Annotated in this window: 39 protein-coding genes; 18 read left to right on the forward strand and 21 right to left on the reverse strand. The window is 65.8% G+C overall.

From position 1 onward, the window contains the following. The 6 genes from AC3WL2_RS22960 to radA form a co-directional block, all read right to left on the reverse strand. Window positions 1-1,694, reverse strand: a 1,694-nt coding sequence (locus AC3WL2_RS22960; protein WP_102719682.1) for a type I secretion system permease/ATPase, incomplete at its 3' end; no start/stop codon positions are given. 169 nt (window positions 1,695-1,863) lie between these two features. Next, entirely contained in the window at window positions 1,864-2,481 is a 618-nt protein-coding gene (locus AC3WL2_RS22965) for a heme acquisition protein HasA (RefSeq protein WP_102684544.1), read from the reverse strand. A gap of 81 nt (window positions 2,482-2,562) precedes the next feature. Further along, complete coding sequence (locus AC3WL2_RS22970) at window positions 2,563-5,232, reverse strand: TonB-dependent receptor (RefSeq protein WP_173862460.1); 2,670 nt, start codon at window positions 5,230-5,232, stop codon at window positions 2,563-2,565. A 195-nt stretch (window positions 5,233-5,427) separates the two neighbouring features. Next, window positions 5,428-6,417, reverse strand: a complete 990-nt coding sequence (locus AC3WL2_RS22975; protein ID WP_102684546.1) for a FecR family protein — start codon at window positions 6,415-6,417, stop codon at window positions 5,428-5,430. 68 nt (window positions 6,418-6,485) lie between these two features. Next, entirely contained in the window at window positions 6,486-6,989 is a 504-nt protein-coding gene (locus AC3WL2_RS22980; RefSeq protein ID WP_102684547.1) for an RNA polymerase sigma factor, read from the reverse strand. Window positions 6,990-7,061: 72 nt separating this feature from the next. Further along, window positions 7,062-8,429 (reverse strand): DNA repair protein RadA, encoded by a 1,368-nt coding sequence (radA, locus tag AC3WL2_RS22985; protein ID WP_046857208.1) that lies wholly within the window; start codon window positions 8,427-8,429, stop codon window positions 7,062-7,064. A gap of 178 nt (window positions 8,430-8,607) precedes the next feature. Between radA and mscL the strand changes: the two genes are divergently transcribed. After that, window positions 8,608-9,021: a large-conductance mechanosensitive channel protein MscL gene (gene mscL, locus AC3WL2_RS22990; protein ID WP_046857209.1), complete on the forward strand. Its 414-nt coding sequence runs from the start codon at window positions 8,608-8,610 to the stop codon at window positions 9,019-9,021. Window positions 9,022-9,089: 68 nt separating this feature from the next. Here the strand turns inward: mscL and AC3WL2_RS22995 are convergent, their stop codons facing one another. After that, window positions 9,090-9,866, reverse strand: a complete 777-nt coding sequence (locus AC3WL2_RS22995; RefSeq protein WP_102684548.1) for a ferredoxin--NADP reductase — start codon at window positions 9,864-9,866, stop codon at window positions 9,090-9,092. Between the two features lie 215 nt (window positions 9,867-10,081). Here AC3WL2_RS22995 and AC3WL2_RS23000 point away from each other — a divergent pair, with 215 nt between their 5' ends. Beyond that, entirely contained in the window at window positions 10,082-10,786 is a 705-nt protein-coding gene (locus tag AC3WL2_RS23000) for an autoinducer binding domain-containing protein (RefSeq protein ID WP_102684549.1), read from the forward strand. A gap of 97 nt (window positions 10,787-10,883) precedes the next feature. Continuing rightward, window positions 10,884-12,008, forward strand: a complete 1,125-nt coding sequence (locus AC3WL2_RS23005; protein ID WP_102684550.1) for a methyltransferase — start codon at window positions 10,884-10,886, stop codon at window positions 12,006-12,008. Window positions 12,009-12,071: 63 nt separating this feature from the next. Here the strand turns inward: AC3WL2_RS23005 and AC3WL2_RS23010 are convergent, their stop codons facing one another. From AC3WL2_RS23010 to AC3WL2_RS23020, 3 genes are read right to left on the reverse strand one after another with little or no spacing between them, the layout of a single operon-like run. Next, window positions 12,072-12,212 (reverse strand): DUF2474 domain-containing protein, encoded by a 141-nt coding sequence (locus tag AC3WL2_RS23010; protein ID WP_102684551.1) that lies wholly within the window; start codon window positions 12,210-12,212, stop codon window positions 12,072-12,074. 12 nt (window positions 12,213-12,224) lie between these two features. Continuing rightward, the gene (gene cydB / locus AC3WL2_RS23015) at window positions 12,225-13,232 is read right to left on the reverse strand and encodes a cytochrome d ubiquinol oxidase subunit II (protein WP_102684552.1); all 1,008 of its coding nucleotides are present in this window, start codon (window positions 13,230-13,232) and stop codon (window positions 12,225-12,227) included. A 1-nt stretch (window position 13,233) separates the two neighbouring features. Then, on the reverse strand, window positions 13,234-14,670 hold the full coding sequence (locus AC3WL2_RS23020; protein ID WP_102684553.1) for a cytochrome ubiquinol oxidase subunit I: 1,437 nt from the start codon (window positions 14,668-14,670) through the stop codon (window positions 13,234-13,236). A gap of 341 nt (window positions 14,671-15,011) precedes the next feature. On the opposite strand from AC3WL2_RS23020, the gene AC3WL2_RS23025 reads away from it, so the two are divergent. The 5 genes from AC3WL2_RS23025 (at window position 15,012) to AC3WL2_RS23045 (ending at window position 20,455) form a co-directional block, all read left to right on the forward strand. Beyond that, window positions 15,012-16,232: an MFS transporter gene (locus AC3WL2_RS23025; RefSeq protein ID WP_102684554.1), complete on the forward strand. Its 1,221-nt coding sequence runs from the start codon at window positions 15,012-15,014 to the stop codon at window positions 16,230-16,232. A gap of 341 nt (window positions 16,233-16,573) precedes the next feature. Then, window positions 16,574-17,869 carry an NCS2 family permease gene (locus tag AC3WL2_RS23030; RefSeq protein WP_038707321.1) on the forward strand — a complete coding sequence of 432 codons (1,296 nt, stop codon included), beginning with the start codon at window positions 16,574-16,576 and terminating at the stop codon, window positions 17,867-17,869. Further along, window positions 17,866-18,951, forward strand: a complete 1,086-nt coding sequence (gene trmA, locus AC3WL2_RS23035; RefSeq protein WP_102684555.1) for a tRNA (uridine(54)-C5)-methyltransferase TrmA — start codon at window positions 17,866-17,868, stop codon at window positions 18,949-18,951. Before AC3WL2_RS23030 ends, trmA begins: the two co-directional genes overlap by 4 nt. A gap of 58 nt (window positions 18,952-19,009) precedes the next feature. Next, on the forward strand, window positions 19,010-19,915 hold the full coding sequence (locus tag AC3WL2_RS23040; RefSeq protein WP_102684556.1) for a LysR family transcriptional regulator: 906 nt from the start codon (window positions 19,010-19,012) through the stop codon (window positions 19,913-19,915). 102 nt (window positions 19,916-20,017) lie between these two features. After that, complete coding sequence (locus AC3WL2_RS23045; protein ID WP_102684557.1) at window positions 20,018-20,455, forward strand: cupin domain-containing protein; 438 nt, start codon at window positions 20,018-20,020, stop codon at window positions 20,453-20,455. A gap of 15 nt (window positions 20,456-20,470) precedes the next feature. Here the strand turns inward: AC3WL2_RS23045 and pbpC are convergent, their stop codons facing one another. Next, entirely contained in the window at window positions 20,471-22,819 is a 2,349-nt protein-coding gene (pbpC, locus tag AC3WL2_RS23050) for a peptidoglycan glycosyltransferase PbpC (protein ID WP_102684571.1), read from the reverse strand. Between the two features lie 68 nt (window positions 22,820-22,887). Here pbpC and AC3WL2_RS23055 point away from each other — a divergent pair, with 68 nt between their 5' ends. Then, the gene (locus AC3WL2_RS23055; RefSeq protein ID WP_023631497.1) at window positions 22,888-23,181 is read left to right on the forward strand and encodes a hypothetical protein; all 294 of its coding nucleotides are present in this window, start codon (window positions 22,888-22,890) and stop codon (window positions 23,179-23,181) included. Window positions 23,182-23,273: 92 nt separating this feature from the next. On the opposite strand, the gene AC3WL2_RS23060 is transcribed toward AC3WL2_RS23055, so the two are convergent. Then, window positions 23,274-28,178 carry an alpha-2-macroglobulin gene (locus AC3WL2_RS23060; protein ID WP_102684558.1) on the reverse strand — a complete coding sequence of 1,635 codons (4,905 nt, stop codon included), beginning with the start codon at window positions 28,176-28,178 and terminating at the stop codon, window positions 23,274-23,276. 264 nt (window positions 28,179-28,442) lie between these two features. Between AC3WL2_RS23060 and AC3WL2_RS23065 the strand changes: the two genes are divergently transcribed. From AC3WL2_RS23065 to AC3WL2_RS23095, 7 genes are all read left to right on the forward strand, one after another. Next, window positions 28,443-29,780: an MATE family efflux transporter gene (locus AC3WL2_RS23065; RefSeq protein WP_102684559.1), complete on the forward strand. Its 1,338-nt coding sequence runs from the start codon at window positions 28,443-28,445 to the stop codon at window positions 29,778-29,780. 124 nt (window positions 29,781-29,904) lie between these two features. Further along, window positions 29,905-30,510: a CDP-alcohol phosphatidyltransferase family protein gene (locus AC3WL2_RS23070; protein ID WP_102684572.1), complete on the forward strand. Its 606-nt coding sequence runs from the start codon at window positions 29,905-29,907 to the stop codon at window positions 30,508-30,510. 30 nt (window positions 30,511-30,540) lie between these two features. Continuing rightward, window positions 30,541-32,295, forward strand: a complete 1,755-nt coding sequence (locus AC3WL2_RS23075) for a bifunctional alpha/beta hydrolase/class I SAM-dependent methyltransferase (protein ID WP_102684560.1) — start codon at window positions 30,541-30,543, stop codon at window positions 32,293-32,295. Then, window positions 32,295-33,641 carry a phosphatase PAP2/dual specificity phosphatase family protein gene (locus AC3WL2_RS23080; RefSeq protein ID WP_102684561.1) on the forward strand — a complete coding sequence of 449 codons (1,347 nt, stop codon included), beginning with the start codon at window positions 32,295-32,297 and terminating at the stop codon, window positions 33,639-33,641. Before AC3WL2_RS23075 ends, AC3WL2_RS23080 begins: the two co-directional genes overlap by 1 nt. Next, a complete protein-coding gene (locus tag AC3WL2_RS23085; protein ID WP_102684562.1) occupies window positions 33,638-34,057 on the forward strand; it encodes a hypothetical protein in 420 nt (139 codons plus the stop codon). Before AC3WL2_RS23080 ends, AC3WL2_RS23085 begins: the two co-directional genes overlap by 4 nt. A gap of 6 nt (window positions 34,058-34,063) precedes the next feature. Next, window positions 34,064-34,684, forward strand: coding sequence for a lysophospholipid acyltransferase family protein (locus AC3WL2_RS23090; RefSeq protein ID WP_102684563.1), 621 nt, complete (start codon window positions 34,064-34,066; stop codon window positions 34,682-34,684). A gap of 1 nt (window position 34,685) precedes the next feature. After that, window positions 34,686-35,618 carry a phosphatidate cytidylyltransferase gene (locus tag AC3WL2_RS23095; protein WP_102684564.1) on the forward strand — a complete coding sequence of 311 codons (933 nt, stop codon included), beginning with the start codon at window positions 34,686-34,688 and terminating at the stop codon, window positions 35,616-35,618. Window positions 35,619-35,648: 30 nt separating this feature from the next. On the opposite strand, the gene AC3WL2_RS23100 is transcribed toward AC3WL2_RS23095, so the two are convergent. Continuing rightward, window positions 35,649-35,912: a hypothetical protein gene (locus tag AC3WL2_RS23100; RefSeq protein ID WP_102684565.1), complete on the reverse strand. Its 264-nt coding sequence runs from the start codon at window positions 35,910-35,912 to the stop codon at window positions 35,649-35,651. A gap of 168 nt (window positions 35,913-36,080) precedes the next feature. On the opposite strand from AC3WL2_RS23100, the gene AC3WL2_RS23105 reads away from it, so the two are divergent. Then, window positions 36,081-36,425, forward strand: a complete 345-nt coding sequence (locus AC3WL2_RS23105) for a cupin domain-containing protein (protein ID WP_023631693.1) — start codon at window positions 36,081-36,083, stop codon at window positions 36,423-36,425. Between the two features lie 100 nt (window positions 36,426-36,525). Here AC3WL2_RS23105 and mmsB read toward each other — a convergent pair whose 3' ends face one another. Next, a complete protein-coding gene (gene mmsB, locus AC3WL2_RS23110; RefSeq protein ID WP_102684566.1) occupies window positions 36,526-37,416 on the reverse strand; it encodes a 3-hydroxyisobutyrate dehydrogenase in 891 nt (296 codons plus the stop codon). 10 nt (window positions 37,417-37,426) lie between these two features. Beyond that, complete coding sequence (locus AC3WL2_RS23115) at window positions 37,427-38,953, reverse strand: CoA-acylating methylmalonate-semialdehyde dehydrogenase (RefSeq protein WP_102684567.1); 1,527 nt, start codon at window positions 38,951-38,953, stop codon at window positions 37,427-37,429. 133 nt (window positions 38,954-39,086) lie between these two features. Between AC3WL2_RS23115 and AC3WL2_RS23120 the strand changes: the two genes are divergently transcribed. Next, a complete protein-coding gene (locus AC3WL2_RS23120; RefSeq protein ID WP_102684573.1) occupies window positions 39,087-40,037 on the forward strand; it encodes a LysR family transcriptional regulator in 951 nt (316 codons plus the stop codon). Window positions 40,038-40,077: 40 nt separating this feature from the next. Here AC3WL2_RS23120 and yfiB read toward each other — a convergent pair whose 3' ends face one another. From yfiB to recC, 6 genes are all read right to left on the reverse strand, one after another. Then, window positions 40,078-40,578, reverse strand: a complete 501-nt coding sequence (gene yfiB / locus AC3WL2_RS23125) for an outer membrane lipoprotein YfiB (protein WP_256582670.1) — start codon at window positions 40,576-40,578, stop codon at window positions 40,078-40,080. A gap of 3 nt (window positions 40,579-40,581) precedes the next feature. Continuing rightward, window positions 40,582-41,853: a diguanylate cyclase DgcN/YfiN gene (gene dgcN / locus AC3WL2_RS23130; RefSeq protein ID WP_046857225.1), complete on the reverse strand. Its 1,272-nt coding sequence runs from the start codon at window positions 41,851-41,853 to the stop codon at window positions 40,582-40,584. After that, window positions 41,850-42,425 (reverse strand): regulatory sequestration protein YfiR, encoded by a 576-nt coding sequence (yfiR, locus tag AC3WL2_RS23135; RefSeq protein WP_031316726.1) that lies wholly within the window; start codon window positions 42,423-42,425, stop codon window positions 41,850-41,852. The genes dgcN and yfiR overlap by 4 nt, the downstream gene beginning before the upstream one ends. A 69-nt stretch (window positions 42,426-42,494) precedes the next feature. Further along, on the reverse strand, window positions 42,495-44,570 hold the full coding sequence (recD, locus tag AC3WL2_RS23140; RefSeq protein ID WP_102684568.1) for an exodeoxyribonuclease V subunit alpha: 2,076 nt from the start codon (window positions 44,568-44,570) through the stop codon (window positions 42,495-42,497). Continuing rightward, a complete protein-coding gene (gene recB, locus AC3WL2_RS23145) occupies window positions 44,567-48,238 on the reverse strand; it encodes an exodeoxyribonuclease V subunit beta (RefSeq protein ID WP_102684569.1) in 3,672 nt (1,223 codons plus the stop codon). Before recB ends, recD begins: the two co-directional genes overlap by 4 nt. After that, window positions 48,235-51,717, reverse strand: coding sequence for an exodeoxyribonuclease V subunit gamma (gene recC / locus AC3WL2_RS23150; RefSeq protein WP_102684570.1), 3,483 nt, complete (start codon window positions 51,715-51,717; stop codon window positions 48,235-48,237). The genes recB and recC overlap by 4 nt, the downstream gene beginning before the upstream one ends. Window positions 51,718-51,896: the final 179 nt, after the last annotated feature.

The raw sequence follows: 51,896 nt of genomic DNA on the forward strand, positions 1-51,896 counted from the left end.
GGGGCGGGCCGAGCAGCCCGTTGGGCGTCCTGCAGTACCCTCGCGGTGGGGCCGAAGGCTTGCAGCTGGCCGCCCTTGAGCATCAACAGGTTGTCCAGACCGGCCAGCAGCGAGGACTTGTGGGTGATCAGGATCAGCGTGCGCTTGTACTCGCGCAGCCTGGCAATGGCCTCGACCAGCGCCCGCTCACCGGCCTCATCTAGGTTGGAGTTGGGTTCGTCGAGCACGATCAGCGCCGGCAGCCCGTACAGCGCGCGTGCCAGGCCGATGCGCTGGCGCTGGCCACCGGAAAGCCCCATGCCGCCCTCCCCCAGCAGCGTGTCGTAACCACCCGGCAGCGCGAGGATCATGTCGTGCACGCCCGCCAGCTGCGCCGCAGCGACCACTTGCTGGGCGTCGACAAGGCCCAGGCGGGCGATGTTGTCGGCAATGCTGCCGGCGAACAGCTGCACATCCTGCGGCAGGTAGCCGATATGCTGACCCAGCGCGCCACGGTCCCAGGTCCGCAGGTCGGCGCCGTCCAGGCGCACCTTGCCAGTGATCGGCGCGCCGGAGCCGACCAGCAGCCGCGCCAGGGTCGACTTGCCCGACCCCGAAGGGCCGATGATCCCCAGCGACTCGCCCCCCGGCAGTTCGAAACCCAAGTTGTTCAGGCACAGGCGACTGCTGCCCGGTTGCGTCGCACCCACCTGCTCGACGGTGAGTTTGCCCAGCGGGGCCGGCATCGGCATGCCCGCCTGGCGCGGCGGCTGGGCCTGCAGCAACTCGCTCAGACGCTGATAGGCCAGGCGCGCACCGCTCCATTGACGCCAGGCACCGATCAACTGGTCGATCGGCGCCAGCACGCGGGCCATGAGGATGGAGCCGGCGATCATCATCCCCGGGGTGATCAATTGTTCGATGGCCAGCCAGGCGCCCAGCCCGAGCACCAGCGACTGCAAGGCCAGGCGCACGGTCTTGGTCAGCGCGGTGACCGCCGCGGTACGCTCGCTGCCCAGGTTCTGCCGGGCCAGAAACCCATGATGCAACCGTGCCCAGCGCTGGCGCACGGCGCCGAGCATGCCCATGGCCTCGATCACTTCGGCATTGCGCAGGTTGGCGCTGGCCTCCAGGCCCGCCTGCTGCGACAGTTGCCCGGCTTGTGCAAACGGCGCCTGGGTCATGCGCTCGTTGACCCACGCCAGCACCGTCAGCAACACCGCGCCCGCCAGCGCCATCAGGCCCAGCCACGGGCTGAACATGAACATCACCAACAGGTACACCGGGAACCACGGCGCATCGAAGAAGGCGAACAACGCCTGGCCGGTGGCGAACTGGCGCAGCGCGGTCAGATCGGCGAGCATCTGCCCCGCCGCACCTTTGTGCCCGGCCAGGCTGGCCTCGTAGGCCGCCTCGAACACCCGCGGGTTGAGGTCCATGTCCATGCGCGTGCCCAGGCGGATCACCACCTGGCTGCGCAGCCACTCCAGCAGCCCCATGAAGGCGAACACCCCAAGCACCATGAGGCTGAGCATCAACAGGGTCATCTCGTTGCGCGACGACAAGACCCGATCATAGACCTGCAGCATGTACAGCGCCGGCGCCAGCATCAGCACATTGATCACCGCGGTGAACAACGCGACGTTGCCAAGCCCGGCACGGCAGGCCTTGAGCGCCCGCAGCACTTCGTTGGCCGCGGCGGGAGCGGTTCGCATTTGTTGGAAACCTCGTAGAAGGCGCCGACAGGCGATTGCATTCGCGCCATCGTCGCCACAGAATTCGCACCGCCGCAGCCTGGGCCCGGCAAAGACACGGGCTGCGGGGTAAGTGCATCAGATCAGCGAATGGCAGGGTGACCTTCCATTCGCTTTTTCATGCCTGCGCTCAGGCCGCCAGGGCCAGGTCCTCAGGCAGCGCCTGCACGCCGACCGCTTCGGCGGAGGCCGCGTGAGCGGGGCCTGCGGCCAGGGCCGCGCCGATCTCGGCGAAGGTGCTGTTGGTGGACACGCCAAAACCGGCCAGCAGGTTGTCGAGCACGCCCTCCAGGGCCGAGGTGTTGCCCTGCATCAGGCCGTAGATCACGCTCTGCACTTCGTTGCCGGCACGACCTGCGCCCTGCGCGGCATCCAGGTCAAGGCCGTTGAAGCTGACCACGTAGTTGCCCAGGGTGAAGTCGCTGCCGCTGCCGCCGCCGAGCACTTCGCCCAGGGAAACGTTGTCGAGCGAACCCCACAGGTAGTGATTGAGGTTGTCGCCCGGTGCCTTCGATGGGTCGAACACGTAGTGCAGGCCGTTGGCGCTGTCGCTGTCGGCAATGAAGGCGTAATCCGAGCTGTTGCGACCGTGGGTGGCGTATTGGTCGCCGTCGAAAGTGCCGTTGCTGAAGCCGCCGGTGTTGCTGTAGCCGTGGCCGGCGGTGACGAAGCCGGCGCTCCAGAAGGCCAGGTAATCGTCGACGGTGGAGCTGGCGAAAGCGGCGTCGTAGTTAACGGAAAGGGTCATGACAGTTCCTCGTTGTTGCACAGTTATGACGAAGGCGTGTTCCGTGCCTTCGCGTCGCCCGAATGGGCAAACCCGGTTGAATCAGAAGCGGTACTCGAGCATGCCGCTCAAGGTGCGACCACGGGCCAGCGACAGGTTGTTGCCGTCGCCCATCGCCACGAAGTAGGCCTCATCGGTGGCGTTTTCCAGGGAAAGGGCCAGGTTCAGGCTGGAAGTCATCCAGTAGCTGGCGTACAGGTCATAGACGGTGTACTGGGGCCACTGCGCCTGATCGATCTGGTTGTAGGTATGGCTCTTGAGGTTTTCGCCATTGCCTTCGCTGTAGCGCACACGCATGCCTACATCCAGGGTGCGATCGAGCAGGCGCATGCCCAAGGTCAGCGCACCGCGGTCTGCAGGCATATAGGAAGCGTTGCCCATGATGTCGCCGCAGCTGACGATGTTGTTGGTGTCTGCGGCACCCTCGGCGCGTGATACCCGCACCGGCAGCATGATGATGCGGCTGCCCACACGGACCGGGCGCATGACGGTGCCGGCGCTGACCAGCCGCTGTGCGCCGCCCATGTAGAACTGGTTGGAGCAGAACTCGTTGCTGCCGATCATGTGGGTGTAGCTGAGCTGCCCGTAGTAGGCGCCGGCGTCGTAATCCAGGCTGTATTCCACGCCGCGAAAGCGCGTGGTCTCCAGGTTGTTCTGGTAGGCCGAGCGACCCAGCGCGATACCCGCCACGCTGCTGCCGGGCAACGAGACATTGGTGTCGAGAAACGAGAAGTTGTCGATGCGGGTGTCGAAGTAGGCGACCTTGGCGCCGAACCGATCGCCGTCGCGCAGCAGCGACTCCTTGAAAATGTTCAGCCCCAACTCCCAGTTGTGCGATTCCTCGGCCTTGAGAAACGGGTTGGGATAGACCATCTCGGCACTGCCGCCGGCATGTGGGCGGCCGCTCATGAACACCTCGGTCACCGCCGGCGGACGCCAGCCACGGCCCCAGCGGGTGTAGACCTGCAACCAGTCCGGCCCTGGCTTGACCGCAATACCGAAGGTTGGCGAGAAACGGCCTTCCTCCGTCTGCTCGTCGAAAATCATGTGGGTCTGCTGGCGCGAAAGGCTGACCTCGGTGACCCCCTCGGGGTACATCCAGGTGGTGACGCCGGTCTTGCCGCTCAGCCGGTAGCGGTCATAACGCAAACCGGCATCCAGACTGAGCCAGTCGTCATGCTCGTAGGTGAGATTGCCGAACAGGCTGGCCATGATCCGCTTACCTTTGGGATTGGCACCTTGCACATAGGGCAGCGATTCCACTTCGTTCTGGGCGGCGACACGGTCCGTGCTGGGACGGAAACTGTCCTGGAACAGCTCGGTGCCATAGTTGAAACTCAAGGTGTCGACCTGCCCGAAGTGCCAGCGCGAGGTGTTCTGCACCTGTAGCCCCCAGGTGTCGGTCTGGAAGCGGTCGGTATAGGCCTCGACACGGTTGCCGGTACCCACGCTGGACATGTTGTCGGCGTTCCAGCGGTCCTGGCGGGTGGTTACGTAATAAAGCTTGGCCTTGAGATCGATCAGGTCGTTGTCGGGCGAGAAGCTGTAGTCGACTGCAGCGTTCTTCGCATTGATGTCATTGGTCCCGGTGACCCGGTAGTAATAGCGGTTACTGTTGCTGTCGTTGTAGGTCCAGGCATCCTTGCTGTCGGCATCGGTCTCGAAGTAGCTGAACTGCAGGCGCTGATGCTCAGGCAGGTTGATGCCGAACTTGAACAGTTGGGAGCGGGTGATGCTGTCCATCGCCCCGACTTCACCGTGCAGCCAGCTCTTCCAGGCCTCGCGATTCTCCAGCTTGCCGCGGATCTGCGTGCCCAGGTTGTCGGCATTCTGCGTGCCGCTGCGGTAGTCGCCGAAGTGCCGCTCGCTGTAGCCGACGAGGATGTCGCCTATCTCGTTGCCGGCAGCAAACAGCGCACTGCCGTTGAAGTACGTGCCATTGCCCAGCTCGCCGATTCCATGGCCGGCGCGCAGGCGACCGCCTACTTCCTTGCCGGCGCCCAGCAGGTCACGGGCCTCGACGGTATTGAAACTGGCGATGCCACCGATCACCCCGGCGCCCCCCATGCCGGCAGAGGTGCCCTTGTCGATTTCCACACCCTGGATGAACTCCGGGTCGATGAACATCGTGCCGTTGCGCTGCTGGTGGCCGTTGACACTGAAGTTCTGGCGCATGCCATCGATGTTCATGTTGACTCGGCCATAATCCTGCACCCCGCGGATGTTCACCGACAGCCCGGGGTCGCGCTGGTTGACCGCTGTGTACACCCCGGCAGTCTGCTCGAGCAGGTCGGCAGCGTGGCGCGGCGGGCGTTTGTCGATCTGCTCGCGGGTGATCACGCTGACCGAGCGAGGCGTCTGGTAGACCCAGTCGCCGTCACGCATCGAGTCAATATGGGTGGCGCCCAGTTCCATGACCTGGCCACCCTCCGCCAGGCGCTCCAGGCCTACTTGGTCCGGAGCACTGAAGCGATAGCGTACGGGCATGCCGCGCAGTAACCGGTGCAACCCCTCTTCGACGCTGTAACCGCCGTGCAGGCCTTCGCTTTGCAAGCCAGCCAGGGTTCGGCTGTCGAAGAACACCTGCACCCCGGACTGCTCGGCATAGGCCAGGACGGCACTGTCGAGGGCCTGGGCAGGGATGTCGAACTGAATGACGGTGTGCCTGGCGCTGCTGGCGGCGGTAGCAGCCTGCACCATGCCGATCCCCATCGGCAGGGTGCAGGGGCCCAGGGCCAGGCTGCCGGCAAGGGCGATGCGGCTCAGAGGCCGGAGGGGTCGAGTTGATTGCGTGCTCACTGCGCGTCTCGTCTGTTGGCGTTTTCTAGTAATGAAAATCAATCTCAACAGTCAGACGAGCAACGCGGGAAAACTCAGTAACACCAGATGAAAGTTTTTGCGAAAGACTCAGTAGATCACGGTCAAACCCGGTAACTGCAGGCGCTTGGCCTTCAGCTCGCGGGTAAGGGTATCGGCGGCGACGGCCAGGTTGTCGAGGCGGAACACCCCGCTCACTTCCCGCTGCGCCAGCGTGCCATCGACCACCATCAGGCGGCCATCGCGATAACGGTTCAGGCGCTCGACCACCTCGGCCAGAGGCTGGCGCTCGAACACCAGCACACCTCGCTGCCAGTCGGTGGCGCGCTGCAGATCGTGGCCACTCCATGGCCGGATACCCTGGGCCTGGTCGTAGCGCACTGCCTGCCCCTCCTGCAGGAGCTGATGGGCGGCCCCCTGGGTCGGCGCCGTTTGCAGGCGCACGTCGACACTGTGCTCGAGCATGCCCACCCAGCCGCCATCACCCGCCTTGCCCACCACGAATCGGGTGCCCAGTGCCTGGCTGGTGGCACCGGCATATTCGACCACGAAGGGCCGCGGCTCATCCGCGCTGACCGGCGCCGCACTGAACACCGCCTCCCCCGCCAGCAGGCGCACCCGACGCTGCCGACCATCGAAGTCGAGCTGTACGGCACTGCCGCTGTCCAGATCGACCTGGCTGCCATCGGGTAGGCTGACGCGGCGCACTTCGCCAGCCGCAGCGTAGTCGGCACGCCAGTCGAGCAGTAATCGAGGGCCTTGTTCGACACCCAGTATTGCCAACAGCAGCAACGCACTACTGGCCACCGCCCAGCGCAGCCGCGTCGGCCGACGCCGGCCACGCGGACGCTCGGCCCGGGCTACTGGCGCCCGGTGCGGCGTTGTCGGTGCCAGGCTCGCCACCTGCCCGAGATCGGCCCAGATCGCCTGGGCGAAGGCATAGGCCCGTGCATGGCGCGGATCGCTGCCGCACCATTGCGCCAACGCCAGCTGCTGCGCCGGGCTCAGGGGGCCGCCCCCTTCCAGCACCACCCACTCGGCGGCCTGCTCGCGGATGGCTTGCTCGTTCTGGCTGCTCACACGGTTCTCTCGCGATCTGGTTATGTCTGGGCTGACGTCTGAAGCGGCATTTGTCAGTAAACCGTTGGTCATTCGGTTTCCTGCAGGCACTGCATCACATAGGCCAGGGCCTTGGCCAGATGCTTTTGCACCGAGCTGTCGGAGATCCCCAGTTGCCGGGCAACCTCGGCATGGGTCATGCCTTCCAGGCGGTTGAGGCGGAAGATTTCCCGGGTGCGCTCGGGCAACTCGCCAAGGATCGTCTGCAGGCGACGCAGGTGCTGCTCGCGCACGGCTTGCTCCTCGAGCCCGGGGCCATCCTCGACGAGCGCCTCGAAAGCCTCGTGGGGCACCGTGTCGGTCTTGCGCCTTTGCTGCTGACGCACGTGATCGATCATCAGGTTGTGCGCGGTGCGATAAAGGTACGCCTGGGCGTTGTCGATGGTCTCGGTACGCTGCTGCTCGGCCAAGCGCAGGAAACTGTCCTGCACAAGGTCAGCGGCCAGCTGTGGGTCGCGCACCTTGCGCGAGAGCAGGCCTTGAAGGTTTTTCGCGTGCTTGAGAAACAGCCGCTTGAGGTCTAACTCCGCCACACGCGCTCCATGAGGTGGTCGCAAGGTGGCGGTATGCTACTCGTTATTGAGAATCACTTACAAGAAAATGACCTACTCGAACAGTGCATCCAGCGCTTGTTCCAGACGGGTCACGGCAATCACCTGCAACCCGGCGGGAGCCTCTTTCGGTGCGTTGCCCTTGGGCACGATGGCACGCTTGAAGCCATGCTTGGCCGCCTCCTTCAGACGCTCCTGGCCACTGGGCACCGGGCGCACTTCGCCCGACAGGCCGATCTCGCCGAACACCAGCAGGCCATGGGCCAACGGCCGGTTGCGCAGGCTGGACATCACCGCCGCCAGCAACGCGAGGTCGGAGGCAGTCTCGAGCACCTTCACGCCACCCACGACGTTGAGGAACACGTCCTGGTCGTGGGTGGGGATGCCACCGTGCCGGTGCAGCACCGCCAGCAGCATGGCCAGGCGATTCTGGTCCAGGCCCAGGGTCACCCGCCGTGGGTTGGCCAGGTGGCTGTCGTCGACCAGCGCCTGGACTTCCACCAACATCGGCCGGGTGCCCTCCCAGGTAGCCATGACCACGCTGCCGGGTACCTCTTCCTGGGTGCGGTTGAGGAAGATCGCCGACGGATTGGAAACTTCCTTGAGGCCGCGGTCGGTCATGCCGAACACGCCCAGTTCGTTGACCGCGCCAAAGCGGTTTTTCACTGCGCGCAGCAGGCGCAGGCGGCCATCGGACTCGCCCTCGAAATACAGCACGGTGTCGACCATGTGCTCGAGCACCCGTGGACCGGCCAACGAGCCCTCCTTGGTGACATGGCCGACCAGGAAGATCGCCGTGCCGCTCTGCTTGGCGTAGCGCACCAGCAATGCCGTGCTCTCGCGCACCTGGGCCACGCCACCCGGCGCCGACTGCAGTTGTTCGGTGAAGATGGTCTGGATCGAGTCGATCACCATCACCCGCGGCTTTTCCTGGCGCGCGGTGGCGATGATGGTCTCGATGCAGGTTTCGGTCATGACCTTGAGCTGGTCCTGGGGCAGGCCCAGGCGTCGAGAGCGCATGGCCACCTGCTGCTGCGACTCCTCGCCGGTGACATACAGCGCCGGCATCTGCACGGCGATGTTGCACAGGGTCTGCAGGAGGATGGTCGATTTGCCGATACCCGGATCGCCCCCGATCAGCACCACCGACCCATCCACCAGGCCGCCGCCCAGCACACGGTCGAGTTCGGTGCTGCTGGTGGTGAAGCGCGGGATCTCCTCGACGCTCACTTCGGCCAGGGTCTTGATCTGCGCCTGCTGCCCGGTCCAGCCGGTGCGCCCGCTCGGTGCCGCGGCGCCGCCGCTTTCGATCATGCTCTCGACCAGGGTGTTCCAGGCCCCGCACTCGCCACACTGCCCGGCCCACTTGGGGAAGGTCGCGCCGCACTCGGTGCAGCCATACAAACGCTTGGCCTTGGCCATGGGCTGGGTCTCCTGGAAAAAACCGCCATGATAGCCGAACACGGACGTGCCCCGGAGCCCTCGGCGGGCGACAAAACTATTCGCTCTATAAACAGTCTGTAGCTGCGAACGTCACGCATGAAGCGTTTTAGTGGCTTACACTGCGTTTACCTCTCCATTCGTAACAAAGGAATACAGCATGGGCATGCTCAGTGAATTCAAGGCCTTCGCGGTCAAGGGAAATGTCGTCGACATGGCGGTGGGTATCATCATCGGCGCGGCGTTCGGCAAGATCGTTTCGTCCTTCGTCGGTGACGTGATCATGCCCCCCATCGGCCTGCTGATCGGCGGTGTCGACTTCAGCGACCTGGCCATCACGCTCAAGGCTGCCGAAGGCGATGTGCCGGCCGTAATGCTGGCCTACGGCAAATTCATCCAGACCGTGCTCGACTTCATCATCGTCGCCTTCGCCATCTTCATGGGTGTGAAAGTGATCAACCGCCTCAAGCGCGAAGAGGCAGTGGCACCGACCGCTCCGCCGGTGCCCAGCGCCGAGGAAACCCTGCTGACCGAGATTCGTGACCTGCTCAAGGCGCAGAATCGCCAGCCCTGAAGCACAAAACGACTGGGGCCGCTTTGCAGCGGCCCCAGTGACGGCGATTCAAAAGGCGCCATTGTTCCTTACCAGTAGTTCTCCACCGCCACCTGCCCCGGCCGCTTGCTCAGGCTCAGTTGCAAGTCCCGCGCCTTGAGCACCTTGCGCGTCTCGTCGATCATCTCCGGGTTGCCACACAGCATGATCCGTGAATGCTCCGGCGAAAGCGCCAACCCCGCCGCCTTTTCCAGTTCACCGTTCTCGATCAACGTGGTGATCCGCGCATTCAACGCACCTGGATGCTGCTCTCGGGTGACCACCGGAATGAACTGCAGCTTGCCCGCGTACTCCGCCAGGTAGTCGCGCTGTTCCAGCGCGGCGATTTCATCGACATACGCCAGCTCCTTCGCCTCGCGCACCGAATACACCAGCTTGATGTTGTCGAAGCGCTCCCAGGCCTCGAAATCCTGCAGGATCGACATGAACGGTGCGATGCCGGTGCCAGTGGCCAGCAGCCACAGGTCACGACCGCCAACGAAGCGGTCAAGGGTCAGGTAACCGAAGGCCTGGCGGTCGATCAGCAGGGTGTCGCCTTCGCCGAAGCGGCTCAGCTCACTGGTGAACTCCCCACCGGGCACCACGATGGAAAAGAAGTCGAGATGTTCGTCATGGGGCGCGCTCACCATGGAATAGGCGCGCCAGACGACGCTGCCATCTGCCTTGCTCACGCCCAGCCGGGCGAACTGCCCCGCACGAAAGCGAAAGCCTGCATCGCGGGTGACGCGCAGGGAAAACAGGTTGGGGGTCAGGGGCTGGACGCCGAGCAGGGTCTGGCGGGTGAATTTGTCGGCGCTGGCGGTCATGACGGGCTCCACGAATCAAGTGCGCACAGTGTCGCGCAAAGTAACGGAGATAAACACCGTCGATTTGTAGGGCATGCCATGACACCAAGCGCAAACAACTAAGGATGCGTGGCAGCTATAACAAAAAAACCCAGCACACCGTTAGGAGATTTCCTACACTACGGACCGTGCAATGCTGACTTTGGATCCACAGAGACGCAAAGGGAGCTTCATCGATGCCACATTGGAAGAGTGAGCTCCTCCAGCAACTGCTGGAGGAGCAGGAACCGCAGCGGTTGTTCGGCCAGGCCGTGCAACTGGCCCAGGCACTGGACATGGAGTTCGTCGGCCTGACGCTGCACCTGCATGTGGCTGCTCGTGGCCCCCAGGTGATCCTCTACAACAACTACCCAAGCGCCTGGAATGCGCGCTACCAGGCTGAAGACTTCATCAAGATAGACCCATCAGTATCAAAATGCCACCATACGACGCTGCCGCTGGTCTGGAACGACGAACTGTTCCACGAGGTGCCTCAGCTGCGGGAGGCCGCCACTGCCTACGGCATGACCCATGGCTGGAGCCAGTCAGTGCACGACCAGCAGCACAACGAAAGCCAGTTGAGCGTCTCCAGGGCCAAAGGTGCAGTCTCTCGTGACGAACTGTTCGAGAAGAGCGCCCAGGTAATGTGGCTGTGCAACACCTTGCACGCCGCCCTCAGCACGCACCACCTGGCGAAGTACAGCCCGCTGCCGCAATTGAGCGAACGCGAGCTTGAAGTGCTCAAGTGGTCCGCCGCCGGCAAGACCGCCGCCGACGTGGCGATGATTCTCTCGCTGTCGACCAGTACCGTGAATTTTCATATCCGCAGTGTGATAAGCAAGACCAACGCCTCCAACAAAGCCGGCGCCATCGCCATCGCCGCCCTGCGAGGCCTGCTCTGACAGCCCGCCCCCCGCACAGACGCAAAGCCCTGTAGAATCACCCGCCGCAAGCCCGCGCACAGCGCGCCGGGCAGGATTCGCAGCAGAGCCCCACGCCATGCCCCTGTTCAACAGCCCCTTCGCCGACCTCGACCTGATCCGCCAGCCGGAGCAAGCCAACGACCCGCTGCTGGCGTTCGATGCCGCCGACCAGTACCTGCTGGAACACATGGCCGCCCAGGCACCAGGCGCAGGCTGCAAGGTGCTGGTGCTCAACGACAGCTTCGGCGCCCTGGCCGCCAGCCTGGCCGGGCACCTGGACGTGACCAGCAGCGGCGACTCGCACCTGGCGCACCTGGCCCTGGAGAAAAACCTGGCGGGTAACGGCAAGCCGTTCGACAGCGTACCCTTCATCCCGGCCAGTGAACCCTTCCAGGGCCCGTTCGACCGCGTGCTGGTGCGCGTGCCCAAGACCCTGGCCCTGCTCGAGGAGCAACTGATCCGCCTGCAGGGCCAATTGGCGCCTGGCGCCCAGGTGATCGCCGGGGCGATGATCAAGCACCTGCCCAGAGCCGCCGGCGACCTTATGGAGAAGTACATCGGCCCGGTGCAGGCGTCGCTGGCGCAGAAGAAAGCGCGCCTGCTGATTGCCACTGTGACGCAACGGCCTCTCGCACATTCCCCCTACCCCAGCCGCTATCGTCTGGAGACGCCGCCCCTGGAGCTGGTCAACCACGCCAACGTGTTCTGCCGCGAAGGCCTGGACATCGGCACCCGTGCCTTCCTGCCGCATCTGCCGCGTGACCTGGGTCGCGCCCGCGTAGCCGATCTTGGCTGTGGCAATGGCGTGCTGGCGATTGCCAGCGCCCTGGCCAATCCGGATGCGCATTTCACCCTGGTCGACGAGTCGTACATGGCGGTGCAGTCAGCGCGGGAGAACTGGCGGGCGGCATTGGGCGAACGCGAAGTGACGATCAAGGCTGCGGACGGCCTGGCGGGGCAGGAGAAACAATCGCTGGACGTGGTGCTGTGCAACCCGCCGTTCCACCAGCAGCAGGTGGTCGGCGACTTCCTCGCCTGGCGCATGTTCCAGCAGGCCCGCGAGGCACTGGAAGTCGGTGGCGCGCTGTACATCGTCGGCAATCGCCACCTGGGCTACCACAGCAAGCTGGCGCGCTTGTTCCGGGGTGTCGAGCAGGTCGCGGCGACGCCGAAGTTCGTGGTGCTCAAGGCCCGGAAATAAAAGCATCGCGGGGCAAGTCGCAGCGGTGCACCGCTGCGACTTGCCCCGCGATCACTCAATGGCTCAGTGAGTACTCAGGCCTGCCGCGCTCATGAACATGCGCATGCCATAAGCCACCACCCCAAGCGCTGCCACGCTCACCCCCCAGATCAGCACCAGCCAACCCAGGCGTTGCCACAGCGGTTTCTTCTCTTCGACATTCATCACCCGACGCTCCTAGTGATAGCCGTCTTCATGGGTCACCTTGCCGCGGAACACGTAGTAGCTCCAATAGGTGTACCCGAGGATGAACGGCAGGATGAACAGCGTGCCCACCAGCATGAAGCCTTGGCTCTGTGGCGGCGCCGCGGCATCCCAGATGCTGATCGACGGCGGGATGATGTTCGGCCACAAGCTGATGCCCAACCCACTGTAGCCAAGGAAGATCAGCACCAGCGTCAGCAGGAACGGGGTGTAGTGGGCGTTACGCGCCACCGCCCGCAGCAACCCGTAGAAGGTCACCAGCACCAGAATCGGCACCGGCATGAACCAGATCAGGTTGGGCATGCTGAACCAGCGCTCGGCGATTTGCGGGTAGGCGATCGGCGTCCACAGGCTGACGATACCGATGACCACCAGCAGCACCAGCGCCAGGGGGCGGGCCATGTCATGCATTTTCTGCTGCAAGGGCCCTTCGGTCTTCATGATCAACCAGGTGCAGCCCAGCAGCGTGTAGGCGACGATCAGGCCCAGGCCCGAAAACACGGTGAACGGGGTCAGCCAATCCAGGGTGCCGCCGGTGAATTTACGGTCGACCACCTTGAAGCCTTCGATGAACGCGCCCAGCGCCACCCCCTGGAAGAAAGTCGCCACCAGTGAGCCCCAGATGAAGGCCTTGTCCCAGATATGACGCCTGTGGGCCCTGGCCTTGAAGCGGAACTCGAACGCCACGCCACGGAAGATCAGGCCCACCAGCATCAGGATCAATGGCAGGTACAGTGCCTCGAGCACCACCGAGTAGGCCAGCGGGAAAGCCCCGAACAGCGCTGCCCCGCCCAGCACCAGCCAGGTCTCGTTGCCGTCCCATACCGGGGCGACCGTGTTCATCATCACATCGCGGTCACGCTCGTCCTGGACGAAGGGGAAGAGCATGCCGATGCCCAGGTCGAAACCATCCATTACCACATACATCATGACGCCAAAGATGATGATCACGGCCCAGATCAGCGGAAGATCGATACCCATCTCAGTTCCCCTTGCTCAGGCTGCTGGAGTCGGCCTCATGGCCTTCATCGGCGGCGGACAGCGGCCGCGCCGGCGTGCGTTTCTGGCCAGGGCCACCGGGGGTGTGCTCATCGCCTTCACCAGTCTTCGGCCCTTTGCGCACCAGGCGCATCATGTAGCCCAGACCGGTGCCGAACAACGCGAAGTAGACCACCACGAACATCACCAGGGTGAACCCCAACTGCGCGTAGCTATGGTTGGACACCCCATCGGCGGTGCGCATCAGCCCGTAGACCACCCACGGCTGGCGGCCGATCTCGGTGGTGAACCAGCCGGCGAGGATCGCAATCAACCCCGACGGGCCCATCCACAGGGTCAGGTAGAGGAACGGCCGCGAGCTGTACAGGGTGCCGCGCTTGCGCAGCCACAGGCTCCACAGGCCGACAAAAATCATCAACATGCCCAAACCGACCATGACTCGGAACGACCAGAACACGATGGTCGAGTTGGGTCGGTCCTCAGGTGGGAACTCCTTCATCGCCGGCACTTGCTTGTCCAGGCTATGGGTCAGGATCAGGCTGCCCAAGGCTGGGATCTCGACCTTGAAGCGCGTGGTTTCGGCCTGCATGTCGGGAATGCCAAACAGGATCAGCGGCGTCGGCTCGCCGGGTTTGTTCTCCCAGTGGCCCTCGATGGCGGCGATCTTCACCGGTTGATGCTTGAGCGTGTTCAAACCATGGAAGTCGCCGATCACGGCCTGGATCGGCGCCACCACCAGGGCCATCCACATGGCCATCGACAGCATCTTGCGCACCGCCGGGTTGTCCCGCCCGCGCAGCAGGTGCCAGGCCGCCGAGGCGCCGACGAAGAACGCGGTGGCGACGAAGGCCGCGGTGGCCATGTGCATCAGGCGATAGGGGAAGGACGGGTTGAAGATCACCGCGAACCAGTCCACCGGAATCACCTGGCCATTGACGATCTCGTAGCCCTGGGGGGTTTGCATCCAGCTGTTGGAGGCGAGGATCCAGAAGGTCGACACCAGCGTGCCAAGCGCCACCATGCAGGTGGCGAAGAAGTGCAACCCCCGGCCGACACGGTGCCAGCCGAACAGCATGACGCCGAGGAAACCGGCCTCGAGGAAGAATGCCGTGAGCACCTCGTAGGTCAGCAGGGGGCCGGTGATGGAACCGGCAAAATCGGAGAACTGGCTCCAGTTGGTACCGAACTGGTAGGCCATGACCAGGCCCGAGACCACCCCCATGCCGAAGTTCACGGCGAAGATCTTCGACCAGAAGTGATAGAGGTCACGGTAGGTGCTGTCGCCGGTCTTCAGCCAAAGGCCTTCGAGGACCGCCAGGTAGCTCGCCAGGCCAATGGTGATGGCCGGGAACAGGATGTGAAAGGACACGGTAAAGGCAAACTGGATTCGGGCGAGCTCTAGGGCTTCCAATCCGAACATGGTGCTTCCTCTTCAGGTAATCCGGCGACCGGGCTCATGGCCTGTCGCCCACTGCCCCCACGGGTATCGAGTGCGGCGCGTTGGAATTGTTCTGTTCGATCGCGGGGATTCCGGCCCAAGGGCCAAGATCGTTGCATCTGGAACGATTGATCCAGATCAACGACTGAATGGAAGCATAGTCCTGAATGACCCATCCGGATGTGTGGTTGATTGCCGCGTGACCCGTTGCCTCACCCTCTTTTGCGAAGTCGCGATGGTTGATCCACGCGACTTTCAGCAACTATTTGTTACAAACAGATGTTACCCTGCAGGCCCCTCTATCTCGAGGCTGCAGCCCCCCGATGTCCGATTCCGCCCCGCAATTGCTGCGTCATCACCGCCCGTTCCTGGCCTTCTGGCTGGCCCGCGTATTCACCGCCAGCGGCTTCCAGATGCTCACCGTGGCCATTGGCTGGCATCTCTACCAACTGACCGGAAATGTCCTCGACCTGGGCCTGGTCGGGCTGGTCGAGTTCGCGCCCCGGGTGCTGTTCATGCTGCATACCGGCCATGTCGCCGACCGCTACGACCGACGCAAGGTAGCCGCCCTGTGCCAGACCCTGCAGGCGCTGATCGCCCTGGCGCTGGCCCTGGGCAGCGTCAGCGACAACGTCAGCCGCGAGCTGATCTTCATCCTGGCCTTCCTGCTCGGCGCCACCCGTTCGTTCGAGATGCCGGCGACCCAGGCGCTGCTGCCCAACGTGGTACCGCCAGGGCTGTTCCCACGGGCCGTGGCGGCGTCGGCGTCGGCCACCCAGTCGGCGACCATCGTCGCCCCGGCGGTCGGCGGCTTTCTCTACGCCTTCGGCAGTACCTGGGTGTACGGCCCGACCGTGGCCCTCTACCTCATCGCCTGCCTGCTGACCCTGAGCCTCGACGCGCGCCAGCAACTGCCCCAGCGCGGTCGGGCCAACCTGGAATCGCTGCTGGCCGGGGTGCGCTTCATCCGCAGCCGCCCGGACATCTTCGGCGCCATCTCCCTGGACCTGTTCGCCGTGCTGCTGGGCGGCGCCACCGCGCTGCTGCCAGTGTTCGCCAAGGACATCCTGCTCACCGGCGCCTGGGGCCTGGGCCTGCTGCGCTCGGCGCCGGCGGTGGGCGCGCTGCTGATGTCGCTGTGGCTGGCGCGCTTCCCGGTGGAGCGCAAGGTAGGCCTGATCATGTTCGCCTCGGTCGGCGTGTTCGGCGTGGCGACCATCGCCTTCGGCCTCTCGACCTCGTTCTGGTTCTCCCTGGCGGTGCTGGTGGTGCTCGGCGCGGCGGACATGATCAGCATGGTCATCCGCGGCGCCTTCGTGCAGCTGGAGACGCCGGACGAGATGCGCGGCCGGGTAAGCGCGGTGAACGGGCTGTTCATCGGTGCCTCGAACCAGCTCGGCGAGTTCGAGTCGGGTCTGACCGCGCACTGGTTTGGCACAGTCCCGGCGGTGGTGCTCGGCGGCGTGGGCACGCTGCTGGTGACCGGGGTATGGATGAAGCTGTTCCCGACGTTGACCCATCGCGACCGTATGCATAACGGTTGATCGACCTGCTGGCACCCAGAGATTAGGCAATCTCGCGCGGGAGCAGCATGCTGGTTTGTCCTGCACCGGCCTCTCGCCGGCAAGCCGGCTCCCACACCGACCGTGCCGCCTTCAAGCCAAGCGCCATCCCTGTGGGAGCTGGCTTGCCAGCGATGAGGCCAGTGCAGGAAGACGACACCGTTGCCCGATTGCCTTCCCCAATGGCCATAGGCCCCCGCCATCCTTGCTGGTATGATGCGCGGCTTTTTTCCACCCCGCACAAAACCACGGCACCCGGTACGGTCTGTGCTTTGCTGTTGGGGTCGATACATTCACGGCGCGAGGGCGCCCGGGGAGCAGGCATGCTGGAAAGGCTGTTTCAACTAAAAGCACACAACACCAACGTGCGCACCGAGATTCTCGCGGGCGTCACCACCTTCCTGGCCATGGCCTACATCCTGTTCGTCAACCCGAGCATCCTCGGCGAGACCGGCATGGACAAGGGCGCGCTTTTCGTCGCCACCTGCCTGGCCGCGGCCATCGGCTCGGTGACCATGGGCATCATCGCCAATTACCCGATCGCCCTGGCGCCGGGCATGGGCCTGAACGCCTTCTTCACCTACACCGTGGTCCTGCACATGGGCCACACCTGGCAGGTGGCGCTGGGCGCGGTGTTCCTTTCCGCGGTGCTGTTCTTCCTGCTGTCGATCTTCCGCATCCGCGAATGGATCGTGAACAGCATTCCACTGCCACTGCGCTCGGCCATTGCTGCCGGCATCGGCCTGTTCCTGGCGCTGATCGCCCTGCATAACGCCGGCATCGTCGTCGATAACCCAGCCACTCTGGTGGGCCTGGGCGATCTCAGCAAGCCCGCGCCGATCCTCGCCACCCTGGGCTTCTTCCTGATCGTCGCCCTCGAATCGCTGAAGGTTCGCGGCGCCGTGCTGATCGGTATCCTGGCGGTTACCGTGGCCGCGATCGCGCTGGGCGTCACGCCGTTCGGCGGGGTGGTCTCGATGCCGCCGTCGCTGGCCCCGACCTTCCTGCAACTGGACATCGCCGGCGCCCTGGACGTCGGCCTGATCAGCGTGATCTTTGCCTTCCTGTTCGTCGATCTGTTCGACAACTCCGGCACCCTGATCGGTGTGGCCAAGCGCGCCGGCCTGATGGGCAAGGACGGCCACATGCCGAAGATGGGCCGCGCCCTGATCGCCGACAGCACCGCCGCCATGGCCGGTTCGCTGCTGGGCACCTCCACCACCACCAGCTACATCGAATCGGCAGCGGGCGTGAGCGCCGGCGGGCGCACCGGCCTGACCGCCATCGTGGTCGCCATCCTGTTCCTGCTGGCGCTGTTCTTCGCCCCGCTGGCCGGCAGCGTGCCGGCCTTCGCCACCGCCCCGGCGCTGCTGTTTGTCGCCGTACTGATGGCTTCGGGCCTGGCCGAGATCAACTGGGACGACGTTACCGAAGCCGCGCCGGTGGTGGTGACCGCCCTGGCCATGCCGCTGACCTACTCGATCGCCAACGGCATCGCCTTCGGCTTCATCGCCTGGACCGCCATCAAGCTGATCTCCGGCCGTCGCCATGACCTGAACCCGGCACTGGTGATCCTGTCCATTCTCTTCGTCATCAAGCTGGGTTGGTTCCCCGCATGAGTGCCGCCTACGATCCCGCGCAATACGACACGCAACTGGCGGCCAAGGCCGCCCGCCTGCGCGAACTGCTGGCGCCCTTCGACGCGCCGGAGCCGGCCGTGTTCGACTCGCCGCGCGGGCAGTACCGCCTGCGCGCCGAGTTCCGCCTGTGGCGCGAAGGCGGCCAGCGCCACTATGCGATGTTCGCCCCGGGCGAGAAGCACAAGGCCATCCTGATCGACGACTTCCCGATCGCCAGCGAGCGCATCAATGCGTTGATGCCGCGCCTGAAAGCCGCCTGGCAGGCCAATGAAGACCTTGACAACCGGCTGTTCCAGGTGGAGTTCCTCACCACCCTGGCCGGTGACGCAATGATCACCCTGTGCTACCACCGCCCGCTGGACGAGGCCTGGGAGGCCGCCGCGCAGCAGTTGGCCGCCGACCTCGGTGTCAGCGTGGTCGGCCGCTCGAAAGGCAAGCGCGTGGTGATCGGCCGCGACTACGCGGTGGAGAAGCTCGACATCGCCGGGCGCACCTTCAGCTATCGCCAGCCCGAAGGCGCATTCACCCAGCCCAACGGCGCGGTGAACCAGAAGATGCTCGGCTGGGCCTTCGAGGCCATGGGCGAGCGCCAGGACGACCTGCTCGAGCTATATTGCGGCAACGGCAACTTCACCTTGCCGCTGGCCACCCGCGCCCGCCAGGTACTGGCCACCGAGATCAGCAAGACCTCGGTCAACGCCGCCCTGCACAACCTCGACGAGAACGGCGTGGACAACGTGCGCCTGGTGCGCCTGTCGGCCGAAGAGCTGACCCAGGCCCTGAACGAGGTCCGCCCGTTCCGCCGGCTGGAAGGCATCGATCTGAAGAGCTACGACTTCGGCACAGTGTTCGTCGACCCGCCGCGCGCCGGCATGGACCCGGACACCTGCGAGCTGACCCGTCGCTTCGAGCGCATCCTGTACATCTCCTGCAACCCGGAAACCCTGGCGCAGAACATCGCCCAGCTGCACGATACCCACCGTATCGAACGCTGCGCGCTGTTCGACCAGTTCCCCTACACCCACCATATGGAAAGCGGGGTGCTGCTGGTTCGGCGCTGACCCGCGACGACGCGGGGCCGCCAGGGCCCCGCCGTTCGCTGCAAGGAGTAATGTGCCATTGGACCAGTTGAGCGCCATGCAGACCTTCCGCCGGGTCGTCGACCTCGGCAGCTTCAGCGCCGCCGCCCACCAGGCGGGCGTTTCCCACACTGTGCTGTCGCGCCAGGTGAAGCACCTCGAACGCCATCTCGGCACGCAACTGCTCAACCGCACCACCCGGCGCCTGCAAGTGACCGAAGCCGGCGCGCTGTTCTATCGCCACTGCACGCGGATTCTCGAGCAGATGCAGGCCATGAACCTTGAACTGTCCGAGCATCAACAACAGCCCAGCGGCACGCTGCGCCTGGGTGTGGCCACTGCCTTTGGCGAGCTGGAACTCGGACACTGGCTACCCGACTTCGTCGGACGTCACGAGCGATTGCAGGTCGAACTGCATTGCAGCGACCGCTTCATCGACCTGCTGGAAGAAGACATCGATGTCTGCCTGAGGGTCACCGACCACCTGCCCGACTCCAGCCTGGTGGCCCGCAGGCTGGCAGACAGCGAGGTGGTGCTGGTGGCCGCTCCCGGCTACCTGGAGCGCCACGGCACGCCGACCAGCCCCGACGCCCTGGCTGCCCACCCGCTGCTCGGCTACAGCCGCTTGCCGCATCCGCAGCGCCTGCAACTGACTGGCCCCGCCGGCGAGCGCCGTGAGTTGCTGATGCCCCAGCGTCTGAGCGCCAATTCGCCGATGGCCCTGCGCGCGGCAGCGATCGGTGGGTTGGGGATCGCCAGCTTCGACCGCTTCATCGCCCACGACGCCTTGCGCGACGGGCGCCTGGTGCCGGTGCTGGCGGATTGGTCGCTGCCCTCGCGCACCTTGTACGCGGTCTACCCGCAGAGCCGCTATGTGGCGCCCAAGGTACGGGCACTGCTCGACTACGTGCAGGCGTACTACGCAGAGCCGCGATGGCAAAATTGATTTGTGCTTAAAGCGCACAGGACATGGCCATCTGGCAAAGTATTTGTGTGCAACTTGATTGTTTAACCTTCGCCCATTGTCACTTGGCGAAGGAGCCTCCCCATGAAAGTACTGCACACAATGTTCGCCGGCCTCACCCTGGCCACTATTGCCGCCACCGCCAGCGCCGCTGGCGACACCCTGAGTTCGGTCCCTGACAGCGCTTCGCTGAAATGGCAGCAGGTGCCCGGAACCCACGGAGCGGTGAGCTACGCCAATGTCGAAGGCAACCTGTTCGGCAAGGGGCCGTACTCGGCCTACGTGAAGTTCCGCAAAGGCACTGACAATGGCCTGCATACCCACAGCCAGACCCTGCCGACCGTGGTGTTGAGCGGAACCTTCTACGCGGTGATCGATGGCAAGCGAGTGGAGTACCCGGCAGGCGCCTACTACAAACTGCCCGCCAACCTCGTGCATGAAAGTGGCTGCACCGCGTCGGCCGATTGCCTGCTGTTCCAGTACCAGGCCGGTGCCTTCGACCTGAACCCGGTCAAAGGCTGAGCCTGGGCAACATGCTCACTCGCTGACCTGGAACTCCACCCGCGCCGTCTCGCCGCTTTCATCCAAAGCACTCAACTCGATGCGCCCGGCCTGCTCGAAACTTACCTGCAGGCTGTCCTGCCCTTGGGTCTCGCCCAAGGGCTGGCCATTGAGGAACCACCAGCGCCGCCCCGCCCCACCCAATGCCGACACTCGCACCTGCAGCGGCTCATGGCTGGTGGCCGGGCGACGCAGGCTGTCGCCGGCCCGCACCCCGACGATCGACAGCGGTGGCGCGCTGGCCGCCATCTGCGGTGGGCAGGTGGGATCGACAGCCGGCAGCCGCGCTGCCCGGCGTTCGGCGCTGGGCAACCACGGTTCGAGCGGGGCCGGCCACAGCGCGATGTCATGGGCCTTGGCACCGGGACAAGAGGCATCGACACGCAAAGCGCGCTCGTTGAGCCACACCGTTTCGCGCAAACCCAGCCCCAGCGGCTGGTCGGCAGCCTGCAAGGTCGGTGGCGTGGTGGCGTCGAGGGTCCAGGCGAAACGTTGCCGACGGCAGTTCGGGTCCTGACGGTTCATCGGCTGGCCCAGCGGCCAGCAGATCGCCGCCACACCGACCGAATCGGGCACAGGCTCGACCGGCACTTCGATACCGCGTTGGCTGTCGCGGTTGCTCAGCAGATCATGCACCTGCAGCATCAATGGCGCCGCCGAGGCCAGGCCGAACTGGCCCGGCACCGGGGTGCCGTCGGGGCGGCCGATCCACACGCCGATCAGGTAGCGCGGGCCGACGCCCACCGACCAGGCATCGCGAAAGCCGTAGCTGGTGCCCGTCTTCCAGGCCAATTGCGGACGCTGCACCAGCTCGGCGTGGGGGTCACGGTCCGGCCGCGCCAGGCCGCTGAGAATGCGCCGGGTGATCCAGGCCGACCCCGGCGACAGCAAGCGGCGCTCCACCAGCGGGTCCTGCGGTTGCAGGCGCACCTGCGCGCTCAGCCCACCACGAGCCAGCGCGGCATAGCCACCGACCAGCTCCTCCAGGCGACTGCCTGCGCCACCGAGGATCAGCGACAGGTTCGGCTCGGCCAGCGGCGGCAGCACCAGCGGCATCCCGCCCATGCGCATCTGCGCGGCGAAGCGTTTCGGGCCGTAGGCCTCGAGCAGTTGCACCGCCGGCAGGTTGAGCGACAGCGCCAGCGCCGAGCTGGCCGACACCGGGCCGCTGAAGCCCATGGAGAAGTTGCCGGGGCGGTAGTCGCCGTAGCGCCGTGGCACATCCTGCAACAGCGATTCGGAGTGGATCAGGCCGTCGTCCATGGCCATGGCGTAGAGGAACGGCTTGAGGGTCGAGCCGGGCGAACGCAGGGCGTGGATCATGTCCACGTGACCGAAGCGGCGCTCATCGTTCAAGTCGATGGAGCCGAGATACGCGCGCACGGCCATGCTCTGGGTCTCGACCACCAGCAACGCCGCCGAGGTGCGCTCGGGCAGGCGGGCGCGCCAGCCCATCAGCAAGTCCTCGAGGCGGCGCTGCAAGGCGGCATCCAGGGTGGTACGGATCAGTGGCGGGCTGTTCGGCGTATTCAGGCGCCGGGCCAGCAGCGGCGCCAGCGCCGGCTCCTGACGTGGCGCCAGCAACAGCGGCTCCTCACGCGCCTCGTCGATGCGCTGGGCTGGCCACACCTGGTACTCGGCCAGGCGCTGCAGCACCTTGTCCCGGGCACGCTGGGCACGTTCAGGGTGGCGATCCGGACGCAGCCGGCTCGGCGCCTGGGGCAGCACGGCGAGCAACGCGGCTTCGGCCGGAGTGAGGTGTTTCGGCGACTTGCCCAAGTACGCCCAACTGGCCGCCGCCACGCCCTGCAAGGTGCCGCCGAACGGCGCCCGGTTGAGGTACAGCTGCAAGATCTCGTCCTTGGACAGGTGCCACTCCAGCTGCGCCGTGCGCCACAGCTGGCGCAGCTTGCCGGGCAAGGTGCGGTCGTGCGGGTCGAGCAGGCGCGCCACCTGCATCGACAAGGTGCTGCCGCCGGACACCACCCGCCCGCCACGAAAATTGAGCCAGGCGGCCCGGGCCAGGGCCATGGGATTGACGCCGGGGTGATGATAGAACCAGCGATCCTCGTAGGCGAGCAGGGCTTCAAGGTACAACGGCGAGACTTCCTGCGGGCTGACCGGATAGCGCCACACGCCGTCGGCATCGGCGAAGCGCCACAACGGCGTGCCGTCCTCGGCCAGCACCACCCGCGCCAGGTCGTCGCCCGGCATGGGCAATGGCCAGATCCGGTCGGCCAGCCACAGCAGGGCCATGCCCAGCAGCACGCCGACGGCGACACGCCGCAGCAGCCTGGTCAGGCGCGGGCGCGCTAAGCTTGGCATCGGGAACCGACCGGGCCAGGTGATGGCCAAAGGCTGGGAATCGCCGATTCGTTGATCAGGAAGCGACTATGCATGTAGAAGGTTTTTTCGAATGGCTGGGCCAGGCACTGGGTTCGGTGATCCGGTTCATCGTCGATGGCTTGAGCGGGTTGTTCAACCTGCTGGCCAACGCCGGTGGCAATTTCATCGATGGCCTGGCGCGCACGCTGGGGATGGACACCTCGCTGGTGAGCATCCTGGCGCTTATCGTCGGCCTGATGTTGCTGTACTCGGCGGTCCGCGCATTCATGCGCGCATCGATCATCCTCGGGATCATCTGGGCATTGCTGGGCTTGTGGGTGTTGAGCTGGGTGGTGCATTGAAAGCAGCTGCAAGCCTGGAGCTACAAGCGGCAAGTCGAAAGCAGCCTGCGTTGACTGCTTTCTCTTGCAGCTTGCAGCTTGCAGCTTGAGGGTCAGCGAGCTCTTACAATCATCTCGCCCTGGCTATCACCTACCGCCTGCAAGTTGGGCCGGTACATCGACTCCACCTGCGGTGGCGGAATGCGGTAGCTGCCCGGCGTCACCGCACGGGCCAGGTACAGCAGGTGGGTGGTGCCGTAGCTGTCGAGCTTGAGCGCGGCCACATAGCGGTCGTCGCGGTACTCCTGGTGCACCACGCTGGCGTTCTGCATCGACTCGCGCCATTGCTTCACCGCGCTGCTGGCGTTGTCCAGGCTGGCGGCGCTCTGCGCCAGGTTCTGGTTCTCCAGCTCCAGGCCTGCCGGCAGCAGGTCCACCACCAGGGCGTCGGGCACCTGGTCCTGGGCCTTGAGCGCCAGGTGCACCAGCACCAGGTCACCGCTGCGCAGGTTGCGCACATCCAGCGTCTGGCCATTCATGCCCAGGTATTCGCGACGGATTTCCAGGCCATTGCCGCTGGCGGCCGGCGCCTGGCGCGGGTAGCCGGACAGGGTCAGCTGCTGGTACAGGGTCTCGCCACCCTGGTTCTGCACGGTCAATGGCGAGGCCAGCAGCGGGCCCTCAAGCTTCATCCCCGAGTCATTGTTGTCGAACTCGCGGACTTCACCGGCGCTGTCCAGGCGGGCCTTCCAGTTGCCTTCCGGCTTGCCCAGCAGGCCACGCCCGGCGAGGAACAGCGCGTTGCGCTCCTGGGTGGAGAGCCAACGGTTGGCGGCCAGCTCGTCGGACAGGCCGAACAGGCGCTGATCGACCTGATTGGCGGCCAGGTTGTTCTCCTGCAGCAGGGCCAGGATCAACGCCTGGTCACGCAGGGCGCTGCCGTAGTCGGCCAGCCAGCCTTTGCCGCGGGTGACCGCCAGGCCCGCCTGCAGCGCCTGCTGCGAACGCTGCTTGTCGCCCATCTTGTCCAGCGCCACCGCCAGTTGCACCAATGGCAAACCGGAGCGGGCGTCAGCGCGGCGCTCGAACAGGCTGCGCAAGGCACCCAGCGGCGCCTGTTGGCTGCGCGCCAGCACCAGGCCGGCGTAGGCCTGCACGGCGAAGCGGGTGTGGTCGGCGTTCTGGCTGTAATCGACTTCGATCAGGTTGCGCTCCTGCACATAGCGCAGCAGGCGCTCGCTGGCCTTTTTCAGCGCCTCGGCCGGTACGCCGTAGCCTTGCTCGCGGGCGCGCAGCAGGAAGTCGGTGACGTAGGCGGTCAGCCAGTATTCCTCCTCGCTGTCCGAGCTCCACAGGCCGAAGCTGCCGTTGTAGCGCTGCATGCCCAGCAGGTGCTCGATGCCCATCTCGATCTTGCGCTTGCGCACATCGGCTGGTTCTCCCTTGATGCCCAGGCGCTTGAGGCTGTCGGCATCGGCGTACAGCGACGGGTACAGGCCACTGGTGGTCTGCTCCAGGCAGCCGTAGGGGTAGGCTTCCAGGGCGCGGATCTGCTCGGCAAGGTTCAGCGGTGGGCGGCTCGACAACGCCAGGCTGGCCTCCAGGCCCGCAGGCTCGAACTCGGCCAGGTCGCTGTCGGGCAGGCTCCAGGGCTGGTCCTTGAGGGCCACGCGGTAGTGCTTGAGCATCGCCGGGTAGGCCGGGCGAATACCCAGGGTCCACTCACGCTCGAAGGTACTGGCCGGCTCACCCGGCAGCTGCAGGCCGTTGACCTGCACGCGGACCTTGCCCTGGCCCAGGCCACCCTGGGCCTGCACCGGAATCATCAGGGTGGTGCGCTGACCTTCGGCGAGGCTGAAGTTCTGCTGCGCGCCACCGACCAGGCTCAGTTGACCTTCGCTGGACACCTGCACGCTCAGTTGCTGGTCGCGGCCGGACAGGTTGGCCAGGTCCAGCGCCAGGCGGGTCTGGTCGCCACCGGCGAGGAAGCGCGGCGCGGACAGCTCGGCGATCAGCGGCGCGGCGACCACGGTCTTGCCTTCGGCCATGCCGAAGTGTTCCTCGGTCCAGGCCTGGGCCATCAGGCGCAGTTCACCGTTAAAATCGGGAATATCGACGCTGGCCTGGCCCTCGCCTTTTTCATCGAGGGTGACCGGCAGGCTCTGCTGGGCAACGATGGTCACCGTGGTGTTCGGGCGCTTGCCGCCCTTGGCCATGGCGGCGTCACCGCCGAAGGCCAGGCTGGCCAGGCGGCCCTGGCCGGCTTCGATCAACTGGCCATAAATGTCCAGCTGGTCGGCGCCGTAGGCCTTGCGGCCGAACAGGCTGGCGAACGGATCGGGGGTCTTGAAGTCGGTGATGTTGAGGATGCCCACGTCCACCGCCGACAACAATACATGCACCTGCTTGGGCACGCTGCCATCGGCGTTGACCGCCTTGACCTTGACGGTCAGCGGTTGCTTGGGCCGCATTTTCTCCGGTGCCTGCAGCGACACGGCCAGCTTGCGCTCGGCGCGGTCCAGCGGCAGGTGCAGCACGCCCACGGCACGCTTCGGCGTGGCGTTGGCCTTGCGCTCGCCCGGGCGGATCACCAGGGCGCTGATGTAAAGGTCGTGGCGCGCCCACTTCTTGTCCAGTTCGACATCGAAGGTCTTGCCCTCGGCCGGCACCTCGATTTCCTGCCACCACAGCGGGCCGTCGGCGGACTCGATCATCAGGTAGCCGCTGCCGGCGGCCGGCGGGGTGACGGTGACCTTGGCGGTGCCGCCTTCCTTGTAGGCTGGCTTGTCCAGGGCGATCTTCACCTGGTCGGGGCGCACCGCGCCGCCCTCGGCGTTGTCCTGGGCGCGGTAGCCGGCCCAGAAGCGGGCGCTGGAGACCAAGCCGGTCTGCGGGTCTTCCACCTCGACGCGGTACGGGCCCCACTCCACCTGGAAGTTCAGCTTGGCAGTGGAGCCTGCCTTCACGCTAACGGTTTCTTCAGCCTGGGTAAGGAATTTCTCGTTGTAGTTGTAGCTCCAGCCATCACTCTGCGAGTAGTTCCAGTAGTAGTCGCGGCGCTCGCGGATCAGCCGTACCTTCAGGTTGTCGGCAGCCAGTTTCTTGCCGTCGCGGTCAGCCACCAGGAACTCGAACTCCACCGGGCCGTCGCCGTCGGTTTCTTCGCCGTCGAACAGGCCGCGCAGGCCCGGCAGGCGCTCGGCAGGCCAGATCGGCTGCTCCAGGCGCCGGGTGATCGGCCGACCACCGGACTCCTGCAGGCTGGCCTGCACGGTCAGTTGCAGCGGCGAACGGGCTTCAGCCCAGCGACTTTCGATGTCGATGCGGGCCTTGCCGTTCTGGTCGAGGGTGACTTCGTCCAGTTCCAGGTCCTGGTTCAACTCGGTCTCGGTGACCGCGCCGAACTGATAGCCCGGCAGCGCCTTAACCGCTTCACGCAACGGACGCACGTAGGCCTGGCCACTGAGACGGTTGCCGGCGGCGGGCGCACCATAGAGATAGCGACCATTGACCTGGATCGTGGCGGTCTGGTCCGGCGCCAGCGGCGCGGCACTGCCTTTGAGCTCCAGCGCCAGGCGCTCGGGGAGGAAGTCCTCGACAAGGAATTCGTAGACCTGCTTGCGGCCACCGCCCATGTCGAGCAGCAACTGCCAACGGCCGGTCGGCGCTTCGCTGGCCAGTTGCAGCTGGTACTGGAACAGGCCGTTCTGGTCGGCCTCCCAGACGAACTTGCGGCTGACCTGCTCATCGGGGCGGCGTACTTCCACGTTCACCGGCTGGGCCTTGACCGGCTTGCCGTCCTGGTCGCGCAGCAGGCCGTTGAGCAGCACGGTCTCGCCTGGGCGATAGAGGTCACGGGGGCCAAAGATGAAGAACTGCAGCGGGTTGGCCTGGGGCCCGGTGATGTCGAACTCGGCCAGGTCCAGCGCCGCGGTATTCAGACGCAGCAGGGTGGTGTGCACACCCTGGGTGGCGATCAGCGTATCGGCCTTGGCGGTGATCGGCAGCTGCGCATGGCCGTCGCCGTCGGTCTTGGCCTGGGCCAGCAGCTTGCCCTTGTCGTCGTGCAGTTCGAGGGTGACGTCCTTGAGCGCCTTGCCGCCCTCAAGGGCCTGGGTGAACACGTCCAGGCGATCGCGATAGCGGTGCGCCGAGACGCCGATGTCACTCAGGGTGAACAGGGTCGCCGGCTGCGAGTAGTCATAGGTGCCCGAGGCACGCATCACCGCCAGGTACACGCCTGGCTCCTGCAGCGGCTTGATCCCGGCGATCGGCAACAGCACGGTTTCGCGGGTATTGCGCGCCGGGTTGAGGTCGAAACGGCCGCTGTAGACCAGCTCGGCCATCTCCAGGGTTTCCTTGGACTGGTAGTAGTAAAGGCTGCTGTTGCGCCCCCAGTTGACCAGGAAGCTCGAGAGCATGTCCGGCTTGATGCGGAAGAACTCGACATCGACCTTGTCGACGTTCAGGGCAATCACCGGCAGGCCTTCGGCCAGGCGCGTGGGCAGCAGCGAACCGCGGCTGGCGAAGCCCACCGTGGCCTGCATGTCGCGGGTCTCGAAGCGGCTGACCGATTCGGCCTGCAGCTGGTTGCCGTTGACCGAGAGCAGACCCTTGTCGATGGTCAGGACCATCTTGCGCTGCGGCTCCAGGTGGCGCAGGCGCAGTTCCATCTGGTTGTCCGAGAGTTCCCAGGCGCCGTCGACCTTGCCCTTGACGGTATCGACCAGGTGCAGCTTGCCGGCAAAGTCCTGGTTGGCGTCCAGTGGCGCGGAGACGCTGACCGACAGGGTACTGGCGCCGTCGAGCTGCACTTCCGAGACGTCCAGCACGGTCAGCTCGCGGCCGGCGTAGCGCTTGGCGAGCACCGCCGGATCTTCGCGCTTGGCCGTCCTGGTTTCGACGGGCGCGACGGCAGTGGCGGCATCGGTAGGCGCCGAAGGCTTGTCCGGGGTGGAGGAATCACAGGCACTGAGCAGGGCCAGCGCGCAGGCCAGCAACAATCCTTTGTTGAGCATTTGAGAGAGAACTCTTCGGCAGCGTGTACATGAGGGGGGCAACTATAGCGCAACGGCTCGAAGCTTACCTGGCGATGCGCGGCAAGTGAGACTGTGTTCGCGCCAATAGGTTGCCAGGCCGGTACAATGAGCGCATTTGATCTTGCAAGGGGCCGCTTCGCGCCCCATCGCCGGCAAGCCAGCTCCCACAGGGACCGAGGCCGCCTTGTGGGAACCGGCTTCCCGGCGATGGGGCGCGAAGCGGCCCTGATATGAAGGATGTGCATGTCTTCACTGTCCACCGCCTGGCGCAACCGCCCCACCCACCACAAGGTCTGGGCCCTGGCCGCGCCGATGATCCTGTCCAACATCTCGGTGCCGCTGGTGGCGCTGGTCGACAGCACGGTGATCGGCCACCTGCCCCATGCCCATCAGTTGGGCGCGGTGGCCGTCGGCGCCACGCTGTTCACCTTCATGGTCGGCCTGCTGGGCTTCCTGCGAATGGGCTCCACCGGCTTCGCCGCCCAGGCCGCCGGCCGCGCCGACGGCGCCGCGCTGCGCCAGGTGCTGGTACAGGGGCTGCTGCTGGCGCTGGCTTTCGCCGTGCTGATCGGCCTGCTGGCCCTGCCCTTCAGCCAGCTTGCACTGCACGCGATGCAGCCCAGCGAGGCGTTGCATGCCTCGACCGAAGCCTTCTTCCACACCCGCCTGCTCGGCCTGCCGGCAGCACTGGCCAGCTATGCCCTGGTCGGCTGGTTCCTCGGCACCCAGAACGCCCGGGCGCCACTGGCGATCCTGCTGACCACCAACCTGCTCAACATCGCCCTGAACCTGTGGTTCGTGCTTGGCCTGGACTGGGGGGTGGTCGGCTCGGCGCGGGCCTCGGTGATCGCCGAATGGAGCGCCGCCCTGCTCGGCCTGGCCCTCACCCGCCCGGCCTTGCGCGCCTACCCCGGGCAGGTCGCCTGGGCCGCGCTGAAACGCTGGCAGAGCTGGCGGCCGTTGCTGGCGGTCAACCGCGACATCTTCCTGCGCAGCCTGGCCCTGCAACTGGTGTTCCTGCTGCTCACCGTGCAGGGTGCGCGCCTGGGCGAGGCGACGGTGGCGGCCAATGCCCTGCTGCTCAATGGCCTGATGCTCACCGCCTATGCCCTCGATGGCCTGGCCCATGCGGTCGAGGCCCTGTGCGGCCATGCCATCGGCGCCCGTGACCGCAGTGCCCTGAAGCAGGCACTGGTGGTGGCCTGCGGCTGGTCACTGATCGTCAGCCTGGTGTTCGCCGTGCTGTTTTTGCTGGGCGGGCACCTGTTCATCGACCTGCAAACCGACATCGCCAACGTGCGCGACGCGGCATATCCCTACCTGCCTTACCTGGCGGTGCTGCCATTGGTAGCCGTGTGGAGCTACCTGCTCGACGGCCTGTTCATCGGCGCGACGCGGGCCCGCGAGATGCGCAATGCGATGCTGCTGTCGGTGGCGGTCGCGCTGCCCCTGGCGCTTGCCATGCGCGGGTTCGGCAACCATGGGCTGTGGTGGGCGTTCCTCGGCTTCATGGTGCTGCGGGCAGTAACGCTGGGGTGGCTGGGGTGGCGTTTGCAGCAGCGCGACCGCTGGATTCGCTGAGAGCGGCGCCGCTTTGCAGCGCTGCGTCACGAAACCAGGAGAAAGCCCTCACCTGCCCCCTTGCCTGCGCCCGGCCTGATTCCCCACAATCGCGCCCATGCCGCACCATGACAGGGAATTCGCCGTGCCATCCATCTACCAGCTCAAACCCCGCTTCCAGGCGCTGCTGCGCCCTTCGGTGCAGCGCCTGTACGACCGTGGCGTCACCGCCAACCAAGTCACAGTCGCCGCCGCCGCGGTCTCCATCCTCCTTGGCTTGCTGCTCGCCTGGCAGCACCAGGTCTCCTGGCTGTTCATCCTGATACCGCTGTGGATGCTGCTGCGCATGGCGCTGAACGCGGTCGACGGCATGCTCGCCCGCGAGTTCGGCCAGCAGTCCAGGCTCGGCGCCTACCTCAATGAACTGTGCGACGTGATCGCCGACACCGCGCTGTACCTGCCGTTTGCCCTGTTGCCGGGCGTTTCGCCGACACTGGTGGTGCTGGTGGTGGTGTTCGCCGTGATCAGCGAATACGCCGGGGTAATGGGCCCGCTGGCCGGCGCGTCACGCCGCTACGACGGGCCGATGGGCAAGAGCGACCGGGCCTTCGCCTTCGGCGTGCTGGGCACCGGCGTGGCGTTCGGGCTGCTGGCCGCGAGCTGGATCAATGGCCTGCTGCTGGTGATCCTGCTGCTCTCGCTCTATACCCTGTACAACCGGGTTCGCCACGGCCTGGCCGAAACCCGCTGAGCCCCTCGCTGCCGGACAAGGATATTCGCCATGCGCCAAGCGCAATCGCTGCATTTCTGCACCCATGACGGCGTCGAGCTGCACTATCGCCACTGGCCCGCCACGCGCAACGAGCATCAACCACGCCGCGCCGTGGTGATGTTCCACCGCGGCCACGAGCACGGCGGGCGCATGGCCCACCTGGCCGACGAACTGAACATGCCCGGTTATGATTTCTTCGCCTGGGACGCCCGTGGTCATGGCCAATCGCCGGGCGCTCGCGGCGACAGTCCGGGCTTCGCCACCAGCGTGCGCGACGTGCAGACCTTCATCGAGCATCTTCAGGCCCGGCACGGCATCGCCGAGGCGGACATGGTAGTGCTGGCGCAAAGCGTCGGCGCGGTACTGATCGCCACCTGGGCCCACGACTATGCGCCCAGGGTGCGCTGCCTGGTGCTCGCCTCGCCGGCGTTCAAGGTCAAGCTCTACGTGCCCTTCGCCCGCCCCGGGCTGAAGCTGCTCAAGGCCCTGCGCGGCAACTTCTTCGTCAACAGCTACGTCAAGCCGCGCCTGTTGACCCATGACCCGGAGCGGGTCATGTCGTATGTCGCCGACCCGCTGATCAGCCGGCCCATTTCGGTCACCATGCTGCTGGGCCTGTATGACGCCGCCGACCGCGTGGTGGCCGACGCCCAGGCGATCCAGGTGCCGACGCAACTGCTGATCTCCGGCGCGGACCTGGTGGTCGAGCGCAAGCCGCAGGAGCAGTTCTTCGATCGCCTGGGCAGCGCACGCAAGGAAAAGCACATCCTGCCCGGCTTCTTCCACGATACCCTCGGCGAGCGCGACCGCGCCCACGCCCTGGCGCGGATCGAGCGCTTCATAGCGCACTGCTTCGACGCGCCGCCAGCGCGGCCGGCGTTGCTCGACGCCGACCGCAGCGGCGCCAGCTGCGCCGAGGCCGAGAGCCTGGCTGCGCCGTTGCCACGCCATTCGCCACGCGACCTCTACTGGCGCGCCACACGTGCCGGCCTGCGGCTGGGCAAAGGCCTGTCCGAGGGGGTGAAACTGGGCTTCGACACCGGCTTCGACTCCGGCTCCACCCTCGACTACGTCTACCGCAATACGCCGACCGGCAAAGGCCGGTTGGGCGAGCTGGTCGACCGGAACTACCTGGACGCCATCGGCTGGCGCGGTATCCGCCAGCGCAAGCTGAACGTCGAGGAGCTGTTGCGCCTGGCCATCGCCCAGCAGCGCGAGCAACAGCGCCCGGTCCACATCGTCGATATCGCCGCCGGCCATGGCCGCTATATCCTCGAGGCCTTGCAAGGCCTGCAGCAACTGCCCGACTCGATCCTGCTGCGCGACTACAGCGAGCTGAACGTGCAACAGGGCAACGCACTGATCAGCGAAAAAGGCCTCGCCGAGATCGCCCGCTTCGTCCAGGGTGATGCCTTCGATCGGCAAAGCCTGGCCAGCCTCACCCCACGCCCCACCCTCGCGGTGGTCTCGGGCCTCTACGAGCTGTTCGCCAGCAACGAGCTGGTCGGCAATTCCCTGGCGGGCCTGGCCGATGCCGTCGAGGACGGCGGTTACCTGATCTACACCGGCCAGCCCTGGCATCCGCAGTTGGAGATGATCGCCCGCGCCCTGACCAGCCACCGCGGCGGCCAGGCCTGGGTGATGCGCCGACGCAGCCAGGCGGAGATGGATCAGTTGGTCGAGGCCGCGGGGTTTCGCAAGATCACCCAGCGCATCGATGAATGGGGCATCTTCAGTGTCAGCCTGGCGCAGCGGGTGCGTTGATGGCCCGTGAAGCCGGGCTGATCCGCCGCGGCGTGCTCTGGCTGCTGTTGCTCGGGCCGTTGTTTTTCCTCAGCTACGGCCTGGCCAACACCTACACGGCCGGACGCGACGATATCGGCAGCCTGGTGTTCGCCTGGGAACGGCACATGCCGCTGTGGCCGTGGACGATCATCCCGTACTGGTCGATCGACCTGCTGTACGGGTTGTCGTTCCTGCTGCCGCGTACACGTCGCGAGATGGACCGACATGCCCTGGCATTGCTCACGGCACAGGTGATCTGCGTGGCCTGCTTCCTGCTCTGGCCGCTGCGCTTCACCTTCGAGCGCCCCGAGCTGTCGGGGTTGTTCGGCTGGCTGTTCGATGTGCTGATGGGCTTCGACAAGCCCTACAACCAGGCGCCTTCGCTGCATATCGCGCTGTTGGTGATCATCTGGACGATGTTCGCCCGCCATACGCGGCATCCAGCCTGGCGCTGGCTGGTGCACGGCTGGATGGGGCTGATCGGGCTGTCGGTCCTGAGCACCTGGCAGCATCACTTCATCGATGTACCGACCGGGGCGTTGGCCGGATTCGTCTGCCTGTGGCTGTGGCCGCAACAAGGGCCGCTGCCCTGGCAGCAGGCGTGCCTGGCACGCGATCCCAAACGCTGGCGGCTGGCGTTGCGTTATGGACTGGGCGCGCTGCTGCTGGCCGTGCTCGGCTTCAAGCTGGGGCACACCGCCTTGTGGCTGCTCTGGCCTGGGTTTTCACTGCTGTTGGTAGCGTTGAACTATGCGCTGTTCGGGCCGCAAGGTTTCCAGAAAGGCAGCGATGGCCGGCTGTCGGTCGCGGCGACGGCATTGCTGGCGCCTTACCTGATTGGGGCCTGGATCAATTCAAGGCTGTGGACCTGGCGCCACCCGCAGGCGGATGAGGTGTGCGAGGGGGTGTACCTCGGGCGTGTGCCGGGCGCGGATGATGCGGTGCAGTTCCCGGTGGTGATCGACCTCAGCGCGGAGCTGGCCTGCGGGGTCCTCCTCGCGGGGCAAGCGCGCTCCCACGAGCAGACGCCACAGGCTTCGCAGTCCTACCTGAATCTGCCGTCACTGGACCTGGTCGCCCCTGACACGCAGACCTTGCAGCAAGCTGCCGAGGCTATCGAACACCTGCGCCGGCACGGCCCGGTACTGGTCTGCTGCGCACTCGGCTACTCACGCAGCGCCAGCGCGGTCGCCGCCTGGCTGATGGTCAGCGGCCGCTGCAAGGCAATCGCGCATGCCGAAACACTGATCCGCCAGGCGCGCCCCGGCGTGGTATTGCATCCAGCCCACCGCCAGGCCCTGCAGCCGTTGGAGACCCGGCCATGAACCTGCTCGTCGTCGCCAGCCTGCTCGCCCGTGGTCGCCAACTGGAGCGCTGGTCGGACGGCATCACCTTGCTGGCCCTGGCCTGCAGCCTGGCGCCCATGCTGGGCGCGCCGTTGCCAGCGCTGCCCCGGGTGTTCTGCGCAGCGTTGCTGGCGCTTGGCCTGGCACACAAGTACTGGGCCATACGCGTTGCCCTGGATGCCGAGCTGTTCGCCCGGCTCGCCAGCTGCGACGACCTGCCCGCCGATACCCTGGCCCTGGACCGCGCCCTGTTCGAACTGCGCCTGAAACCGACCGCCGACGATCCACGCGGCTGGCCTGCGCGCAGCGAGGCCGCCCTGGCCCTGCTGCGCCGTCAGGCCTTGTGCCTGGCCGCGCAGGTGCTGCTCGCCGTCACCCTCCCCTTCACCGGATAACCCCCGATGCTCGCCAGCCTGACTGCCTTCGTCATCACCTCCGCCGCCCGCCTGATCACCGGCGCCCGCGCCCTGTGGCTGGGCTGCACGCCGCAACCGGTGCAGCGCCTGTACTTCGCCAACCACAGCAGCCACGGCGACTTCGTGTTGCTCTGGGCCGCGCTGCCCGAGCCGCTGCGCCGCTGCACCCGGCCAGTGGCCGGCGCTGACTACTGGTGCAAGCCTGGCATCCGCGATTTCCTGATTCGCCAGGTGTTCAACGGCGTGCTGATCGATCGCCAGCAGGCCGGCGAGGGCAACCCGCTGCAACCGGTGCTCGACGCCTTCGCCCAGGGTGACTCGCTGATCTTCTTCCCGGAAGGCACGCGCAACCTCACCGACGACCCGCTGCTGTCTTTCAAGAGCGGCCTGTTCCACCTGGCCTCGGCCAACCCGCAGGTGGAGCTGGTGCCGGTGTGGATCGCCAACCTCAACCGGGTCATGCCCAAAGGACGCGCCCTACCCCTGCCGCTGCTGTGCACCCTGAGTTTCGGCGAGCCGCTGCACCTGCAGCCGGACGAAGCCAAGCACGCCTTTCTCGAGCGGGCCCGCCAGGCCCTGCTGAACCTGGCCCCGAAGGAAGCCTGAGATGGATCAGAACACCCTGTCGCTGTTCGCCGGTATCGGCGCCCTGCTGCTGCTCGCCAGCCTCGTCGGCCGCCTGCTCAAGTGGCGTGCCGGCCCCGCGCCGCATGCGGTGATCGACAACCTCAACGCGCGCATCAATGCCTGGTGGGTGATGGTGCTGGTGATCGGCATCGCCTTCCTGTTCGGCAAGTACGGCGTCATCGTGCTGTTCTACGGCGTCTCGTTCTACGCCCTGCGCGAGTTCATGACCCTCACCCCGACCCGACGCAGCGACTACCCCGCCCTGGTGGCGGCGTTCTACGTGGCGTTGCCGGTGCAGTACCTGCTGATCGCCATGGACTGGTACGGCCTGTTCAGCATCTTCATCCCGGTGTACCTGTTCCTGCTGCTGCCGATCCTCGCCAGCTTCGGCGGCGACACCACGCGCTTCCTCGAGCGCGCCTCGAAGGTGCAGTGGGGCCTGATGATCGCGGTGTACTGCGTGTCCTCGGTGCCGGCGCTGATGACCCTGGACATCCCCGGCTACGAAGGCCGCAACCTGCTGCTGATCGCCTGGCTGATCCTGGTGGTGCAGATCAGCGACGTGCTGCAGTACGTCTGCGGCAAGCTGTTCGGCAAACGCAAGGTGGCGCCCAACCTGTCGCCGTCGAAGACCGTCGAAGGCCTGGCCGGCGGCGTGGCCTTGGCTACCCTGGTCGGCGCGCTGCTGTGCTGGATCACCCCGTTTACCTTCTGGCAGGCGGCGCTGATGGCGCTGACGGTCAATGCCATGGGCTTCTTCGGCGGGCTGGTGATGTCGGCGATCAAGCGCGACCGTGGAGTGAAGGACTGGGGCCACATGATCGAAGGCCACGGCGGCATGCTCGACCGCATGGACTCGGTGTGCTTCGCCGCGCCGGTGTTCTTCCACTTCGTGCGGTACTGGTGGGCGTGAAACAACAGCTACGCAACCAAGGGGGGCTGCCTACGGTTGGGTTTGAAGAATGTACTCCGTGCCGTCTTGGGTCGTGTGCGTGGTGACAACGAGGTCGCCCCCTTTATATCCCCGCTCACGCAGATAGTCAGTGTGGTGATCCTTCCACGCCTCGACAATCGTCGAACTGAGTCCTGTGCCACTGTGGTCCGAAATACGCCCATGAGTGTTGAGATCAGACACAATCTGTTGTTGTTCCGATTCATCAAGGCCCGCAAGCCAATCTAAAACGAAGTCAGTGTTCATCGAAGTCATTGTGAAACCTCCAAGATTGTCCGTATGCCCATCCATTGAGCGAGAGCAAACTACCACATACTGCTTAGATAGCGCAGGCAGGCAGTTGGACGTCGAGCCCAGGTAACTGCCCGTACGTCGATGGCCCTATGGTGACGCGTCATCTCACCTGTTACCTGGAGCCACGCCATGTCCGATTTCATCACCGTCCTGCGCGAAACCTGCCCGACCCCGGTGGTCGACGCGACCAAGTGGAAGCGCATCGGCGGCGACCCGCACACCGTCAACCTAAACGCCTACCTGTCCGCCGACGGCAGCAAGATCATGGGCACCTGGATCTGCACGCCGGGCAAGTTCGAGGTCAACTACGAGAAGTGGGAGTACTGCCATTTCCTCGATGGCTACTGCATCGTCACCCCGGAAGGCGAGGAGCCGAAGCATCTGAAGGCGGGGGATGTGTTCGTGATCGAGCCGGGGATGAAAGGGACCTGGGAAGTGGTCGAGACGGTGCGCAAGTACTTCGTCTTTGCCTGATAGCTCGAAGCAAAAAAATCGCGGAGCGCATGCCCCTCCCCCAAGGTGCGCAGTTACAAGGGGGAAGACCATACGGTCCGCGATCAAGTCCACTCGCGGGTCAATCCTTCTTGCGGTACCCCTCGACGATCGCCGAGAAATCCTTGCCACCCTCGCCGCGCAGGCTCATGGCCTGGTACAGCTGCTGGGCCACGGCACCCAGGATCACCGGCTGGTGCGCCTGGCGCGCGGCCTCGGTGGCCAGCCCCAGGTCCTTGAGCATCAGCTCGGCGCCAAAGCCTCCGGTGTAGCCCCGTGAAGCCGGGGCAGTCTCGATGATGCCGGGCCACGGGTTGTAGGTGTCCGAACTCCAGCAGCGCCCGGTCGAGCTGTTGATGATCCCGGCCAGCACCTTGGTGTCGATGCCCAGCGCATTGCCCAGGGCCATGGCTTCGGACACGCCGATCATCGAGATGCCCAGCAGCAGGTTGTTACAGATCTTGGCGATCTGCCCGGTACCGACTTCGCCGCAATGCACGATATTGCGACCCATCTGCTCCAGCACCGGCTTGAGGGTGGCGAACAGCTCGGCGCTGGCGCCGACCATGAAGGTCAGGGTGCCGGCCGCCGCGCCACCGGTGCCGCCGGAGACCGGCGCATCACCCATGTCGATGCCCTTGGCCGCCGCGGCCTTGGAGACCTCACGGGCGGTCTGCGGATCGATGGTGCTGCAGTCCACGGTCGGAGTGCCGGGGTGAATGCCGGCCAGCACGCCGGTTTCTTCGTCCAGGTACACGCCACGCACATGAGCGGCGGCCGGCAGCATGGTGATCACCAGCTCGCTGTTGGCGGCGGCGTCCTTGGGCGAGGTGCTGACCTGCCCGCCCAGCTCGGCGAGTTCGGCCAGCACGGTCTTGTTCAGGTCGAACAGGTTGAGCTGGTGCCCGGCCTTGATCAGGTTGCGGGCCATGGGCGCGCCCATGTTGCCCAGGCCAATGAATGCGATACGCATGACGAGCTCCTTAGCGCAGGCTGATGGTGGTGTTCACACCGTCATTGACGCTGTCATCGTCGAACCAGCGGGCGGTGACGGTCTTGGTCTGAGTGTAGAACTGCACCACCTGCTTGCCGTACGGGCCGAGGTCGCCGAGCTTGGAACCGCGGGAACCTGTGAAGCTGAAGAACGGCACCGGTACCGGGATCGGGATGTTGATGCCGACCTGGCCGATGTCGATCTCGCTCTGGAACTTGCGCGCCGCCGCGCCGCTCTGGGTGAACAGACCGGTGCCGTTGCCGAACGGGTTGGCGTTGACCAGGGCGATGGCCTCGTCGAGGGTGTCGACCTCCAGGGTCACCAGCACCGGGCCGAAGATTTCCTGGGTGTAGACCTGCATGTCGGTCTTCACCCCGGAAAACAGGGTCGGGCCGACGAAGTTGCCTTGCTCGTAGCCCGGCACCTTGACGTCACGACCGTCGAGCTCGAGCTTGGCGCCTTCCTTGATGCCGCTCTCGATCAGGCCCAGCACGCGCTCCTTGGCGCGCTTGGAGACCACCGGGCCGACATCGGTGCCCGGCTCGTTGCCGGCGTTGACCTTGAGCTTGCTGGCCGCGTCCTTGATATCCGGCAGCCATTCGCGGGCCTTGCCCACCAGCACCGCCACCGAGGTGGCCATGCAGCGCTGCCCGGCCGCGCCGAAGGCGGCGCCGACCAAGGCGTTGATGGTTTGGGTACGGTTGGCGTCGGGCAGCACCACGGCGTGGTTCTTGGCGCCCATCATCGACTGCACGCGCTTGCCGTGCTGGCTGCCCAGGTTGTAAACGTGGGTGCCGACTTCGGTCGAGCCGACGAAAGAGATCGCCTTGATGTCCTGGTGGGTACAGATCGTGTCGACCACCTGCTTGCCACCGTGCACCACGTTGAGCACACCGGCGGGGATGCCAGCCTCCAGCGCCAGCTCGACCAGCATCATGGTCGACAGCGGGTCCTGCTCGGATGGCTTGAGCACGAAGGTGTTGCCGCAGACGATGGCCATCGGGAACATCCACAGCGGGATCATCGCCGGGAAGTTGAACGGGGTGATGCCGGCGCACACGCCGATCGGCTGGCGCAGGGTATAGGTGTCGACGCCGCCGGCGACGTTTTCGGCGAACTCACCCATCTGCAGGGTGCCGATGGAGGCGGCGTGCTCGACCACTTCCAGGCCGCGGAAGATATCGCCCTCGGCGTCGGCAATGGTCTTGCCCTGTTCGGCGCTGAGGGTCACGGCGATGCGCTTGCTGTGTTCGCGGATCAGTGCCTGCAGCTTGAGCATGATGCGCATGCGCGCGCCGATCGGAGTGTCGCGCCAGGTCTTGAAGGCACGCTCGGCAGCGGCCACCGCGGCGTTCACTTCCTCGACGGTGGCGAACGGCACCCGCGCCAGCACTTGCTGGGTCGCCGGGTTGACGATGTCACGCCATTCGGTGGTCTTCGACTCGACCCATTGGCCGTCGATCAGCAGCTTGACCTGCTCGACCTTGGTCTGGTCGGGCGTCTGGGGTGCGTTCATCTGCGCTCTCCTTGGAATTATTGTCGGAACGAGGACGCCTACGCCGGCATGGACACGGGGTGGCGTACAGGGGCTGAGATCGAGTATAGATGTGCAAACATCCAACAAGAATGCACAAAAAAACCGGATCATCATGCAAAAAGACCTCACCTCCCTGAGCGCGCTGAACTGGGACGACCTCAAGTTCTTTCTTGAGGTAGCGCGCACCCGCAAGGCCAGCAGTGCGGCCAAGCGCCTGGCCGTGGACTACACCACGGTGTCGCGGCGCATCGGTTCACTGGAAGGGGCGCTGGGCACTTTGCTGTTCGAAAAATCGCGGACCAACGGCTTCGTCCTCACCGCCGAGGGCCAGCGTCTGCTGGGCTATGCCGAGTCGATCGAGAGCACCCTGCACATGGCTTGCGAGCAAGTCTCGGGCTCGGGCGTGGCATTGTCGGGGCATGTGCGCATGGGCTGCACCGAAGGCTTCGGCAGCTTCTTCGTCACCCCGCAGCTGAGCCACTTCGTCGATGCCTGGCCGGCGATCTCGGTGGACATCCTGCCGCTGCCGCACTTCATCAGCCTGTCCAAGCGCGAAGCCGATATCGTCATCGCCCTGGAGCGCCCGGAACACGGCCCCTATGTGTGCTGCAAGCTGTGCGATTACCGCCTGCGCCTGTATGCCACCCAGGACTACCTGGATCGCCACGAGCCGATTCGCGAGATCGCCGACCTGGGGCGCCACCCGTTCATCAGCTACGTGGACGACCTGGCCTTCAGCTCGGAGCTGCTGTACCTGGCCAACCTGATCCCCAATGCCAACGCGCACCTGCGCAGCACCAGCGTGATCGCCCAGTACACGGCGGCGTTGCAGGGGCGTGGGCTGGCGATCCTGCCGTGCTTCCTGGCGGCGCAGGATCCACGCCTGGTGACGGTGCTGCCGGAGCAGATCGAGGTGACGCGGCAGTTCTGGATGTACTGCCGGGAGGACCTGCGCAAGTTGAAGCGGATCACCCTGCTGTGGGATTACATCCGTGAGGTGACCGAGGCCAATGCGCCGTTGTTGATGGGGGAGACGCGGGAGATGAAGTTCGCTCGGGATTGAGGGTAGGCATCATCGCGGGGCTTGCCCCGCGATGTCGGTATCACTCCGACCCCACCACGATCGACACGCGGCGATTCTCCATGCGCCCTGCGGCGGTACGGTTGTCCGCCACCGGCTGGCTGCTGCCCATGCCGCGGGTCTGGATGTTCTGCGGCTGCATGCCGATGCCGGCCAAAGCCTTGGCCACGCTCTGCGCGCGGCGCTCGGACAACTGCTGGTTGTAGGCGGCCTTGCCCGAGGCGTCGGCGTGGCCGTCGATGCGCACGCGCTGGATATCCACCGACAGCAATGCCTTGCCGATGCGCTCGACGATCGACTCGCTCTGGCTGTTGAGGCTGTCCAGGTCGCTGCCGAACAGCACCTTGCCGGACAGGTCGAACGCCCAGCCGTCATCGGTCGGGGCGAAGCCCTCGCGCTTGAGCACGGCGACCTGCTCGGGTGTCAGCCCCTTGGGCGGCACGCTCTGGCAGCCGGCCAGGGCGAACAGCGCCAGCAGCAGGGTGAATAACGGGAAACGCAGTACGGAAAAACGCTTGGTCACGGTTCAGCTCCTGTTCTTTGCATCGTTGGCACAGCGTTCCGTCTGTGCCACTTGCCAATGGCCGCGGCGATTGCGCTTGGCCTGGTACATCGCCGCATCGGCGGCATTGAGCAGACTGGCCGGGTCGCGGCCGTCGTCCGGGTAATAGGCGATGCCGACACTCAGCGAGGTGGTCAGACTGGTACCATCCTCCAGCTGCACCGGCAGCTTCATGCTGGCGACGATTTTCTCGGCGATGCGCTTGGCATCCTCACGCGAGTGCAGCGGCGTCAGCAGCACGGCGAACTCGTCACCGCCCAGGCGCGCCACCAGGTCATGCTCGCGCAGTTGCGCACGCACCCGGCTGGCCACGCTGATCAGCACTTCGTCACCCACCGCATGGCCGAGGCTGTCGTTGATCTGCTTGAAATGGTCGCTGTCGAGGAACAACAGGGCCAGGTGATCTTCAGTGCGTGCGGCGTTGCGCAGGCTGCGACTCAGCCGTCCTTCGAAGAAGGCGCGGTTGGGCAGGCCGGTCAGGCTGTCGTGGCTGGCCTGGTGGGCGAGGGTTTCGTTCTCGCTTTGCAGGTGGCTCTGCCACACCTCCAGCTCATCGAGCAGGGCATTGAAGTCGTTGCCCAGCTCGTTGAGCTCGGCGATCTGGGTTTCCGGCACGCGGCGATCGAAACTGCGCTCGCGCCGCGCCGCATGGGCGACGCTAGCCAGGTTGCGCAGGGGCCGGATGATGTCGCCGAACAGGCGTCGTGACAGGTACAGCGCCAGCACCGCGCTGAGCACCGTGCACACCAGGATCCCGACCAGACCGCTGAGCAGGAAGCGCACCAGGCTGCCACCCTGCCCGGTCAACTCGATATGCCCGACGCGCTGGCCCATGTGTTGCACCGGCATGTTGATCGGCTCTTCCAGCAGGCTGCGCGCCACCTGAGTCTGCAACTGCGCCATCACGCCGGGCGTATCACGCTGCCAATGGGCGAGCAGTTCGCCGTCGTTGTCATAGACCTTGGCGTCGGCGACTTCCTCGGTGGAGGCGATCAATGCCAGCGCTTCGTTGGCCGCGGCACTGTCGTCGAACACCACGGCGGCCTCGACGGTGTAGTTGATGGAGCGAGCGATCAGGTGCAGGTTGTGATTGGCATAGACGCGCAACGCCGCCACGCCGAGCAGGGTCACCAGTACACCGGCCAGGCCCGCGGCGAGCAGCGCCACGCTCAGGTGACGACGGCCGAGCACGGCACGCAGGGTCGGCCGGCTGAAGCGCTTGGCTGAACGCTTCATGGCTGCCCTGCCCGCCGTCGCGACAGCTGCAGCACGCTGGGGTGGATGCGCACACCGCTGCGCGCCACCGAGTCGAGGTTGACGTCGAACGCCACCTGCTGGTCGCTGACCCGCAGGCAGAACAGGCTACCCACGGTGCACGGATCATCGGCTTCGCTGATGCTCAGCAAAGGGTGGCCATTGACCCGCTGGAACAGTCGCTCACGTTCCAGCTTGTCGAGCTTGCCGATATAGATGGCATCGCAGGCATTGGCCACGCTCGGGTCGTCGGCCAGCAGACGGCGCACCTGCAGGGGTTGCCCGGAGTTCTGCACGTTGCCCTTGATCAGGTCGTCGGCGTACTCGGTAGGGCCGACCAGGCACAGGCGCAAGGGGTTGGGGTCGGCAGGCCAGCGTGCGTAGCTGAGGATCCCCAGTACCACCTGGGTTACGGCCTTGGCCCGTTGCTGCGCCTGCGCGTCCGACGCGGCAGTGCCCGCCCAGGCGGGAGCGCCGGTCGACAACAGCGTGGCCATCAGCAGCGAGAGCGCACAACCCGTCACTCGTCTCAAGACCGAGACAGCCACAGTCATGGGGGAAAATCTCACAAAATGTTTGCGGATAATGCCGCAACGATAGCATATCGGCGGCGAACTCCAGAGTCAGACTTGCTCCAGCATCAGCCCCGAGACACGCCTGACCTTGCGCTCCACCGCTTCCTCGAACACCCCGGCGCGCGGCTCGATCAGGCTGAAACAGTGCTTGGCACGGGTGATACCGGTGTACACCAGTTCCTTGGTCAAGACCGGGTTCAAGGCATCGGGCAGTACCAGCGCGGTATGGCTGAATTCCGAGCCCTGGGACTTGTGCACGGTCATGGCGAATACGGTTTCCACTTCGCTGAGTCGGCTGGGCAGGACGAAGCGTACCCCACCGCTGCCATCGTTGCGCGGAAAGGCCACGCGCAGTAGCGCCTCGCCCTGCTCGTCCGGCAGGCGCAGGGCAATGCCGATATCACCGTTCATCAGGCCGAGACCGTAGTCATTGCGGGTGACCAGTACCGGGCGGCCCTCGTACCAGGGTTGCTGGCTATCGATCAGCCCGGCATTGTGCAGCACCCGGGCCACGCGTTCGTTCAGGCCTTCGACGCCCCAGGCGCCCCTGCGCACGGCGCAAAGCAACTGGAAGGCTTCGAAGCTCTGCAGTACCTCGGCCGCCCAGCGCTCCCAGCGCGGATCGTCGCCCGGGGTGCCAGGCGGTGGGCGCAAGCGGCCGATGGTGCGCAGGTAGCCACGGTAACCCTGCGGCCCTTCGCCGCCCTGGCCAAGGCCGTCTAGCAACAGGCGATCGAAGCGCTTGTCGTGTTCGCCGCCCAGGGTCAGGCAATGAACGTCCGCAGGCCGGGTCGCCAGCAGCGCCCGCGCCTCCAGCGCCTGCTGGCGATTGACCAGGCGCGCCAGCTGGCCGATGCCGCTGCCTTCGCCGAAACGCCGCGAATGACGTAGCATCACGATCTGCTGGGCCAGCGGATTGCGCTGGCCATCGCCCGGTTTCAGGCCGATGCCCGCCAGCGACTGCCCGCCCACCTGCTCCAGCCAGGCCAGGGTCTGCGGCCAGTAGCAGCCTTCCTCGGCGTCGCGGCACAGATCGCCCAGCACCGCCCCGGCTTCCACCGAGGCCAGCTGGTCCTTGTCGCCCAGCAGCACCAGCCGTGCAGTGGACGGCAGGGCATCGAGCAGGTTGGCCATCATCTCCAGGTCGATCATCGAGGCTTCATCGATCACCAATACGTCAAGCGGCAACGGGTTGCCGGCATGATGGCGGAAATGCCGCGAGCCTGGGCGGCTGCCCAGCAGGCGGTGCACGGTGCTGACCTCGGTGGGGATCTGCGCCCGTACCTCAACGTCCACCTGCAGGCGCTCGACCTGCTGGCCGATGGACTCGGTCAGGCGCGCCGCGGCCTTGCCGGTCGGTGCCGCCAGGCGGATACGCAGCGGCCGGCCTTGCTCGACCGCCGGCCCCTGCAGCAACGCCAGCAGGCGTACCACGGTGGTGGTCTTGCCGGTGCCGGGGCCGCCGGTGATCACACTGAAACCCGCTCGGGTGGCCAGCGCGCAGGCCAGTTTCTGCCAGTCCACCTCGCCGGCCGCCGAGCCGCCGTCGAAGAGCTGCGCCAGGCGCTGGGCCAGATCGGCGGGCTGAGGCTGACGGCGCGCCAGGCGCTCATGCAGGGCGTCGTCGATCCGCCGCTCGTAGGCCCAGTAGCGGCGCAGGTACAGGCGCTCGGCGCTGAGCACCAGTGGCCGGGCGCGCTGTTCGACGCTATCGCCCGCCGCGACCAGCGGGCTCTCGGCAATCCGTTGCAGCCAGGTACCCAGGTCAAGGCTGGCCAGCAGTTGCGAAGGCAGCAGCAGCGGCCCGGCCAGGGCATCGCCTTCCGGTGGCAGCGACAGGGCGAAGTCTGGTTCAGCGAGGGTCTGGCGCAGATCCAGGCACACATGCCCATGCCCCAGCTGGTGGCTGGCCAGCGCCGCGGCGAGCAGGACCAAAGGGTCACTGCCTGGCGCCCGCTCCTCGAGAAAACTCACGAAGGCCCGGTCCAGGGCACGCAACCACCCGCGCTCGACCCAGCGATCGAGCAACGCCAGCAGGTCATGGCTGGCGCTCAGCGGCGCCAGGGCGCTCAGATGCTCCGCCTGCAATGGCGTGGGCAGCAGGTCATCGAGGTTGCGGCTCATGGCGCGGCTCCGGCAAACAGGTCCTGTTGTTCAGGTTCTAGCTCACCCCGGAACATCGCGTCGAGCTGCTCGATCAGCGCCCGGGGTGGCCGCGCATGATACAGCCCGTGGCCCGCCGACGTGACGCCGCGCAGGAAGATGAACACGGCGCCGCCGACATGCCGATCGTAGTCGTAGTCAGGCAGGCGGGCGCGCAACTGGCGATGCAGGGCCAGCAGGTAGAGCACGTACTGCAGGTCGTAGCGGTGCTCGAGGATCGCCTGCTCCATCGCCAGGTCGCCATAGGCTTCGGCGTCGGGGCCAAGCCAGTTGGACTTGTAGTCGGCCACGTAGTAGCGCCCATCGAGCTCGAACGCCAGGTCGATGAAGCCCTTGAACATGCCATTGAGCAAGGTCGGCTGCGCGGCCGGGCGCGCCGCGCCGCCATGGGTATGGCGCGCCACCTGGTAGTCGAGGCGCAGGGCGTCGACCTGGTGGCTGGCGAACCAGAACTCCATTTCGATCTGGTATTGGTTCAGTTGCGCCAGGGTCAGAGTGGCACCCTGCAACGGCATGGGTTGCAGCAGCAGTTGCTGCAGCCACTGCGTCAGCGTGGGGATCCAGCCGGTCCAGTCGCGTCGATTGCAGCGCCGCCCCACGGTGCGCTCGATCACCTCGGCCTGGCTGCTGATCTCGGCGAAGCCTTCGCGGCCCGCCCATTCGAGCAGGCCATGGAGGAAGGTCCCCGGGTTCGGCCCACGGGGGAAGCGGTGGATATCGCCCGCCTCGGCCGGGACCTCGCGCAGCAGCTGGCTGTCCAGCACCTCGTCGTCCAGCAGTTGCTGGGCCTGGGAGCTATCGGCGATCAGCGTCTGGTCGCCCACCCGCAGGGCACTGTAGGAAGCAATCCACCAGTGTTCCGCGGCGGCGCGCCGTGGCTTGCGTGGCGGCAGGAGTTCGCGCTGGCTGTCCGGCGTGCGATAGCTCTGTGTCTGCACTTCGGGCAGCGCCTCCCGGCTGATGGCCGGGTTGCTCGCTGCCAGTGCCTGGAGCCACTCGCCCAGCTGGCTGGAGGCGGGCAACAGCAGCCCGCCGCCGAGCAGGTAACCCAGGGCCGAACGGTGCAGTTGCGAGCTGCGCTGGGTGCCGCGCTTGAGGTCGGCGACGCCCAGCCAGCAAGCGTATTGGGCACGGGTCAGGGCGACGTAGAGCAGGCGCAGGTCCTCGGCCAGGCGCTCGTCGTCGGCGCGCTCGATCTGCTCGGCATTCGGCGTCAGGGTCAGGTGTGCCGCGCCCTGGTCATCGTGCCAGCCCAAGGGCAGGCGCTGGCCATCCACCGGTTTGCTGGTGCAGATGAACGGCAGGTACACCAGCGGGTATTCCAGGCCCTTGGATTTGTGGATGGTCACCACCTTGACCAGTTGCTCGTCGCTTTCCAGGCGCAGGATCTGCTCCTCGCCCGCCTGCCCTGCGTTGGCCAAGTGCTCGGTAAGGTGACGGATCAGCGCTTGCTCGCCATCCAGTTCGCCCGCCGCCTGCTGCAACAGCTCGGCCAGGTGCAGCAGGTTGGTCAGCACGCGTTCGCCGTCACTGCGGCCCATCAACGCGCGGGGCAGCTGGAAGTCATGCAGCAGGCGGCGCAGCATCGGCAGCACGCCCTGGCGTTGCCAGGTGTCGCGGTAGCGACGGAAACGCATGACCCAGCTCTCCCAGACCCGCTCGTCCTGGTTCAGGCGCTCCAGTTCGACCAGCGGCAGATCGAGGGTCAGGCTGGCCAGGGCGGCCTTGAGCAGGCGCTCCGAGTCCGGTTCGGCGCAGGCCTTGAGCCAGGCCAGCAGGTCGTGGGCCTCCTGGGCGGCGAACACCGAGTCCTTGTCCGACAGGTACACGCTGCGCACATCGCGGGCGGCCAGCTCGGCGCGGATCAGCTGGGCCTCGCGGCCGTCGCGCACCAGGATGGCGATATCGGAGGGCAGGCAGGGGCGCAACTTGCCAGCGGTGTCGGCGAAACCACTGACGCCTTGCTGCCCGCCATTGAGCAGCTCGACGATATGGCTCGCGCAACTGGCCGCCAGCTGCTGGCGATACAAGGTACTGGATACCGGCTCATCACTTTCCAGCTGCCAGCAACAGAGGGCCGCGCTCGGCTGACCGGCCACCAGCAATTGCTCGCCACGGCCCTTGGCGCGTACTTCGACGAAAGGCAGCGGGTTATCGCCATGGGCCCGGAACAGGAATGCCCCACGGCCCTCGGCACGCTCCTCGGCCTGGAGGAATACCCGATTCACCGCCGCGACCATGGCCTGGCTGGAGCGGTAGTTGGTGTCCAGGCTGTGCAGGCGCCCGGCGGTGGCGCGGCGCGCGGCCAGGTAGGTGAAGATGTCGGCGCCGCGGAAGGCATAGATCGCCTGCTTGGGGTCGCCGATCATGAACAGGCCGGTGTCCGGGTTGTTCTCGCTGATACGGTAGATGCGCTCGAAGATGCCGTACTGGACGGGGTCGGTGTCCTGGAACTCGTCGATCAACGCGACCGGGAACTGCTCGCGGATCAACGCGGCCAGGCGCTCGCCGGCATCGCTGCCCAGGGCCTGCTCAAGGCGCAAAAGCATGTCGTCGAAGCCCATTTCGGCGCGTCGACGCTTCTCCACCTCGAAGCGCGCCGAAACCCAGGCGGCGGCATGCTCCAGCAGGCGCGCATCGGGACTGGCCAGCCCCTGCAACTGTTCACGCAGGGCCGCCATGGCGTGCAGCGCCGGGTGCTGCGGTGGCTCGTCGGCCTTCCACGCCTCGGCCATGCCCGCCGGGGTCAGCCGGGTGAAGCCGGTGCCCAGGTCCAGCTCCATGGCCTGCTCATCACCGGCCCAGGCGCGCAGTTTGTCGAACCAGGGCTCGAAGTAGCGTGCCTGCAACTTGCGCCCGTCCGCCTGCTTGGCCGCCACGGCATCGCGGCAGATCTGCTGCAGCTCATCGGCCCAGGCGGCCCAAGGGGCCTTGAGTTGGGCCAACTGCTCGGTGCGCTGGCGCAGGGTCGCCTCGATCAAGGCTTGCGGCTCCTGGTCGTCCACCTGGCCACGGACGCGGCCGAACAATGGCCTGATCCTTGGCAACAAGGCATCGGGGCTGCCCCAGTTGCCGCGCACCCAGGCCAGCGACTCGCCACGCATGCCGTAGCAGAAGCGCCGCCAGTAGTCGCGCATGACCTGGCCCAGCAACTCGCTGTGATCGGTTTCCAGGCTCTGGGTGAATAGGCTGCCACTGTCAAACGCATGCTCGCGCAACATGCGCTGGCACCAGCCGTGGATGGTCGACACCGCCGCTTCGTCCATCCATTGCACGGCGATTTCCAGACGGTTGGCACAGCGTGGCCAGTGCGCCGGTGGATAATCCTCGCGCAGCAGGTGCAGCAAAGGGTCGGCATCCTCGAGCTCGCCGCGGAAAAAGCGCGCCGCTTCAGCCAGGCGCGCACGGATACGCTCACGCAGTTCCTTGGTTGCCGCATCGGTGAAGGTCACCACCAGGATCTGCGGCGGCAGCAGCTCGCGGGCAAAGCCCTGCTCGCCGCCATGCCCGAGGATCAGGCGCAGGTACAAGGCCGAGATGGTGAAGGTCTTGCCGGTGCCGGCGCTGGCCTCGATCAGTTGGCTGCCGTGCAAAGGAAAGCTCAGCGCCAGGGGGCGGGCTTGGGTCATTGGGCGCTCTCCGGGTTGCCCAGGGTTTGCCAGGGCGCCGCGAACAAGGGGCGATACAGGGTTTCGCACCAACCCTCGAAGGTTTCCTCGAGGGCCAGTGCGGCGAAGTCACGGTATTGACGGGCCAGGGCCAGGCTCTCGCTGCGCTCGCCGAAGCTGTTCTGGCCGTCACCTTCGTAGGCCCGGGCCGCGGCAGCCAGGGCCTTGTCCGGGTCCTCCTGGGCCAGCCAGGCGAAGGCGGTCTTGGCCGCGACGGGCAAGGGCGCGTTCATTCCCGCCTGGCGTGCCACCAGCAACTCGCCCAGGCGCTGCATCGCATCGGCCTGCGGCAGTGGTGCCAGCAGCAAGGTCAGGTCGCTGGCCACCAACGCGCTGTGCAGCGGATAGCCCGAGGCGCAGGCGGCAAGGTGCATGACCCAGGCAGGGATCAGGCGATGCCATTTCAGGCTGTTGCGCCCGGCACTGAGGGTATTGGGCACGGTGGCGATGCTCAGCAGGCTTTGGTCTTCGCCTTGGTACACACGGCCGAGCCAGCCTTCCAGGCGCTGCGCGCCCTGTTCGAAGTGAATCGGCAGGGCACCCTCGACCAGCGTCGGCCAGCGCTGCAGCAACTGTCGATGGCGTTGCAGCAAGTCCGGCAGCGGCTGGATCAGTTCCGCCTGCAAGGCCTCGCCGAACCCGGCCAACGGTAGCAGCCCGCAGGCCTGCAGCCTCCGGGCCTGGGCTTGCAGGGCTCGCTCGGCGTTGTCGGGGTCGGCCAGCGCGGCGCCGAGCAGACTTTCACTCAAGCCATAGCGTTGCAGGGCATCCAGGACGAAGGGTTCTTCGTCCGGCGTCGGCGCCTCCAACGTTTCGAAGAACACTTTCAGGCGCTGGCTGAAAAAATGCCGTACCGGGTGGCGCAGGAAGTCCTGAAGCTGCACCAGGTTCAGCGGTTCATCGCTGACGTAGGGCGACAGCCCGATAGCGGCGGTCGCTGCGCCGTCCTCGGCCTGATGCAAGGCCAGCCACTCATGGGCAAAACTGAACAGCGGGCTGCCTTTCTGGAAATAGCGCTGGCTGAACGGCTGCAGCGGATGCTCCTGGGTCAACGCATGCAGCAACTGCTGTCCAGCGTCATCGCGCAACCCGGCCTTGGCACCGGCGAGCTGCCAGCCGGCGGCCAGGTGATCGCGCAGTTGCCCGATCAGCACCGAGGCTGGACGCTCGCTGTTGTCGCGGATACTGCGCCCGACCCAGCTGACATAGAGCTGGTCACGTGCCGACAGCAAGGCTTCGAGCAACAGGTAACGGTCATCCTCTCGCCGGGAGCGATCGCCCGGACGATAGTCGCTGGCCATCAGGTCGAAGTCCAGGGGCGGCTGGGCACGTGGATAGTCACCATCGTTCATGCCCAGCAGGCAGACCACACGGAACGGGATGGCGCGCATGGGCATCAGGGTGCAGAAGTTCACGGAACCGGCAAGGAAGCGTTGCGACAACTTGCCCTGGTCCAACCCCGACAGCCAGGCCTCGCGCACCACCGTTAGCGGCAGCAGGTCTTGCAGGCCCACCGCCTCGCAAGTCTCCAGCCAGGTGTCGCGCAGATCCTGCAGTTGCACCAGGAGCAGCTCGTCGTGTTCGTTCTCGGCCAGGAAGAAGATCTGCAGCAGGGCGTGCAGCCGTGCGCCCCAGTCTGGCGCAGAGGCCGGCTGGGTCAGGGCCTGGCAAGCGACCTCCAGGGCATCGAGCAAGGCGACCAGCGGCCCGATCAATGCGGCATCGAGGCCGCCAATCTCGTCATAAGGCTCGATGCCGTCACAGCCTTCGCCCACCCCGACCGCGTACCCCAGCAACATCCGGCGCAGGCCGAATCGCCAACTGTTCTGCTCCAGTCCTTCCGGCAGCCCCAGGCTGGCGCGCTGTTCGGCACTCAGCCCCCAGCGGATACCCGCCCCTTCGATCCAGCGATGCAGCGTCGGCAGGTCGCCTTCCTGGATGGCGAAACGGGCGCGCACGGCCGGTACATCCAGCAGATCGAGAACTTCACTGACGGCAAAGCGGCTGTCGGGCAGCTTGAGCAGGTGTTCCAGGGCAATGAGCAGAGGGTCGCGACCACGCTGGCCCTGGTCGGTCAGGGTGAAGGGGATATAGCGCGGGTCGTTGCGATCGAGCTGGCCGAACACGGCACGGATATGCGGTGCGTAGGTGTCGATGGCCGGCAGCATGACGATGACGTCGCGCGGGCGCAGGGTCGGGTCGGCGCTGAAGCGGGCGAGTAACTGGTCGTGGAGGATCTCGACTTCGCGCTGCGGGCTATGGGCCAGGTGGAAGCGCACGGAGCGGTCCTTGGCCGGATCGACTGCTGGCCATTGCGTACGCGTCTCGGCCAAAGGCCGCAGCTCGAGGATATCGTCCTGCAGCTGGTTGAGCAGGGTCTCGGGTTGTGCATCACTGAACAGGTCGATACGGCCTTCGCTGAAGACATTCTGGTAGCTGCCTGGGTCGTCGTAGCTGTCGAGCAGGTTGATGTAGTCGCGCCCCTGCTTGCCCCAGGCCGCCAACAGCGGATGGGCATGCTGATGCAGCAGTTCGTCGTCCAGCTGCAAAGGCATGCCCTGCTTGCGTTGCTGGCGTTTGTACTGGTGCCGCAGCAGGTCCTTGTCGGCGACGATATCGCCCCAGTGGTGGCGACAAGGGTTGTGCACGCACAGCAGCACCTGGCTGAAACGGGCAAGACCTGCCAGGGCTTCCAGAATCTGTGCCGGCAGCGACGAAATGCCGAACACGATCAATCGCGCCGGCAGCCCTGGGGGCGCCTGCTCCAGGCTGTTGATACGTTCGATGAAGCGCTGGTGCACACCGGCTCGGCTCTGGGCCATGCCCTCCTCGCCCACGTCCTCGAGCAGGAGCCGCCACAGCTCGGCCTGCCAGCGATTGCCAGCAGCCAAGGGCTTGCGCTCGCCACGGGCGGTATTGAGTACATGGGCACCATCTGCCCAGTCCTTCAACCAGTCGGCGCGGTAGACCTGGTACTGGTCGAACAGGTCGGCAAGGCGCTCAGCTAGCTGGTAACGCTTGCGTAGGTCGCTATCGTCGGTGAGGAAGCGGCGCAGAGGTTCGAAGTGCGGACGCTCGATCACTTCCGGGAGCAGGCGCATCAGGCGCCAGGTCAGGGGGGCCTTGTCGAGCAGCGAAACCTCGGGGATTTCATCACGGCCCAACACACGGCGATACAGCTGCCACATGAAGCTGCCCGGGAGCTGCACATCGATGGCAGCGGCGATGCCGCAACCGCCCTGATCGTCGTCTTGCGGGTCCTCGGCCAGCGCCAGTTTCAGCCATTGGGCGATACCGTTGCTCTGTACCAGCGCAATCTCGTTCTCCAGTGGCGCCAGGGGGTAGCGGCGCATCACGCTCACCACCAGATTACGCAGTTCGTCCAAGCGATTGCCCTGGACGATCATGAAACCTGGATGGAGTGAGGTGGTCTGCGGCATAGGAGCTCTCGGAATGCGGTTGATGCTGACGGGAAACCTTATCACGGAGACAGCAGACAAGGTCTCGCGATGCTGCCCGGCAGGCCATGGGTTTTCCAGGCCCAAAGACAAAACCCCTACCTGCTCGCGCAGATAGGGGTTTTGCGAAATGAATCTTGACGATGACCTACTCTCACATG

The sequence above is a fragment of the Pseudomonas sp. FW305-96 genome (assembly GCF_058783825.1).

Coding starts and splice junctions, on each gene's coding strand:
- recD (WP_102684568.1), bottom strand. CDS start 44,570: ATGAGCCGCAACCTCGATGACCTGCTGCCCACGCCATTGCAGGCGGAG.
- AC3WL2_RS22965 (WP_102684544.1), bottom strand. CDS start 2,481: ATGACCCTTTCCGTTAACTACGACGCCGCTTTCGCCAGCTCCACCGTC.
- AC3WL2_RS23075 (WP_102684560.1), top strand. CDS start 30,541: ATGCGCCAAGCGCAATCGCTGCATTTCTGCACCCATGACGGCGTCGAG.
- AC3WL2_RS23115 (WP_102684567.1), bottom strand. CDS start 38,953: ATGAACGCACCCCAGACGCCCGACCAGACCAAGGTCGAGCAGGTCAAG.
- mscL (WP_046857209.1), top strand. CDS start 8,608: ATGGGCATGCTCAGTGAATTCAAGGCCTTCGCGGTCAAGGGAAATGTC.
- AC3WL2_RS23055 (WP_023631497.1), top strand. CDS start 22,888: ATGCATGTAGAAGGTTTTTTCGAATGGCTGGGCCAGGCACTGGGTTCG.
- AC3WL2_RS23025 (WP_102684554.1), top strand. CDS start 15,012: ATGTCCGATTCCGCCCCGCAATTGCTGCGTCATCACCGCCCGTTCCTG.
- mmsB (WP_102684566.1), bottom strand. CDS start 37,416: ATGCGTATCGCATTCATTGGCCTGGGCAACATGGGCGCGCCCATGGCC.
- radA (WP_046857208.1), bottom strand. CDS start 8,429: ATGGCCAAGGCCAAGCGTTTGTATGGCTGCACCGAGTGCGGCGCGACC.
- AC3WL2_RS23030 (WP_038707321.1), top strand. CDS start 16,574: ATGCTGGAAAGGCTGTTTCAACTAAAAGCACACAACACCAACGTGCGC.
- AC3WL2_RS23010 (WP_102684551.1), bottom strand. CDS start 12,212: ATGAATGTCGAAGAGAAGAAACCGCTGTGGCAACGCCTGGGTTGGCTG.
- AC3WL2_RS22995 (WP_102684548.1), bottom strand. CDS start 9,866: ATGACCGCCAGCGCCGACAAATTCACCCGCCAGACCCTGCTCGGCGTC.
- AC3WL2_RS23120 (WP_102684573.1), top strand. CDS start 39,087: ATGCAAAAAGACCTCACCTCCCTGAGCGCGCTGAACTGGGACGACCTC.
- AC3WL2_RS23060 (WP_102684558.1), bottom strand. CDS start 28,178: ATGCTCAACAAAGGATTGTTGCTGGCCTGCGCGCTGGCCCTGCTCAGT.
- AC3WL2_RS23105 (WP_023631693.1), top strand. CDS start 36,081: ATGTCCGATTTCATCACCGTCCTGCGCGAAACCTGCCCGACCCCGGTG.
- AC3WL2_RS23100 (WP_102684565.1), bottom strand. CDS start 35,912: ATGACTTCGATGAACACTGACTTCGTTTTAGATTGGCTTGCGGGCCTT.
- cydB (WP_102684552.1), bottom strand. CDS start 13,232: ATGGGTATCGATCTTCCGCTGATCTGGGCCGTGATCATCATCTTTGGC.
- trmA (WP_102684555.1), top strand. CDS start 17,866: ATGAGTGCCGCCTACGATCCCGCGCAATACGACACGCAACTGGCGGCC.
- dgcN (WP_046857225.1), bottom strand. CDS start 41,853: ATGAAGCGTTCAGCCAAGCGCTTCAGCCGGCCGACCCTGCGTGCCGTG.
- recC (WP_102684570.1), bottom strand. CDS start 51,717: ATGCCGCAGACCACCTCACTCCATCCAGGTTTCATGATCGTCCAGGGC.
- recB (WP_102684569.1), bottom strand. CDS start 48,238: ATGACCCAAGCCCGCCCCCTGGCGCTGAGCTTTCCTTTGCACGGCAGC.
- AC3WL2_RS23085 (WP_102684562.1), top strand. CDS start 33,638: ATGAACCTGCTCGTCGTCGCCAGCCTGCTCGCCCGTGGTCGCCAACTG.
- AC3WL2_RS23090 (WP_102684563.1), top strand. CDS start 34,064: ATGCTCGCCAGCCTGACTGCCTTCGTCATCACCTCCGCCGCCCGCCTG.
- AC3WL2_RS23020 (WP_102684553.1), bottom strand. CDS start 14,670: ATGTTCGGATTGGAAGCCCTAGAGCTCGCCCGAATCCAGTTTGCCTTT.
- yfiR (WP_031316726.1), bottom strand. CDS start 42,425: ATGACTGTGGCTGTCTCGGTCTTGAGACGAGTGACGGGTTGTGCGCTC.
- pbpC (WP_102684571.1), bottom strand. CDS start 22,819: ATGCCAAGCTTAGCGCGCCCGCGCCTGACCAGGCTGCTGCGGCGTGTC.
- AC3WL2_RS23065 (WP_102684559.1), top strand. CDS start 28,443: ATGTCTTCACTGTCCACCGCCTGGCGCAACCGCCCCACCCACCACAAG.
- AC3WL2_RS23095 (WP_102684564.1), top strand. CDS start 34,686: ATGGATCAGAACACCCTGTCGCTGTTCGCCGGTATCGGCGCCCTGCTG.
- AC3WL2_RS23000 (WP_102684549.1), top strand. CDS start 10,082: ATGCCACATTGGAAGAGTGAGCTCCTCCAGCAACTGCTGGAGGAGCAG.
- AC3WL2_RS23005 (WP_102684550.1), top strand. CDS start 10,884: ATGCCCCTGTTCAACAGCCCCTTCGCCGACCTCGACCTGATCCGCCAG.
- AC3WL2_RS23080 (WP_102684561.1), top strand. CDS start 32,295: ATGGCCCGTGAAGCCGGGCTGATCCGCCGCGGCGTGCTCTGGCTGCTG.
- AC3WL2_RS23045 (WP_102684557.1), top strand. CDS start 20,018: ATGAAAGTACTGCACACAATGTTCGCCGGCCTCACCCTGGCCACTATT.
- AC3WL2_RS22970 (WP_173862460.1), bottom strand. CDS start 5,232: ATGGGGATCGGCATGGTGCAGGCTGCTACCGCCGCCAGCAGCGCCAGG.